The 57,390-nt window shown below is 63.1% G+C and carries 49 protein-coding genes (2 of these 49 only partly in view); 26 read left to right on the top strand and 23 right to left on the bottom strand.

The features are described 5' to 3' along the window. The 4 genes from leuD to EXZ48_RS21450 all read left to right on the top strand — a co-directional run. Positions 1-482, top strand: the 3' portion of a protein-coding gene (gene leuD / locus EXZ48_RS21465) for a 3-isopropylmalate dehydratase small subunit (protein ID WP_050745346.1). Its footprint begins 124 nt before the window's first position; only the last 482 of its 606 coding nucleotides appear in the window; its start codon lies off the left edge, out of view; it ends in the stop codon at positions 480-482. Positions 483-487: 5 nt separating this feature from the next. Next, positions 488-868, top strand: a complete 381-nt coding sequence (locus tag EXZ48_RS21460; RefSeq protein ID WP_023517288.1) for a RidA family protein — start codon at positions 488-490, stop codon at positions 866-868. A gap of 108 nt (positions 869-976) precedes the next feature. Next, positions 977-2,086: a 3-isopropylmalate dehydrogenase gene (gene leuB / locus EXZ48_RS21455; RefSeq protein ID WP_130518128.1), complete on the top strand. Its 1,110-nt coding sequence runs from the start codon at positions 977-979 to the stop codon at positions 2,084-2,086. Between the two features lie 120 nt (positions 2,087-2,206). Next, positions 2,207-2,905: a phosphatase PAP2 family protein gene (locus tag EXZ48_RS21450; protein WP_023517290.1), complete on the top strand. Its 699-nt coding sequence runs from the start codon at positions 2,207-2,209 to the stop codon at positions 2,903-2,905. 59 nt (positions 2,906-2,964) lie between these two features. On the opposite strand, the gene EXZ48_RS21445 is transcribed toward EXZ48_RS21450, so the two are convergent. After that, the gene (locus EXZ48_RS21445; RefSeq protein WP_050745348.1) at positions 2,965-4,854 is read right to left on the bottom strand and encodes an MFS transporter; all 1,890 of its coding nucleotides are present in this window, start codon (positions 4,852-4,854) and stop codon (positions 2,965-2,967) included. Positions 4,855-5,345: 491 nt separating this feature from the next. Here EXZ48_RS21445 and EXZ48_RS21440 point away from each other — a divergent pair, with 491 nt between their 5' ends. Then, positions 5,346-6,380: an aspartate-semialdehyde dehydrogenase gene (locus tag EXZ48_RS21440; protein ID WP_023512369.1), complete on the top strand. Its 1,035-nt coding sequence runs from the start codon at positions 5,346-5,348 to the stop codon at positions 6,378-6,380. Positions 6,381-6,606: 226 nt separating this feature from the next. Further along, the gene (locus EXZ48_RS21435) at positions 6,607-7,428 is read left to right on the top strand and encodes a lytic transglycosylase domain-containing protein (protein ID WP_037408762.1); all 822 of its coding nucleotides are present in this window, start codon (positions 6,607-6,609) and stop codon (positions 7,426-7,428) included. A 150-nt stretch (positions 7,429-7,578) separates the two neighbouring features. Here EXZ48_RS21435 and EXZ48_RS21430 read toward each other — a convergent pair whose 3' ends face one another. Together EXZ48_RS21430 and pdxY are read right to left on the bottom strand one after the other, a co-directional pair. Further along, positions 7,579-8,220: a carbonic anhydrase gene (locus tag EXZ48_RS21430; protein ID WP_023512367.1), complete on the bottom strand. Its 642-nt coding sequence runs from the start codon at positions 8,218-8,220 to the stop codon at positions 7,579-7,581. Positions 8,221-8,315: 95 nt separating this feature from the next. Further along, positions 8,316-9,191 (bottom strand): pyridoxal kinase PdxY, encoded by an 876-nt coding sequence (gene pdxY, locus EXZ48_RS21425; RefSeq protein WP_050745349.1) that lies wholly within the window; start codon positions 9,189-9,191, stop codon positions 8,316-8,318. 276 nt (positions 9,192-9,467) lie between these two features. Here pdxY and EXZ48_RS21420 point away from each other — a divergent pair, with 276 nt between their 5' ends. Both EXZ48_RS21420 and EXZ48_RS21415 read left to right on the top strand, forming a co-directional pair. Then, the gene (locus tag EXZ48_RS21420; RefSeq protein WP_130518127.1) at positions 9,468-14,249 is read left to right on the top strand and encodes an NAD-glutamate dehydrogenase; all 4,782 of its coding nucleotides are present in this window, start codon (positions 9,468-9,470) and stop codon (positions 14,247-14,249) included. Positions 14,250-14,498: 249 nt separating this feature from the next. Continuing rightward, the gene (locus tag EXZ48_RS21415) at positions 14,499-15,824 is read left to right on the top strand and encodes an MFS transporter (protein ID WP_130518188.1); all 1,326 of its coding nucleotides are present in this window, start codon (positions 14,499-14,501) and stop codon (positions 15,822-15,824) included. Positions 15,825-15,931: 107 nt separating this feature from the next. On the opposite strand, the gene purH is transcribed toward EXZ48_RS21415, so the two are convergent. The 4 genes from purH to htpX all read right to left on the bottom strand — a co-directional run bounded on the left by purH (position 15,932) and on the right by htpX (position 21,812). Further along, entirely contained in the window at positions 15,932-17,542 is a 1,611-nt protein-coding gene (gene purH / locus EXZ48_RS21410; RefSeq protein WP_130518125.1) for a bifunctional phosphoribosylaminoimidazolecarboxamide formyltransferase/IMP cyclohydrolase, read from the bottom strand. 102 nt (positions 17,543-17,644) lie between these two features. Then, positions 17,645-19,327 (bottom strand): heparinase II/III family protein, encoded by a 1,683-nt coding sequence (locus tag EXZ48_RS21405; RefSeq protein ID WP_023512362.1) that lies wholly within the window; start codon positions 19,325-19,327, stop codon positions 17,645-17,647. 116 nt (positions 19,328-19,443) lie between these two features. Next, the gene (locus EXZ48_RS21400; RefSeq protein ID WP_371687670.1) at positions 19,444-20,856 is read right to left on the bottom strand and encodes an RsmB/NOP family class I SAM-dependent RNA methyltransferase; all 1,413 of its coding nucleotides are present in this window, start codon (positions 20,854-20,856) and stop codon (positions 19,444-19,446) included. After that, positions 20,847-21,812 (bottom strand): zinc metalloprotease HtpX, encoded by a 966-nt coding sequence (htpX, locus tag EXZ48_RS21395; protein WP_050745354.1) that lies wholly within the window; start codon positions 21,810-21,812, stop codon positions 20,847-20,849. The genes EXZ48_RS21400 and htpX overlap by 10 nt, the downstream gene beginning before the upstream one ends. Before the next feature lie 211 nt (positions 21,813-22,023). On the opposite strand from htpX, the gene EXZ48_RS21390 reads away from it, so the two are divergent. Beyond that, complete coding sequence (locus EXZ48_RS21390) at positions 22,024-22,221, top strand: DUF1674 domain-containing protein (protein ID WP_023515750.1); 198 nt, start codon at positions 22,024-22,026, stop codon at positions 22,219-22,221. Between the two features lie 177 nt (positions 22,222-22,398). Here EXZ48_RS21390 and acs read toward each other — a convergent pair whose 3' ends face one another. Continuing rightward, positions 22,399-24,354: an acetate--CoA ligase gene (acs, locus tag EXZ48_RS21385; protein ID WP_024271275.1), complete on the bottom strand. Its 1,956-nt coding sequence runs from the start codon at positions 24,352-24,354 to the stop codon at positions 22,399-22,401. Between the two features lie 232 nt (positions 24,355-24,586). Here acs and EXZ48_RS21380 point away from each other — a divergent pair, with 232 nt between their 5' ends. Beyond that, a complete protein-coding gene (locus tag EXZ48_RS21380; protein WP_023516580.1) occupies positions 24,587-25,288 on the top strand; it encodes a DUF1013 domain-containing protein in 702 nt (233 codons plus the stop codon). Positions 25,289-25,348: 60 nt separating this feature from the next. Here EXZ48_RS21380 and EXZ48_RS21375 read toward each other — a convergent pair whose 3' ends face one another. Then, positions 25,349-27,253: a propionyl-CoA synthetase gene (locus EXZ48_RS21375; protein ID WP_130518121.1), complete on the bottom strand. Its 1,905-nt coding sequence runs from the start codon at positions 27,251-27,253 to the stop codon at positions 25,349-25,351. A 132-nt stretch (positions 27,254-27,385) separates the two neighbouring features. Beyond that, complete coding sequence (locus EXZ48_RS21370; RefSeq protein ID WP_023516582.1) at positions 27,386-28,045, bottom strand: YggS family pyridoxal phosphate-dependent enzyme; 660 nt, start codon at positions 28,043-28,045, stop codon at positions 27,386-27,388. Positions 28,046-28,243: 198 nt separating this feature from the next. Between EXZ48_RS21370 and leuS the strand changes: the two genes are divergently transcribed. From leuS to holA, 3 genes are read left to right on the top strand one after another with little or no spacing between them, the layout of a single operon-like run. Beyond that, positions 28,244-30,874, top strand: a complete 2,631-nt coding sequence (leuS, locus tag EXZ48_RS21365) for a leucine--tRNA ligase (protein WP_130518119.1) — start codon at positions 28,244-28,246, stop codon at positions 30,872-30,874. Next, positions 30,861-31,385, top strand: a complete 525-nt coding sequence (lptE, locus tag EXZ48_RS21360) for an LPS assembly lipoprotein LptE (protein ID WP_130518117.1) — start codon at positions 30,861-30,863, stop codon at positions 31,383-31,385. The genes leuS and lptE overlap by 14 nt, the downstream gene beginning before the upstream one ends. A gap of 7 nt (positions 31,386-31,392) precedes the next feature. Continuing rightward, entirely contained in the window at positions 31,393-32,427 is a 1,035-nt protein-coding gene (holA, locus tag EXZ48_RS21355; RefSeq protein ID WP_130518116.1) for a DNA polymerase III subunit delta, read from the top strand. Between the two features lie 15 nt (positions 32,428-32,442). Here holA and EXZ48_RS21350 read toward each other — a convergent pair whose 3' ends face one another. From EXZ48_RS21350 to hemE, 8 genes are all read right to left on the bottom strand, one after another. Beyond that, a complete protein-coding gene (locus tag EXZ48_RS21350) occupies positions 32,443-33,333 on the bottom strand; it encodes a ParB/RepB/Spo0J family partition protein (RefSeq protein ID WP_023514416.1) in 891 nt (296 codons plus the stop codon). 24 nt (positions 33,334-33,357) lie between these two features. Continuing rightward, the gene (locus tag EXZ48_RS21345; protein WP_130518114.1) at positions 33,358-34,152 is read right to left on the bottom strand and encodes a ParA family protein; all 795 of its coding nucleotides are present in this window, start codon (positions 34,150-34,152) and stop codon (positions 33,358-33,360) included. 13 nt (positions 34,153-34,165) lie between these two features. Next, the gene (rsmG, locus tag EXZ48_RS21340; RefSeq protein ID WP_130518112.1) at positions 34,166-34,801 is read right to left on the bottom strand and encodes a 16S rRNA (guanine(527)-N(7))-methyltransferase RsmG; all 636 of its coding nucleotides are present in this window, start codon (positions 34,799-34,801) and stop codon (positions 34,166-34,168) included. Continuing rightward, positions 34,798-36,687, bottom strand: coding sequence for a tRNA uridine-5-carboxymethylaminomethyl(34) synthesis enzyme MnmG (gene mnmG, locus EXZ48_RS21335; protein WP_130518110.1), 1,890 nt, complete (start codon positions 36,685-36,687; stop codon positions 34,798-34,800). The genes rsmG and mnmG overlap by 4 nt, the downstream gene beginning before the upstream one ends. Positions 36,688-36,753: 66 nt before the next feature. Then, entirely contained in the window at positions 36,754-38,079 is a 1,326-nt protein-coding gene (gene mnmE / locus EXZ48_RS21330; protein WP_130518108.1) for a tRNA uridine-5-carboxymethylaminomethyl(34) synthesis GTPase MnmE, read from the bottom strand. 127 nt (positions 38,080-38,206) lie between these two features. Beyond that, positions 38,207-39,472: a transcription termination factor Rho gene (gene rho, locus EXZ48_RS21325; RefSeq protein WP_024271281.1), complete on the bottom strand. Its 1,266-nt coding sequence runs from the start codon at positions 39,470-39,472 to the stop codon at positions 38,207-38,209. Positions 39,473-39,658: 186 nt separating this feature from the next. Beyond that, a complete protein-coding gene (gene hemJ, locus EXZ48_RS21320) occupies positions 39,659-40,198 on the bottom strand; it encodes a protoporphyrinogen oxidase HemJ (RefSeq protein WP_023517181.1) in 540 nt (179 codons plus the stop codon). Continuing rightward, complete coding sequence (gene hemE, locus EXZ48_RS21315; RefSeq protein ID WP_130518106.1) at positions 40,195-41,229, bottom strand: uroporphyrinogen decarboxylase; 1,035 nt, start codon at positions 41,227-41,229, stop codon at positions 40,195-40,197. Before hemE ends, hemJ begins: the two co-directional genes overlap by 4 nt. A 404-nt stretch (positions 41,230-41,633) precedes the next feature. Between hemE and EXZ48_RS21310 the strand changes: the two genes are divergently transcribed. The 5 genes from EXZ48_RS21310 to dnaQ are packed head-to-tail and all read left to right on the top strand — an operon-like array spanning position 41,634 to position 45,221. Further along, on the top strand, positions 41,634-42,455 hold the full coding sequence (locus EXZ48_RS21310; protein WP_130518104.1) for a pyruvate, water dikinase regulatory protein: 822 nt from the start codon (positions 41,634-41,636) through the stop codon (positions 42,453-42,455). Positions 42,456-42,480: 25 nt separating this feature from the next. Then, on the top strand, positions 42,481-43,077 hold the full coding sequence (locus EXZ48_RS21305; RefSeq protein ID WP_130518102.1) for a Maf-like protein: 597 nt from the start codon (positions 42,481-42,483) through the stop codon (positions 43,075-43,077). Further along, the gene (locus tag EXZ48_RS21300; protein WP_130518100.1) at positions 43,070-43,927 is read left to right on the top strand and encodes a shikimate dehydrogenase; all 858 of its coding nucleotides are present in this window, start codon (positions 43,070-43,072) and stop codon (positions 43,925-43,927) included. Before EXZ48_RS21305 ends, EXZ48_RS21300 begins: the two co-directional genes overlap by 8 nt. Beyond that, complete coding sequence (gene coaE, locus EXZ48_RS21295) at positions 43,927-44,517, top strand: dephospho-CoA kinase (protein WP_130518098.1); 591 nt, start codon at positions 43,927-43,929, stop codon at positions 44,515-44,517. The genes EXZ48_RS21300 and coaE overlap by 1 nt, the downstream gene beginning before the upstream one ends. After that, the gene (gene dnaQ / locus EXZ48_RS21290; RefSeq protein WP_130518096.1) at positions 44,517-45,221 is read left to right on the top strand and encodes a DNA polymerase III subunit epsilon; all 705 of its coding nucleotides are present in this window, start codon (positions 44,517-44,519) and stop codon (positions 45,219-45,221) included. The genes coaE and dnaQ overlap by 1 nt, the downstream gene beginning before the upstream one ends. Before the next feature lie 83 nt (positions 45,222-45,304). On the opposite strand, the gene secB is transcribed toward dnaQ, so the two are convergent. Both secB and EXZ48_RS21280 read right to left on the bottom strand, forming a co-directional pair. Then, a complete protein-coding gene (secB, locus tag EXZ48_RS21285; RefSeq protein WP_023513443.1) occupies positions 45,305-45,781 on the bottom strand; it encodes a protein-export chaperone SecB in 477 nt (158 codons plus the stop codon). A 69-nt stretch (positions 45,782-45,850) separates the two neighbouring features. Beyond that, positions 45,851-46,309: an FxsA family protein gene (locus EXZ48_RS21280; RefSeq protein ID WP_130518094.1), complete on the bottom strand. Its 459-nt coding sequence runs from the start codon at positions 46,307-46,309 to the stop codon at positions 45,851-45,853. 154 nt (positions 46,310-46,463) lie between these two features. On the opposite strand from EXZ48_RS21280, the gene EXZ48_RS21275 reads away from it, so the two are divergent. From EXZ48_RS21275 to gyrB, 5 genes are all read left to right on the top strand, one after another. Further along, positions 46,464-47,168, top strand: coding sequence for a Tim44/TimA family putative adaptor protein (locus tag EXZ48_RS21275; RefSeq protein ID WP_023513445.1), 705 nt, complete (start codon positions 46,464-46,466; stop codon positions 47,166-47,168). A 14-nt stretch (positions 47,169-47,182) separates the two neighbouring features. Further along, positions 47,183-48,298, top strand: coding sequence for a murein transglycosylase A (locus EXZ48_RS21270; RefSeq protein WP_130518092.1), 1,116 nt, complete (start codon positions 47,183-47,185; stop codon positions 48,296-48,298). Then, a complete protein-coding gene (locus EXZ48_RS21265) occupies positions 48,285-48,860 on the top strand; it encodes a Smr/MutS family protein (RefSeq protein ID WP_130518090.1) in 576 nt (191 codons plus the stop codon). Before EXZ48_RS21270 ends, EXZ48_RS21265 begins: the two co-directional genes overlap by 14 nt. Continuing rightward, positions 48,857-49,237 (top strand): helix-turn-helix domain-containing protein, encoded by a 381-nt coding sequence (locus tag EXZ48_RS21260; protein WP_023513448.1) that lies wholly within the window; start codon positions 48,857-48,859, stop codon positions 49,235-49,237. Before EXZ48_RS21265 ends, EXZ48_RS21260 begins: the two co-directional genes overlap by 4 nt. A 133-nt stretch (positions 49,238-49,370) precedes the next feature. Then, the gene (gene gyrB / locus EXZ48_RS21255; RefSeq protein WP_130518088.1) at positions 49,371-51,803 is read left to right on the top strand and encodes a DNA topoisomerase (ATP-hydrolyzing) subunit B; all 2,433 of its coding nucleotides are present in this window, start codon (positions 49,371-49,373) and stop codon (positions 51,801-51,803) included. 164 nt (positions 51,804-51,967) lie between these two features. On the opposite strand, the gene EXZ48_RS21250 is transcribed toward gyrB, so the two are convergent. Then, complete coding sequence (locus tag EXZ48_RS21250) at positions 51,968-52,561, bottom strand: nitroreductase family protein (protein ID WP_130518086.1); 594 nt, start codon at positions 52,559-52,561, stop codon at positions 51,968-51,970. Positions 52,562-52,721: 160 nt separating this feature from the next. Between EXZ48_RS21250 and gabD the strand changes: the two genes are divergently transcribed. Together gabD and EXZ48_RS21240 are read left to right on the top strand one after the other, a co-directional pair. Continuing rightward, positions 52,722-54,173: an NADP-dependent succinate-semialdehyde dehydrogenase gene (gabD, locus tag EXZ48_RS21245; RefSeq protein WP_050745371.1), complete on the top strand. Its 1,452-nt coding sequence runs from the start codon at positions 52,722-52,724 to the stop codon at positions 54,171-54,173. Between the two features lie 64 nt (positions 54,174-54,237). Beyond that, a complete protein-coding gene (locus EXZ48_RS21240; protein ID WP_023513523.1) occupies positions 54,238-55,038 on the top strand; it encodes an HpcH/HpaI aldolase/citrate lyase family protein in 801 nt (266 codons plus the stop codon). On the opposite strand, the gene EXZ48_RS21235 is transcribed toward EXZ48_RS21240, so the two are convergent. Then, the gene (locus EXZ48_RS21235; protein WP_130518084.1) at positions 55,032-56,123 is read right to left on the bottom strand and encodes a mannitol dehydrogenase family protein; all 1,092 of its coding nucleotides are present in this window, start codon (positions 56,121-56,123) and stop codon (positions 55,032-55,034) included. The genes EXZ48_RS21240 and EXZ48_RS21235 overlap by 7 nt on opposite strands. Positions 56,124-56,133: 10 nt before the next feature. Next, positions 56,134-57,012: a GntR family transcriptional regulator gene (locus EXZ48_RS21230; RefSeq protein WP_130518082.1), complete on the bottom strand. Its 879-nt coding sequence runs from the start codon at positions 57,010-57,012 to the stop codon at positions 56,134-56,136. A 194-nt stretch (positions 57,013-57,206) separates the two neighbouring features. On the opposite strand from EXZ48_RS21230, the gene EXZ48_RS21225 reads away from it, so the two are divergent. After that, a protein-coding gene (locus tag EXZ48_RS21225) for an aldo/keto reductase (RefSeq protein ID WP_130518080.1) crosses the window boundary here: on the top strand, positions 57,207-57,390 show its 5' end (the start). Its footprint extends 836 nt past the window's final position; the window shows 184 of its 1,020 coding nt (coding positions 1-184); it begins with the start codon at positions 57,207-57,209; the stop codon falls past the right edge of the window.

Here is a 57,390-nt window from a genome sequence, read left to right as displayed (position 1 = left end):
TCTTCGCCGAAGCCCGCTACAACGAAGACGGCAGCGTCAACGAAAGCTTCGTGCTGAACAAGCCGGCCTACCAGAACGCCTCGATCCTCGTCGCCGGCGACAATTTCGGCTGCGGCTCCTCGCGCGAACATGCGCCGTGGGCCCTGCTCGACTTCGGCATCCGCTGCGTCATCTCCACGAGCTTCGCCGACATCTTCTACAACAACTGTTTCAAGAACGGCATCCTGCCGATCGTCGTCAGCCAGGATGACCTCGACAAGCTGATGGACGATGCCAGCCGCGGCTCCAACGCCATCCTGACCGTCGACCTGGAAGCCCAGGAAATCACCGGTCCCGACGGCGGCCGTATCGGCTTCGAGATCGACGCCTTCCGCCGCCACTGCCTGCTGAACGGTCTCGACGACATCGGCCTGACGCTGGAAAAGGCGACCTCGATCGACAGTTTCGAGAAGCAGAACGCAAGCTCGCGCCCCTGGGCTTGAAGGCCATGCGCCGACTGATCTCTTCCGGCTCTCCCTTCGAAGTGACGGCGGGCTATTCGCGCGCCGTCGTTCAGGGTGACTGGTGTTTCGTATCCGGGACGACCGGCTACGACTATACAACCATGACCATGCCGGAAGGCGTCGAAGCACAGACGCGCACCTGCCTTGCCACCATCGGCGAGGTTCTGCAGGAGGCCGGCTTCTCCTTCGCCGAAGTCGTTCGCTGCCACTATTACGTGACTGACGCTGCCTTCGCCGACCGCATCTTCCCCATCCTCGGTGAAACGTTCAGAACGATCCGTCCCGCGGCCACGATGGTGGTCTGCGACCTCATCCGGCCGGAAATGCTGATCGAGATCGAGGTCACGGCACTGCGCGCAAGCTAGCCGAAAGGCGAAGCGCTCCGCGCAAAATTCTTTCTTTTCGGCGATTTTCCTTGAACGGAAGTTGCGCTAAGAAGCGCGCGACCATTCCGTGACATCAAGGACAATCCCATGACATCGCGTACCCTCCTCCTTCTGCCCGGCGACGGCATCGGCCCGGAAGCCATGGCGGAAGTCCGCAAGATCATCGCTTATATGAACGCCGAACGGGGCGCTGGCTTTGAGACCGACGAAGGCCTCGTCGGCGGCTCGGCCTATGACGCCCACGGCGCGGCGATCTCGGAAGGCGACATGGAGAAGGCACTGGCGGCCGACGCCGTGCTGTTCGGCGCCGTCGGTGGCCCGAAGTGGGACGACGTGCCCTACGAGGTCCGCCCGGAAGCCGGCCTCCTGCGCCTGCGCAAGGATCTGAAGCTCTTCGCGAACCTCCGCCCGGCCATCTGCTACCCCGCGCTGGCAAACGCCTCCTCGCTGAAGCCGGAACTCGTCGAAGGCCTCGACATCCTGATCGTGCGTGAGCTGACGGGCGGCGTCTATTTCGGCGAGCCGAAGGAGATCATCGACCTCGGCAACGGCCAGAAGCGCGGCATCGACACGCAGGTCTACGACACCTACGAGATCGAGCGCATCGCCGGCGTCGCCTTCGAACTGGCGCGCACCCGCCAGAACCGCGTCTGCTCCATGGAAAAGCGCAACGTCATGAAGTCGGGCGTGCTGTGGAACCAGGTGGTGACGGAAACGCACAAGCGCAGCTATTCCGACGTCCAGCTCGAACACATGCTGGCCGACGCCGGTGGCATGCAGCTCGTCCGCGCGCCGAAGCAGTTCGACGTGATCGTGACGGACAACCTGTTCGGAGACATGCTCTCGGACGTTGCCGCCATGCTGACCGGCTCGCTCGGCATGCTACCGTCCGCATCGCTCGGCGCGCCGGATGCCAAGGGCCAGCGCAAGGCGCTCTATGAGCCCGTGCACGGCTCGGCGCCCGATATCGCCGGCAAGGGCATCGCCAACCCGATCGCCATGATCGCCTCCTTCGCCATGTGCCTGCGCTATTCGTTCAACATGGTCGCGGATGCCGACAACCTCGAAAAGGCGATCGCCGAGGTGCTCGACAGCGGCATCCGCACCGGCGACATCATGGCCGAAGGCTGCCGCAAGGTCGGCACCGCGGAAATGGGCGACGCCATCCTCGCCGCCTTCAGGAAGCTCTCGGCCTGAGCCTGAAATTTTCGTGAAAAGGCCCCCGGCGCGCCTGCACCGGGGGCCTTTTTCGTTCGCCTCCCTTGAAATACCGGCTCTCGCCAACACATGGAGGCAACGCTGTTTTTAGGGATACCCATGAACCGATCGTTCGCGACCTCCTCGCTCTGGATCCTCGCCGCCACCGCCATCCTCGTCGTGGCCCTCGTTCCTCTCGATCCGATGCTGTCGCAGCGCGCCCAGGGCCTTCCCGGCGCCATCGTGACCTTCAACGAGCGCATCACCGATTTCGGCACCTTCTCCTGGATGATCTATGGTTCGGGCCTGATCGTGATCCTCGCCTACATCACTCGCCGGGTGAGCCGGAACGAAACCTTTGCCGGTCGGGCACGAACGGCGCGACGGCTGTCGCTCTACTTCTTCCTGACGATCGGCGCGACGAGCGCGCTCGTGCATCTCTTCAAGCTGATCATCGGCCGAGCGCGCCCCGAACTCTTCACCGATCTCGGCGCTTACAGTCTGACGCCCTTCGCCTACGACAATCTCTATGCCAGTTTCCCGTCAGGCCATTCGGCAGCGGCTGGCGCGTTCTTCGGGGCTTTCTCGATGCTGGCGCCCCGGCTGCGCCCACTCTTCCTCATCGGCGCACTGGCGATCGGCGCCTCTCGCGTCATCGTCGGCGCGCATTATCCGAGCGACGTCGCCGCCGGCCTCCTGCTCGGTCTTTGGACCGCCATCGCCGCAGCCTTCTTCTTCGCCAGCAGGGAATGGCTCTTCCGTTTCGACGACCGCGGCTGGCCGCTGCCGAAATCCATGTTCCCCACCAGGACCCCATAAAAAACCCGGCTCGTGGAAACCACGAGCCGGGCGCGCCATGAACTATCGGAAGGGGGAGATCAATCCATGGCGTGGATGTCGCGGTCCTTCGTTTCCGGTAGGAAGAGAAGGCCGATGACAAGGGTGATGCCTGCGAAGACGATCGGGTACCAGAGGCCATAGTAGATATCGCCCTGGGCCGCGCTCATCGCGAAGGCCGTCGCCGGAAGCAGGCCGCCGAACCAGCCGTTGCCGATATGATAGGGCAGCGACATGCCGGTGTAGCGGATGCGGGTCGGGAAGAGCTCGACCAGCAGCGCGGCGATCGGACCGTAAACCATCGTGACATAGATCACGAGGACGGTCAGCACGGCAATGATCGTGATCCAGTTCACGTTTGCCGGATCGGCGACCATGGTGAAGGCGCCGCCACCAGCGATCGTGTAGACGGCCATATCCGTGACGCCGGCAGCTTCATCAGCCGTCAGCAGCTTGCCCGAGACGAGATCCGCCGCCGGCAGGGTGGCCTTCTCGCCGGCGCGGATGGCGGCGGCATCGAGGGCGAGTTCCGGGTTGGCCGCAACGAAGGCGTCGAGCTTCGATTCCGGAACCTTGGCCGCGCCGCGGACCAGCGGATAGCCGGCATCGTGAAGCGCCATGTTGGTCTGCTTCTGGAAGGCGGCGTCGAGGGCCTTGGCCTGGTCGCCCGCAGCCGTCGCGTCATAGCCGGTGATCGTCTGTTCGCCGATCTTGACCGTTGCCGCCGTACCGGCAGCCGCCGTCGTGACGACGTCATAGGGCACCGAATTGCGGGTCAGGAACGACGTCGCGATATCGCACGAGGTGGTGAACTTCGCCGTGCCCGTCGGGTTGAACTGGAACTTGCAGTCGCCAGGAGCAGCCGTGACGGTCGCACGGACCGTTTCCTGTGCCGTGGCGAGCGCCGGGTTACCGGCCCAGGTCAGCGCCTTGAACAGCGGGAAGTAGGTCAGCATGGCGAGCAGCAGGCCGGCCATGATGATCGGCTTGCGGCCGATCTTGTCCGACAGCCAGCCAAAGAGAACGAAGAAGCCGGTGCCGAGCAGCAGCGAGGCTGCAACCATCAGGTTGGCCGACTGGCCGTCGACCTTCAGAACACCCGTCAGGAAGAACAGTGCGTAGAACTGGCCTGAATACCAGACGACGGCCTGACCGACGACAGCGCCGAACAGTGCGAGAAGGGCGATCTTGGCATTGCGCCACTGGCCGAAGGCTTCCGTCAGCGGGGCCTTGGAGCCCTTGCCCTCTTCCTTCATTTTCGCAAAGGCGGGCGATTCGTTCATCTTCAGACGGATCCAGACGGATACGCCGAGCAGGACGACGGAGAGCAGGAACGGAATGCGCCAGCCCCATTCGGCAAAGGCTTCCTTGCCGACGATGAACTGCACCGAGAGGATGACCACCAGCGACAGGAACAGGCCGAGCGTCGCCGTGGTCTGGATCCAGGAGGTAAAGTAACCACGCTTGCCGTCCGGCGCGTGCTCGGCGACATAGGTCGCAGCGCCACCGTATTCACCGCCGAGCGCCAGGCCCTGCAGCATGCGCAGGAGGATCAGGATGATCGGGGCGGCGATACCGATGGTGGCCGCGCCAGGCAGGAGGCCGACCACGAAGGTCGAGACGCCCATGATGAGGATGGTGACGAGGAAGGTGTATTTGCGGCCGACGAGGTCACCGAGCCGGCCGAAGACCAGAGCGCCGAACGGACGCACGAGGAAGCCGGCAGCAAAGGCAAGCAGCGCGAAGATGTTGCGCGTCGTCTCGGGATACTGGCTGAAGAAGGTGGCGCCGATATAGATCGCCAGAGAGCCGTAAAGATAAAAATCGTACCATTCAAAAACGGTGCCGAGCGACGAGGCGAAAATCACCTTCTTCTGCTCGCCCGTCATGGGCGCCGACTTGGCGTTGCCCACGGTCGAAACATTTGCCATTTCATTGTCCTCCACAAAAACGGCGTAGCGGGGCAGCCCTATGAGGTCCGGAATTTCTCCCTAAAAACGCCGGACGGGGTGCGCCTGATGGAAGGATGGCAGAAAACGCCTTGTGACATCAGCGCTGCTTTGGGCTTATGACTTTGGGTGTACGACTTAAGTCGAGCACAGGGCTCGCCCTTGAAAGGCCTGATCCATCACGCAAGGCTTGACTCTTCGGCAGATGAGCGTATGCAGCACCCTACGCAAGGGAACCGACATGAACCGCCTTGGATTTTCCATCGCCCGCATGATCGCTCCGGCCTTCACCGCCGGACGGGTTCGTCATTGCGTATCGATTTCCAAAACAATGGCCAAAACGACGACGAAAACCGTCTGACGTCTCTGGCCACCGCTCTCTCCCCGGTATGGCCGGGGACCGAAACCCGCGTCATGGCCGACGGGTTTCACCTCCTGAACCCGCGGAGAGACAGAGAAAGAGAGCTTTAGACATGGGTTTCAAGATCGCAGTCGCCGGCGCGACCGGCAATGTCGGCCGTGAAATGCTGAACATCCTTTCCGAGCGCGGTTTCCCGGCTGACGAAGTCGTGGCGCTCGCCTCCTCGCGTTCGCAGGGCACCGAGGTCTCCTTCGGCGACAAGACGCTGAAGGTGCAGAACCTCGAAAACTACGATTTCTCCGACACGGACATTTGCCTGATGTCGGCCGGCGGCACGGTTTCGCAGAAGTGGTCGCCGAAGATCGGCGCGCAGGGCTGCGTCGTCATCGACAACTCCTCGGCCTGGCGCTACGACGCCGACGTTCCGCTGATCGTTCCGGAAGTGAACCCGGATGCCATCGCGCAGTTCACCCGCAAGAACATCATCGCGAACCCCAATTGCTCGACCGCCCAGCTCGTCGTCGCACTGAAGCCCCTGCACGACCGCGCCACCATCAAGCGCGTCGTCGTCTCAACCTACCAGTCGGTCTCCGGCGCCGGCAAGGACGGCATGGACGAGCTCTTCAACCAGACCCGCGCCGTCTTCGTCGCCGATCCGATCGAATCGAAGAAGTTCACGAAGCGCATCGCCTTCAACGTCATTCCGCACATCGATAGCTTCATGGAAGACGGCTACACGAAGGAAGAGTGGAAGGTTCTTGCAGAAACCAAGAAGATGCTCGACCCGAAGATCAAGGTCACCTGCACGGCCGTGCGCGTTCCCGTCTTCATCGGCCATTCCGAATCCGTGAATATCGAATTCGAGAAGGAAATCACGGCGGACGAGGCTCGCGATATCCTGCGCGAAGCGCCGGGTTGCCAGGTTATCGACAAGCACGAGAACGGCGGCTACATCACGCCTTACGAATCGGCCGGCGAAGACGCCACCTACATCTCGCGCATTCGCGAGGATGCCACGGTGGAGAACGGCCTCAACATGTGGGTCGTTTCGGACAACCTGCGCAAGGGTGCCGCCCTCAACGCCATCCAGATCGCGGAACTGCTCGTCAACCGCGGCCTGATCAAGGCGAAGAAGCAGGCCGCCTGACGGCACAAAAAGCGGAGCGTTCGCCGCCTTTTCGAGAAAATTGGCAACGCTCCCTTAATCAATTTTAAATAAAAGTCCCGGTTGTTCCGTCAGAGGACAATCGGGACTTCGCTTTGAAGCGGGTCCCGGCGGCATCGCCGGAACGGTTCACGGCAAGGTGCGGTGACAGAAACAGGGGAGCATGACATGCTTCCCCAGCGGAATTGACGAGATCACGGGGTTTTTCATGGGCATGACAAAGAGCGTGGCCAAGGTGCTGGCCGCAATGATCGCCACGGCAGCAGTGCCGGCGGCGGCCAACGCCGCCAGCTGCGGCAACGATGGGGGCGGTTTTCCGGCCTGGGTAGAGGCATTCAAGGACGAGGCGGCAGGCCGGGGCATCAGCCGTTCAACGCTCGACAAGGCATTCGCCAATGTCAGCTATGCCCGCGCCACGATCCGCGCCGACCGCGGCCAGAAGAGCTTCAAGCTCTCGCTCGAACAGTTCATGCAGAAGCGGGGCGGCCAGGCGATCATTCGCCGCGGCAAGAGCCTGAAGAAGCAGAACGCTGCCCTCTTCGACCGCATCGAGGCCCGCTACGGCGTGCCGGCCGGCCCGCTGCTCGCCATCTGGGGCATGGAAACCGGTTTCGGCGGCTTCCTGGGCAAGGAACACACGATCTCGGCCGTCGCGACGCTCGCCTATGACTGCCGCCGTTCGGACTATTTCACCACTCAGCTCTACGCCACGCTCCAGCTCGTGCAGAAGGGCGTCCTGTCGACCTCGGCCCGCGGCGCGGCGCATGGCGAAATCGGCCAGACGCAGTTCCTGCCGGCCAACGTCCTGAAGTACGGCGTCGACGGCGACGGCAACGGCCGCATCGACCTCGTCGGTTCGAAGGCCGACGCGCTGGCCTCCACGGCCAACTTCCTGCGCGGCCACGGCTGGAGCGCCGGCGGCGGCTACCAGCCGGGCCAGGGCAATTTCGGCGCATTGCAGGGTTGGAACGCAGCCAGCGTCTACCAGCGCGCAATTGCCATTATCGGCGCGGAAATCGACGGCGAGTGAGCCGGTCGTAGACTCCGGTTTTGAAGAAACCCGGTGCGAGCCTTCGCACCGGGTTTTTTGTTGGAGCAATTCCAGCAAAAGCGCGAAGCGGGATTGACTGGAAACAAAAAGATAGAGCGTTTTCGCACTTTGGAGAAAAGCGGAATCGCTTTATGCGCCGGGGCGCTGGAAGTCACCGGTCTTGCCGTCCATGATCCACAACTCACCCGTCGAGATATCGAACCAGGCACCGTGAAGCTGGATACGGCCGCGCTCCTCAAGGATGCGGACACAGGGAAAGGTGCGCAGGTTGGCGAGCGAATTGCGGATCGAGACCCGCTCCAGCGCACGCTGGCGCTCGGCCTGCGTGAGGATTTCAGCGCCCTGGATCTGCTCGGCGACAGGCTTCAGCATGCCCATCCACTTGCCGATGAAATCGCCAGGTGACAGCGGCTCGGCATCGGGGTCGAGCGCCGCGGAAATACCGCCGCAGCGGCCATGGCCCATCACCACGATATCGCTGACCTTCAGCGACTGGACAGCAAATTCGAGCGCCGCCGACGTCGCATGGAAATTGCCGTCTGGCTCATAGGGCGGCACAAGGTTCGCGACATTGCGCACGACGAAGAGTTCACCCGGGCCGCTGTCGAAGATCGTCTCCGGTGCGGCACGGGAATCGCAACAGGCGATCACGAGTGTCTTCGGTTTCTGGCCCGTCTCGGCCAATGCCCTGTAGCGCGCCGACTGCTCGGCGTAGCGGCCGGACATGAAGTTGCGGTAGCCATTCAGAAGACGATCGGGAAAGCGGTTCATGGTGTCGGAATACCCCCGTGTAACAATCTACCGGATGAGGCCCCATCCGACCCTGCATAAACCACTCCGAAAGGCACCGCGCAAGGCCGGATCGTTCAGGATCGCCGCGACTGGGCCGGATGCACGAGGCGGCGCATGTGCACCATTGCCATGGGAGTGGAAATGCTGGAGGCGTCCTGTTCCAGCGTCAACTCGTCGGCACCGCGTTTTGTGGTGCGCGCCACGATCTCGAAGACGCTGGCAGTCGCCATCATCAGAGCGCGCTCCTCCGGCAGGCCCTCCATAATCCGGGAGAGGAAGATGGCGGCCAGCAGGTCACCGGTGCCGTTCGGCGGGTTGGGCACGAGCCGGTGCTCCGCCAGCAGCGCGTGGCGCCCGGAAAGATAGAGATTGCCGGTGCTCCCCGCCATCAGCGGCAGCGAGGAGGTGACGAGCATACGGGCAGGCCCAAGCGACAGCGCCGCCTCCATGATCGCCCCGTTCGTTTCGAGCGGCGCGCCGGCAAGCCAGGCGAGTTCAAACCGGTTGGGCGTGGCGATCGAGGCAAGCGGGATCAGCGCATCGCGGATCGCCACCGCCGTTTCCTCCGGCACGTAGAGGCCGCGATCGTCGCCGCACACCGGGTCGCACATGTAGAGAAGGTCGGGATTTTCCACCCGCAGGGCCGCAACCAGCCGCGCCACCGAATGGGCCTGCGCCGCGCTGCCGAGATAGCCCGACAGCACCGCCTTCACCTCGCCCCGCCAGGGTGCGCGGATGAGATCGGAGATCATCGCATCGAAATCGTCGGCCGAAATCGCCACACGCGTCGAACGCCCGCGACCGGGATGCCAGGGCAGAATGACGGTCGGCAGCGCCCAGACCGGATGGCCAAGCGTCTCGAGCGCGAAGACGGCGGCGCGGTTGCCCACCGTGCCGCGCACCACATGGCTCGAAATCACGATGACAGCGCCCTTGTCGCTCTCGTTCATATCAGGCTCTCCTGGTTCCGGCCGAGTGATGACAAGGGGGTCATTTCCTGTCAACGCCCACCCCGTTTTCGGCCTTTGGCGGAAAAGATGAAAAAAGCAGATCCGGCCGGTTTTTGGCTGCTTTTCGACGAAAAAACACGAGATTCGTGACAAAACGACAGTGAAACTGACCTATCTGGGACAAAATCGATTGAATTTTCTCGCAAATGCACAAATTCCGTCGCACGTATTTTTTCTTCTGCTAACGTCCGGCCATCGGATTCGAGGGAGAATTCCATGGGTGCCAGGACCAACGTGAAACGAGAAAAACACATCGAGGCCGCAAAGGCCGCAGCTGCCGCCCTCGGCGCAAAGACGCTGAACCCGGACATCCTCTTCGGGCGCGCCAGCAAGGACGACCTCGAGCACTATAGCGGCGAGATGCTGGCCGTCGCGGCAGCCCATGCCATGGCCGAAATCGAGGCCTGGGACGGCACCGAGCCGCGTGTCACCGTCACCACGCTTGCCGGCGTGACGCCGCAGAGCCAGCCCGTTTCGGTTCTCTCCGTCACCGATCGCAACCAGCCGTTCCTCTATGATTCAGTGATGGGCGAGGTGACGAGCACCCATCGCGACATCCATCTGGCGATCCACCCGATCCTCGTCGTAACGCCCGGTGAGGCACCGAAGCTCTTCTCGCCCGACGAGGAAAGCGATCCGGCGCAGCGGGTCAGCCATATCGAGATCCACCTGTCCGAACTCGCGCCGAGCGAGGCCGCCGCACTTGCGGAACGGGTCGGAACCGTGCTCGATCAGGTCCATCTGGCCGTCGATGACTGGCCCGCCATGGTGGAAAAGCTCGACAGCACCATGGCCGACGTGGAGCGCTACGCCAAGGAGAAGCCCGGCAAGGACGAAGCGCTCGCCTTCCTCGCCTGGCTGCGCGGCAACAACTTCACCTTCCTCGGCATGCGCGAATACAGCTATTCCGGCAAGGGCGAAGCGGCAACCGTCGAACGCGGAGGGGAGGGCCTCGGCATCCTCTCCGACCCCGATGTACGCGTGCTGCGCCTTGGCAAGGACGCGGTGACGACGACGCCCGAAATCCTTGAATTCCTTGAAGGTCCGGATTTCCTGATCGTCACCAAGGCCAATGTGAAATCGCTCGTGCACCGCCGGGCCTATATGGACTATGTCGGCCTCAAGCGCTTCGACGAGAAGGGCAGGGTGATCGGGGAACTGCGCATCGTCGGCCTCTTCACCTCGACAGCCTACACCCACGCCGCCGGCCAGATCCCGCTGCTGCGCTCGAAGGTCGCCGCGGTCATCGAGCATTTCGGCTACGACCCGAAGAGCCATTCCGGCAAGATGCTGATCAACACGCTGGAATCCTATCCGCGCGACGACCTCTTCCAGATCGACACCAGTCTGCTTGCCACCTTCTGCGAGCAGATCAACGAACTCTCCGACCGGCCGCGCATCCGCGTGCTGCCGCGTATCGATCGCTTCGACCGCTTCGTCTCCGTCATCGTCTACGTGCCACGCGAACAGTACGATTCCGACGTACGCGAAAAGATCGGCAACTATCTGAAGTCGGCCTATGACGGCCGCGTCTCGGCCTACTATCCGGCCTTCCCGGAAGGCGGCCTTGCGCGCGTGCACTTCATCATCGGCCGCTCCGGCGGCAAGACTCCGCGCATCCCGCAGGGCAAGCTCGAACAGGCGGTGCGCGAGATCGCCACCCGCTGGACCGACAGGTTCGAGGCCCTCTCCAATACAGACGGCGTGCGGCTCGTCACCGACCGCAGCTACCAGGAGGACTTCACCCCCGCCGAGGCCCATGCGGATCTTTCCCTCATCACCACGGCAACGCCCGAGAACCCGATCAGCATCGCCTTCTACCGCAAGGCCTGGAACACGGATCTCGCCTCCGTCGAACTGAAAATCTTCCATGCCGGCGAACCCGTTTCGCTATCGCAGCGCGTGCCGCTTCTGGAAAATCTCGGCTTCAACGTCATCAGTGAGCAGACGCACGACCTGACACTTGCCGGCCTCGATGGCGGTGAGCGCCGCGTCATCCTGCATGACATGGAACTGAAGCACCGCGATGGCATCGAGATCAATCTTGCCAAGCTGAGCCCGATGCTGGAGGAGGCATTCCTCGCGGCCTGGCACGGCGATGTGGACGACGACGCGCTGAACCGCCTTGTGCTGACCGGTGGACTGTCCGCCCGTCAGATCATGGCGCTGCGCACCTATTCGCGCTACCTGCGCCAGACGGGCATCGCCTATTCGCAGGGCTATATCGCCGATACGCTCAACAAGTACCCGCTTATCGCCGCCGACCTCTTCCGCCTGTTCGAGACCCGCCTCGATCCGAAGCTCTCAGAGCGCCAGCGCGAGAAGAAATCCGCAGAGATCGCAGCGGCGATCGAGACCGCGCTGGCGAACGTGCCGAGCCTCGACGAGGACCGCATCCTGCGCCGCTACGTCAACGCCATCGAGGCAACGCTGCGCACCAACTACTTCCAGCGCGATGCGGACGGAAAACCGCGCAAGACGCTGGCGATCAAGCTCGACCCGAAGGCTCTCGACGGCCTGCCGGAACCACGGCCCTTCCGCGAGATCTTCGTCTACGGCGCCGAGGTCGAGGGCGTGCATCTGCGCTTCGGCAAGGTCGCCCGCGGCGGCCTGCGCTGGTCCGACCGCGCGCAGGACTACCGAACGGAAGTGCTCGGCCTCGTGAAGGCCCAGCAGGTCAAGAACTCGGTCATCGTACCCGTCGGCGCCAAGGGCGGCTTCTATCCGAAGCAGCTCCCGGTCGGCGGTAGCCGCGACGCCGTCTTCAAGGCCGGCACCGAGGCCTACAAGACCTATATCCGCACGCTCCTCTCCGTCACGGACAACATCGTCGGCCAGGACGTGGTGCCGCCGGCCGACACGGTGCGCCTCGACGGCGACGATCCCTATTTCGTCGTCGCCGCCGACAAGGGAACCGCAACCTTCTCCGACACCGCAAACGGCCTGGCGCAGGAGGCCGGCTTCTGGCTCGACGACGCCTTTGCCTCGGGCGGCTCGGCCGGCTACGACCACAAGAAGATGGGCATCACCGCCCGCGGCGCCTGGGAAACCGTGAAGCGCCACTTCCGCGAAATGAACATCGACATCCAGAAGACGCCCTTCACCGTCGCCGGCGTCGGCGACATGTCGGGCGACGTCTTCGGCAACGGCATGCTGCTGTCGCGCAAGATCCGGCTCCTCGCCGCCTTCGACCACCGCGACATCTTCATCGACCCCAACCCGGATACCGACACGTCCTTCGCCGAACGGCGCCGCATGTTCAACCTGCCGCGCTCCAGCTGGCAGGACTATGACCGCTCGGTTCTGTCCAAGGGCGCAATGATCATCCCGCGCACGGAAAAATCCGTGACGCTCACGCCGGAAGCCATGGCCGTGATCGGCATCGACAAGGCCAAGGCGACGCCCTTCGAGATCATGACGGCGATCCTCAAGGCGCCGGTCGATCTGATGTGGTTCGGCGGTATCGGCACCTATATCCGCGGCCAGAACGAGACGGATGCGGAGGTCGGCGATCGCGCCAACGACCCGATCCGCATCGTCGCCGACGACGTGCGCGCCAAGGTGATCGGCGAGGGCGCCAATCTCGGTGTCACCCAGCGCGGCCGCATCGCCTTCGGCCTCAAGGGCGGGCGCTGCAACTCGGATGCCATCGACAACTCGGCCGGCGTGAACTCGTCGGACGTCGAGGTCAACATCAAGATCGCGCTCGCCTCGGCCATGCGCGACGACCGGCTGCCGCGCGCCAAGCGCAACGTTCTGCTCGCCTCGATGACGGACGAGGTGGGGCACCTCGTGCTGCGCAACAACTACCTGCAATCGCTGGCGATCTCGCTGACGGAAAAGCAGGGTGCCGCCAACCGCGCGCCACTGACCCGCCTGATGGATCGCTTCGAGGCCGCCGGCCAGCTCAACCGAAAGGTCGAGACGCTGCCCGATGACCGCACGGTCGCCGAACGCTACCAGGCCGGCAAGCCGCTGACGCGGCCGGAGATCGGCGTGCTGCTCTCCTATGCCAAACTGGTGCTGTTCGATGAACTCGTCCATACCGATCTGCCGGACGAGCCGTATTTCGAGCCGACGCTGATGGGCTACTTCCCGGCGAAGATGCAGAAGGCCTATGCAGACGACATCCGTTCGCACCGCCTGCGCCGCGAGATCATTGCAACGATCCTCGCCAACGAGGTGATCAACCGCGGCGGCCCGGCCTTCGTCAACACGCTGACCGACGGCACCGGTTTCGGTCCGGCGGATGCGGTAAAAGCCGCCGTCATCGCCCGCGACGGCTACGGCCTCGCCGCCCTCTATGCCGGCGTCGATGCTCTGGACAACCAGGTTTCAGGATCGGTGCAGAACGAGCTCTACGAGGAAATCGGCCGTATCTACGCTTCCGTCACCAGCCTGCTCCTGACCACCGGTGCGGTCTCCGGCCCGATGGACCAGGCGGTGCACAAGCTCAAGCAGGCCCTGAAGCAGCTGCGTCCGCATCTTGCCACCCTCATCTCCGAGCAGGCCGGCGACGAAGCCCGCCGCAAGGCCCATGCCTATGAGGACGAAGGCGTGCCGACGGAGCTGGCCGAGGAGATCGCCACGCTCTCCATGCTGACCTTCGTGCCGGAGGTCATGCTGATCGCCGGGGCGACGGGCGACACGCTCAGCAAGACGGCGCAGACCTTCGCCGGCATCAGCGCAGCACTCAATATCGGCCGGCTGCTTTCGGCGGCCAGCCGCATCCCGACCGGCGATCTCTATGAAGCGCTCGCCCTGCAGCGCAGCCTCACCGACATCGCCAATGCCCGCCGGGACCTCGCCACGGTGGTGCTGACACGCCACAAGGGCGACAAGGCACCGCTCGCCACCTGGCAGCAGGGTGACCGCGAGCGCCTCGCCCGCGTCACCGCCAATCTCTCGGCGCTGACGGAAGCAGGCGAAGCCACGCTCGCCAAGGTCAGCGTCGCCGCTGGCATCCTGAGCGACCTCGCGCAGGAACGGGCCCGGTAAGGCACGCCCTTGCCTCATCGCGGCCACCTTCCGTGCGGCCGTGGCTATCGCGCCTTTGCGCAACCGCAACTGCCCTCTCTGCCTGGCAGGCAGAGAGGGTCTCACCGCACCCGTTGAATCCCGTCACCGGCAAATGCTAGCCTCCCGGCGAAACCGGCGTGAAAACCCGCCGCAACGATTCGAAAAGCGGGGATAGGCGTGGCGGAAGCAGCGGCAGGGCGGACGAGCCGCCTCGGCATAACGGGCTGGATGCTATTCGACTGGGCGGCGCAGCCGTTCTTCACGGTCATCACCACCTTCATCTTCGGCCCTTACCTCGTCTCGCGCCTCACCGAGGACCACGCGGCCGGGCAGGCGGCCTGGAGCTATACGCTCACCATCGCCGGCGTCACCATCGCGTTGCTCGCCCCGATCATGGGCTCCATCGCCGATGCCTCCGGCGCGCGAAAGCCCTGGATCGCCGCCTTCGCCGCCATCAAGATCCTGTCTCTCTTCGCCCTCTGGTATGCCGCGCCCGGCAGCAGCCTCATCTTCGCCATGGCGATGATCGTGCTCGCCACCGTGGCGGCGGAGTTCTCCATCGTCTTCAACGATTCGATGATGCCACGCCTGGTGAGCCCCGCGGATGCCGGCCGCATCTCCAACATCGCATGGGGCCTCGGTTATCTCGGCGGCATGATCGTGTTGATTGCCGTCGTCGCCCTTCTGGCCGCAAATCCGGAGACAGGCCGGACGGCGATCGGCATCAGTCCGCTCTTCGGCCTCGACGCTGCCGCAGGCGAAGATGCCCGCATCACCGGGCCGATCTCGGCGCTGTGGTACCTCGTCTTCATCCTGCCGATGTTCTTCTTCACGCCGGACCAGAGCCGGGGGCTACCCATTGCGGCTGCGGTGCGCGCCGGCTTCGCCGATCTCACATTCGCACTGCGCGACCTGCGCAGAAAACCCGGCATCCTGCGCTTCCTCATTGCCCGGATGATCTATCAGGACGGGGTCAACGGGCTGCTGGCGCTCGGCGGCACCTTCGCCGCCGGCATGTTCGCCTGGCAGACCTTCGAACTCGGCATCTACGGCATCATCCTCAATGTGGTGGCGATCGGCGGCTGCCTCTATGCCAGCCGCATGGACCGGCAGCTCGGCTCGAAAACCGTCGTGGTGATAAGCCTCATCTGCCTGACGCTGGCTACCATCGGCATCGTCTCCACCGGCCCGGGCTTCACGCTGTTCGGCCTGTTACCCTTGCCGACCGCCGATTCCGGCGGCCTGTTCGGCACCGCAGCGGAAAAGGCCTATATCGTCTACGGCCTTCTGATCGGCATCGCCTTCGGCCCCGTCCAGGCCTCCGCCCGGTCCTATCTCGCCCAGAGCATCCATCCGGACGAGGCGGGCCGCTATTTCGGCCTCTATGCCCTGTCCGGCCGCGCCACATCCTTTCTCGCCCCCCTCTCCGTCGCGCTCGTCACCACGGCGACAGGCTCGGCGCGCCTCGGCATGATGGCGCTCATCGCCTTCCTCCTTGTCGGCTTCCTGCTCCTGCTGCGCACGCCCTATCCGGCGGCGAAGGTGGAGGTCTGAAACGCAAAACGCCCCGCAAGCGGGGCGTTTCTATCTGGTGAAGAATCCGGCTAACTACTCAACGAGGCCAAAAGGCGGCCTTCCGGAATTGCGCAGGACAAAACGGTCTAGTGACGGAAATGGCGCATGCCGGTGAAGACCATCGCGACGCCCGCCTCGTCAGCCGCGGCAATCACCTCCGCGTCGCGCATCGAACCACCCGGCTGGATCACCGCCGTGGCGCCCGCTGCGATCGCCGAGAGCAGGCCGTCAGCAAAGGGCAGGAAAGCTTCCGACGCGACAGCCGAACCCCGCGTCAGCGGCTCGGCAAGACCCATGGCCTTGGCCGCTTCCTCGGCCTTCAGGCCGGCGATGCGGGCGGAATCGACGCGGCTCATCTGGCCGGCACCGATGCCGGCCGTCTGGCCATCCTTGGCATAGACCACAGCATTCGACTTGACGTGCTTGGCAACCTTGAAGGCGAACTTCATATCCACCAGTTCCTGGGCGGTCGGCGCACGCTTGGTGACGACCTTCAGCTCAAGGTCCTCGACCATGCCGTCGTCGCGGCTTTGCACGAGCAGGCCGCCCGACACCGTCTTGGCGGAAAGGCCGGGCACACGCGGATCGGGCAGGGCGCCCGTCACCAGCAGGCGCAGGTTCGGCTTGCCGGCGATGATGGCCCGGGCCTTCTCGTCCGCGTCCGGCGCGATGATGACCTCGGTGAAGAGCTTGACGATCTCCTCCGCCGTCTCGCCATCGAGCGTGGTGTTGAGCGCGATGATGCCACCGAAGGCCGAGACCGGATCGCAGGCGAGCGCCCGCGCATAGGCATCCTTCAGCGTCTTGCCGGTGGCAACGCCGCAGGGATTGGCATGCTTGACGATCGCGCAGGCCGGGCCGATCTCCGGCAGGAATTCGGCGACGAGTTCGAAGGCCGCATCGGTGTCGTTGATGTTGTTGTAGGAAAGCTGCTTGCCCTGCAGCAGCGTGGCGGTCGCGACGCCCGGGCGGTTTTCACCCGTCACGTAGAAGCCTGCCTTCTGGTGCGGGTTCTCGCCATAACGCATCTCTTCCTTCAACACACCGCCGAGCACGCGGTGGCGGGGCATCGCGATGTCGAGCGCATCGGCGAACCAGTTGGAGATGGCCGCGTCATAGGCCGCCGTGCGGGCATAGGCCTTCGCCGCCATACGCTGGCGAAAAGCGTAGGAGGTCGAACCGTCGGCGAGTTCCTCAAGCAGCGCAGGATAATCGGCCGGGTCGGTGACGATGGTCACATAGGCATGGTTCTTGGCCGAGGCGCGGATCATCGCCGGGCCGCCGATGTCGATGTTCTCGACCGTCGTCGGATAGTCACCCCCCTTGGCGCGCACTTCCTCGAAAGGATAGAGGTTGATGACGGCAAGGTCGATCGCGCCGATACCGTGTTCCTTCATCGCCTCGACATGCTCCGCATCGTCACGGATCGCCAGCAGGCCGCCATGCACGGTGGGATGCAGCGTCTTTACGCGGCCGTCCATGATTTCCGGAAAGCCCGTAACCTCGGAAACGTCGGTGACGTCAAGCCCGGCGTCGCGGAGCGCCTTGTGTGTGCCGCCGGTCGACAGCAGCCGCACGCCCTTCTCGGCAAGGGCCCGGGCGAGGTCGACGACGCCGGCCTTGTCGGAGACGGACAGCAGGGCCGTGCGCAGGGCGACACGATCGGGGGCGGGGATCTTCTTGGAAATGACGGCCATTGGGGGCACTCCGTTCTGACGGCCCGGAAGGGCGGGCCGGATGGTCATGCGCCCCGTTATCACAGGCCCGGCCGCGAGAAAACCGCCAAACGCCGGGAATTCTCAGCGTTGCCGCACCAACGACCACTGAACTTCGGCCACTTTGGCAAGCGGCATGGTCAGCGTGAGCTGGCGCGAGGCCCTGACACCGGAAGGATCGGCGAAGAAGACATCCTCCTCTTCCGCCACCGCGACATCGACGCAGGTCAGCGCCCAGGCCTCGCCGTCAGGGGCGATCAGCCGCGTCTCGTTGGCCGATACCCTGTAGAGCTGGATCGTCGGGTGGATATGGAAGCGCACCACTGCCGTGCCCTTCTCGATCGCGCCGTCCGGATCGGCGGGCTTGTAGAAGCGCTCCCGGCCACGGATCTCACCGCCCGTCGCCGCAACGAGGATATCCCGTTCGTAGAGCAGGCCGAAGCGCTTGAGATAACCGTCATGGGTCGCCGTCACGCTGTCGGCGCCCGACTGACGCTCGGCCCGCGCCACGTCCACCTTGCTGATGCCGCCGACGACGATCGGCCCCAGGAAGCGGGAGGTGGAAATCCGCGAGGAGGATGTGTCGTTGAGCGTGGCGACGGAATGGGCTGCGGTGGTACGCGACATCTGCCTGAGTGCCTCGCCGGCAAAACGCGGACGACCGGAATTGACGATGAAACGGTTCTTGCCCGAGGACACTTCAATGGAAAGCGCACCGGCGGCGGCTGTCGCCGACAGATCGACAGATTTGGGCACGCCCGTATCCATCAGAACGACCGTTTCCTGGACCGCCAGGCGATCATACCGGCTCAACGGCAATGCCTTGAACGGCGCACCGCCGGTCTCGTCATACCGCAGCACCGACATCAGCTCATTTGCGAGCGTATAGGTCGCGCCATTGAACAGCGCGAGCTCGCCACCCTGATGGCGGAAGAAGCGCAGCGCCGGGAAGATACGGTCGATCGAGGGGATGAGCTGCGCCGGCATGTCGTGGCCGAGATTGACATAGGTCTGGCGCAACGGCAGCAGGTCGAGCAGCACATCGAGCGCGGCGCGCGGATTGCGGGAGGAATGACCACCGTCCGGCAAAATCTGCCGGTCGAGCTCCTCGTCGAGATGGCGGGCGGCCTTGCGCATGCGCGAGGCCGAGCTCGGCATGGCGATGGAGGCCATGGCGAGCGCAATACGCACCCTGAGCCGCGGTTCGCCATCGCGCGTCGTATCGGCGACATGGCGCAGATACCGAACCTGGAAGGCGAGACTCTTCAGGAAGCGGCGATAGAACGGATAATCGGCATCCTTCAGGACAACAGGCGAATGGGACAACCAGGCGATGATGCGCTGAGCGGCGACATCCGGCCGCCAGGCAAGCCCGCCGATGACGCGTCCATGGCTCTGCAGCCAGTCGTCCACCACGAAGCGGGCGGTATGAGCCGCCTTTTCCGGATCCACCAGCCGCATGTGCCGCAGCCAGCCGAAGGAATGCAGGCGCACCGCGAACTCCTCCGAGGGAAGCTCCAGCGCGAAGGGTGATTCGCCGTCGCATTCAAGAACGCGGCCAGCCAGCGGAAAGCGGCCGGCAACGATTTCTTCGCCGGCAAACGAATCGGCAGGGTGAAGGTCTGTCGGCGCGACGACCAGCCGGTCCGGCGTACCGCCGGAAAAGCGCATGGCACTGATTCGCCCGAGGGCGAGCCTCCGAGAAAACCGGCGCCAACCCTCACGCATATACAGATAGAGAAGCCGCTGCCTGTCGGAAAGCTGCATGGTTAACGAATGCCTCCTGGGCCTATAGCTAGGCCGAGAAGGCAAGCGTCGTCAATTGACTGCCGGTCGATGGACTGTTGACGACGGTGGAAGCCGTTCCCAGGCGCCCTTGCAGATCAGCCGGCATGGACGAGCCGCACGGCATAGAACCCATCCAGGCCACCGGCATGGCTGCCGGTTGCGGGCAGCATCGCAGGCGTGGTGCGGAATTCGCCGCGCGGGGAAATCGCCTCTTCCAAACCCGGCCAGTCGGCAGGATCGACCGGCGCAATGCGCCAGTCCGGATTGTCGGCGAGAACGCGGGATACCATCTCCTCGCCTTCGCTCGGATCGAGCGAGCAGTTGGAGAAGACCAGCTCGCCGCCGGGGCGCACCAGCGTCAGCGCGTGGCGCAGCAGACGTTCCTGCAGGCCGGCCAGCTTGCCGATATCCTCCGGCCCCTTGGTCCAGAGCACGTCGGGATGACGGCGGATCGTGCCTGTCGAGGAGCAGGGTGCGTCGAGAAGAACGGCATCGAAGAGTTCACCCGGGCGGTATTCCGCCATGTTCGCCTCAACGGTCTCGGCCGAGAGGCGGAGCCGGTCGAGATTGCCGACAAGCCGCTTCAGACGGTTGCCGGACTGGTCGAGGGCGGTGACCTTGGCCCCCGCTGCGGCGAGCTGCGCGGTCTTGCCGCCGGGCGCAGCACAGAGATCGGCGACCCGCTTGCCCGCAAGATCCGAAAACAGCTTTGCCGGCAGGCTTGCCGCGGCATCCTGTACCCACCATTCCCCGTCCTCAAAGCCTTCGAGTGCTGGAATGGCACCGGAGGCAACCGGAAGGCGGACCGACCCTGTCGGTAGAATCAGGCCACCGAACCGCTCGGCCCAGCCTTCGGCATCGGACTTGACCGTCAGATCGACAGTGGAGGGCTCGAGCAAGGCATCGGCAATGCGCGCGGCGTGGTCATGTCCGTAGACGGCGGCTAGCCGCTCATGGAACCAGGCCGGGATGACGGAAACGGCATTTGTCGCCGTCAAATGCGAGGCCTTTTCGCGCGACAGGCGGCGCAGCACCGCATTGGTGAGGCTTGCGAAACGGCGGTTGCGCGGATCGATCTGCGCCTGCTCGACCGCGAGGTCGACAGCGGAGTGATCGGGCACGTCGAGATAGAGGATCTGTGCCGCGGCGACCGTCAGGACGTGATGCAGCGCCCGGGCGCCATCAGGCAGGGGCGTGCCGACCAGCGTGTCGAGAATGGCCTCGATGCGGGGGAGGTGGCGCAGCGCCGTGTTGAGGATGGCACGGACGAGCGCACGGTCGGCATCGTTCAGCTGGCAATAGGCCGGGTTGCCGTTTTCGAGGTCAAGCATGCCGTCGAGCGGCGTCCTGCGATCGACGACAGCCGCCAGGATCTTGGCCGCGGCCTGCCGGGCGCGCAGGCCCGGCTTTTCCGGATGGTTGGCTGCGGCATCCGCAGACGGCCCCTTGCTGGGGCGATGGCGTTTCGGATGCGATCTGTTTTTTCGATTGTCGTCGTTCAAGACCAGGGACCTTTGGGCGGTTCGGAACCTCCGCGTCCCCAGCCGGTCGACGGGACGGAACGCGATTTGCGGGACGGATTATCAGCCCGCACCGGCTCCGTCGAGCGCATCTCTTTGCCGCGGGCCATTTCCTGAAGCGCGGCGATGCGGTTCTCCGTGTTCGGATGGGTGGAGAACAGGTTGTCCATGCGCTCGCCCGACAGCGGATTGATGATGAACATATGGGCTGTCGCCGGATTGTGCTCGGCGCCGTCGTTGCGAATGCGGCCGGCAGCGACCGCGATCTTCTTCAAGGCGGAGGCGAGCCAGAGCGGATTGCCGCAGATCTCCGCACCCCGCTTGTCGGCAGAATATTCGCGGGTGCGGCTGATTGCCATCTGCACCAGCATGGCAGCGAAAGGGGCGACGATCATGGCAATGAGCACACCGATGAAGCCGAGCGGGTTGTTGTTTTCCCGGTTGCCGCTACCGCCGAAGAACATGGCGAAGTTGGCGAGCATGGAGATCGCGCCGGCAATCGTCGCCGTCAGCGTCATGGTCAGGGTGTCGCGGTTCTGGATATGCGCGAGCTCATGCGCCATCACGCCCGCCACCTCTTCATAAGTCAAGGCATGCAGCAGGCCGGTCGAAGCAGCAACCGCGGCATTCTGCGGGTTGCGGCCGGTGGCAAAGGCATTCGGCTGGTCGCTGTTGATGACATAGACGCGCGGCATGGGCAGGCCAGCGCGTTTGGCGAGATCGCGCACAATGCCGTAATATTCCGGCGCCGAACGCTCATCGACCTCCTTGGCGCCATACATGGACAGCACCATGCGGTCGGAATTCCAGTAGGAAAAGAAGTTCATGGCGATGGCGACGAGAAGCGCGATCAGCATGCCGCCCTTGCCGCCGATGAGCAGGCCCACGCCCATGAAAAGCGCCGTCATCACGGCGAGAAGCATGGCTGTGCGAACGATGTTCATACGTTTTCGGCTCCTGTCTGGTCTCTTGCCGGGCTGCCATTCACCTGTTGTCAAGGGAATGTTTCACGTGAATCAGCGCTTTCCACAACGCCTTCACACCTAGCTTTTTCATGTCGTTCTCGCAAAACCGCTGCACACTTTTGCGCGACATGCCTTATAGGATGGGAAGCGAACAGGAATTCTTCAATATCCGGGAAGGATGCCCAATTTCATGCAAAGCGACAACGACAATCATACGGACGGCCGGAAAGTGCTGTCCCCCGCCGCCCAGCGGGCCCTTCAGGAAGCAGAAGAACGCCGCAAGGCCGCCCCGCAGGCGGAACCCGCCCCGGAGACCGGTGGACGCGGCGGAGCCGATCCGGCCCGCTTCGGTGATTGGGAGATCAAAGGCCGGGCAATCGATTTTTGACGGGATACGCCCGGGGTCTCTCCTTCATCACGGTGAGGTGTGATCCGCCTACCACTCGGCCGACACTCCACACAGCAGGATCCCCGACAGACCCGAGGATGGAAACTCCCGCTCAAACAAAACCACCTCAAACGAAAACGGCGGCCAGTGGCCGCCGTTTCGCTTTATGTTTCAGGCTCAACCCGCAGCCTTGTTCTGCCGGTTGGCGATCAGGTCGTCCACCACGGCCGGATCAGCGAGGGTGGACGTATCGCCGAGAGAGCCAAAATCGTCCTCGGCGATCTTGCGCAGGATGCGGCGCATGATCTTGCCGGAACGCGTTTTTGGCAGGCCGGGCGAGAACTGGATCTTGTCCGGCGTCGCGATCGGGCCGATCTCCTTGCGCACATGCTTGACGAGGTCCTGGCGCAGCGCATCGGTGCCTTCCTCGCCAGCCATCAGCGAGACATAGCAGTAGATGCCCTGGCCCTTGAGGCTGTGCGGATAGCCGACGACGGCGGCTTCCGAGACCAGATGGTGCGAGACGAGGGCCGATTCAATTTCGGCCGTGCCGAGGCGGTGGCCGGAAATGTTGAGCACGTCGTCGACACGACCGGTGATCCAGTAATAGCCATCCTCGTCACGGCGGCAGCCGTCACCGGTAAAATACTTGCCCTTGTAGGTCGAAAAATAGGTTTCGACGAAGCGCTTGTGATCGCCATAGACTGTGCGCATCTGGCCCGGCCAGCTGTCGGTGATGCAGAGGTTGCCGTCGGCCGCCCCTTCCAGCACGTTGCCTTCATTGTCGACAAGCTGCGGCTTGATGCCGAAGAACGGCCGTGTCGCCGAACCGGGCTTGAGCTCCGTGGCGCCCGGCAGCGGGGTGATCAGAATGCCGCCGGTTTCCGTCTGCCACCAGGTGTCGACGATCGGCGAACGACCTTCGCCGACGACGTTGTAATACCATTCCCAGGCTTCCGGATTGATCGGCTCACCGACCGAGCCGAGCAGGCGCAGCGACGAACGCGACGAGCGCTTCACGAAGGCATCGCCAGCGCCCATGAGGGCGCGGATCGCCGTCGGAGCGGTGTAGAAGATGTTGACCTTGTGCTTGTCGACCACCTCCCAGAAGCGGCCGGCATCCGGGAAGTTCGGCACGCCCTCAAACATAAGCGTGGTCGCACGGTTCGCCAACGGACCGTAGACGATGTAGGAATGGCCGGTGACCCAACCCACGTCGGCCGTGCACCAGTAGATATCGCCGTCCTGGTAGTCGAAGACGTATTTGTGCGTCATCGAGGCATAGACGAGGTAGCCGGCCGTGGTGTGCAGAACGCCCTTCGGCTTGCCGGTGGAGCCCGACGTGTAGAGGATGAAGAGCGGGTCTTCCGCCTTCATCCTGGCCGGCGGACAATCGCGCGGCACGGTCAGCACTTCCTGGTGATGCCAGATGTCACGGCCCGGCGCCCAGCCGATCTTGCCACCGGTGCGGCGCACGACGAGCACCTTGTTGACGATGACATGGTTCTTGGCGGCGATGTCGATCGCCGTGTCGGTGTTTTCCTTCAGCGGAATGGGTTTACCGCCGCGCACACCCTCGTCGCAGGTAACAACGAAGGTCGATTCGCAGTCGACAATGCGGCCGGCCAAGGCATCCGGCGAGAAGCCGCCGAAGACGACGGAGTGCACGGCGCCGATGCGCGCGCAGGCGAGCATGGCATAGGCCGCTTCCGGGATCATCGGCATGTAGATGGTGACGCGATCGCCCTTCTTGACGCCGTGCTTCTTCATCACGTTCGCCATGCGGCAGACGTGTTCATGGAGCTCGTTATAGGTGATCTTCTTGTCGATATAGGGGTTGTCGCCTTCCCAGATGATGGCGACCTGATCACCATGCGCCTTGAGATGGCGATCGATGCAATTGTAGGAGACGTTGGTGATGCCGTCTTCAAACCACTTGATCGGCACCTTGCCGGTGAACGACGTGTTCTTCACCTTGGTATAGGGCTTGAACCAGTCGATCCGCATGCCGTGCTTGTCCCAGAAACGCTCCGGGTTCTCGATGCTTTCGCGATACCAGTTCTGATAGGTTTCGTTGTCGATCAGCGTGCGGCTTTTCGCGGACTTCAGCACCGGATAGGTCTTTGCGGACATGGATTCCTCCTCACTGCGCATGGGCGGGCAAGCCGTGTCTCCTCCGGTCCCCCGCATCTCCGTCGCCATACATATCAGGTCAAATCCTTCGGGCAATTAGACAAAAGGTCATTTGCGCTTGAAGAATTGCATTTCTGCGACAGTGATTGTATAGAGGGCCGAATTCCCGGAACATAGTGGTTACACCCCACGGCCCGCGACACCGGCGCGGACGGACAGAAGGACTATATCCATGGCTCAGCAGCTCCTCATGCCAAAGGCGACCGCGGTCTGGCTGGTCGACAACACGGCGCTGTCGTTCGACCAGATCGCCACATTCTGCAAACTGCACCCGCTCGAAGTGAAGGCCATCGCCGACGGCGAATCGGCGCAGGGCATCAAGGGCCTCGACCCCATCTCGACCGGTCAGCTGTCGCGCGAGGAAATTGCCCGCGCCGAAGCCAATCCGAATCACAAGCTGAAGCTGTCCGAACCGAAGGTCCGCGTGCCGGAATCCAAGCGCAAGGGCCCGCGCTACACGCCGGTCTCCAAGCGCCAGGACCGCCCCAACGCCATTCTCTGGCTGGTGCGCAACCATCCGGAACTCAAGGATGCGCAGATCTCGCGTCTCGTCGGCACGACCAAATCGACGATCGAGCAGATCCGCGAACGCACCCACTGGAATTCGACCAACCTGACGCCGATGGATCCGGTAACGCTGGGTCTGTGCTCGCAGATCGACCTCGACCTCGAGGTCGAACGCGCCTCGAAGGGTCGTCCGCTGCCGACCGCCGCCGAACTCGGCGCAACGCTCGAATCCGCGCAGGAAACGGAAAAGCTGCCCTACAGCACCGACCGCGAGGAAGAGAAGGAAATCGACGCCGATGCCGTCTTCGCCAAGCTGAAGTCGCTGAAGTCGGCCACGCCGGACGAGGATGAAGACGACCGCTTCTAAGCGCCTTCCATCACCAGACAGCAAAAACCCGGCCACCGAAATGGCCGGGTTTTTTGTTGCTCAAACGATCCGCCGACTCGACAAGACCTCGGCAATCTCGTCCAGGATAGCGGGATCGTCGATGGTCGCCGGCATCTTCCAGTCCACCCGGTCCGCGATCTTCTGCATGGTACCGCGCAGGATCTTTCCGGAGCGCGTTTTCGGCAAGCGCTTTACGCAGATCGCCGTCTTGAAGGCGGCGACCGGGCCGATGCGCTCGCGCACAAGGCCGACAACCTCTTGCTCCACGACCGATGATTCACGTGAAACACCGCTCTTCAAAACGAGGAAGCCGGCCGGCAACTGGCCCTTCAACGCATCGGCGACGCCGATCACGGCACATTCGGCGACATCCGGATGGCTCGCGCAGACCTCTTCCATCGCGCCCGTCGAAAGACGGTGACCGGCAACGTTGATGATGTCGTCGGTGCGCGACATGATGAAGACGTACCCGTCTTCGTCGATGTAACCGGCATCGGCCGTCTTGTAGTAGCCGGGGAACTCCGAAAGGCAGGCTGAGCGGAAACGCTCGTCGGCATTCCAGAAGGTCGTCAGGCAGCCAGGGGGGAGGGGCAGCTTGATGGCGATGTTGCCGAGCGTGCCAGGCGAAACCTCGTGGCCGGCATCGTCGAGCACATGCAGCTCATAACCCGGCATGGGCACAGTCGGGGAGCCGTGTTTCACCGGCAGCAGCCCAAGGCCGAGCGGGTTGCCGACGATCGGCCAGCCGGTTTCCGTCTGCCACCAGTGATCGATGACCGGCACGCCGAGCACCGCTTCAGCCCAGCGGATTGTATCCGGATCGGCCCGCTCACCGGCCAGGAACAGGGCCCGCAGGCTGGAAATGTCGTGCCGCTTGACGAGTACACCTTCCGGATCCTCCTTGCGGATGGCGCGGAAGGCGGTCGGGGCGGTGAAGAGCACCGAGACCTTGTAGTCCTCCACCACCCGCCAGAAGGCGCCCGCATCCGGCGTGCCGACCGGCTTGCCCTCGTAGAGCACCGTGGTGCTGCCATTGAGAAGCGGTGCATAGACGATGTAGGAATGGCCGACGACCCAGCCGATATCCGACGCCGCCCAATAGACCTCGCCGCGCTCCACGCCGTAGAACGCCCGCATCGTCCAGGCCAGTGCCACCATGTGGCCGCCATTGTCGCGGATGACGCCCTTGGGCTGGCCGGTCGTACCTGACGTGTAGAGAATGTAGAGCGGATCCGTTGCCGCCAATGGCACGCAGGGGATTTCACGCCCATCCTCCCGCGCCGCCGAAAGCGCAGGGCCGAGATCAACATCGCGCCCCGGCTTCAGCTCCGCCACCAGTTCCGGCCGCTGCAACACGAGGCAACGCTCCGGCTTGTGCCCGGCCAGCTCGATCGCCGTGTCGAGCAACGGCTTGTAGGCGACCACGCGATTGGGCTCGATGCCGCAGCTGGCCGTGACGACGAGTTTCGCGGTGGAATCGTCGATGCGCGCTGCGAGTTCGCTCGCGGCAAACCCACCGAAGACCACCGAATGGATCGCCCCGATGCGCGCACAGGCCAGCATGGCGAAGATCGCCTCCGGGATCATCGGCATGTAGAGAATGACGCGGTCGCCCTTCTCTACGCCCTGATCGACGAGCACCGCCGCCATAGCATTCACATGGGAAAGGAGGTCGCCGTAGCTGTAGCGCGCCTTGCGACCCGTCACCGGGCTGTCATAGATCAGCGCCGTATCCCCGCCATGCCCGGCCGCCACATGCCGGTCCACGCAGTTGTGACAGGTGTTGCCGATCGCATCGGGAAACCAGCGCCCGTAGACGCCCTGCGCCGCGTCGAAAATATCCGTCGGCTCGCTGAACCAGTCGATCGCCCGGGCCGCCTCGGCCCAATGACCCCTGTGGTCATTCTTCCACAACCGATAGATCTCGGCATAGGTCTTCTGCATCGCATCCTCCATGTCCGGCCATGAAACCGGCCGGTCCTCCATGGGGGAGAATAGGAGAGGACGATGCTTCGGAAAAGCCAGACGAAAGCCTCAAGCGGCAAATTGCCCCTTGAAGACCGTCAAGCGGGGACGTCAGCGCGTTCCAAAAATCGCGGAACCGACACGCACACTTGTCGCGCCAAAGCCGATAGCCACGTCATAGTCGCCCGACATGCCCATCGACAGGCGGTCGAGGTTGCAGCGTTCGGCGAGCTTTGCAAGCAGCGCGAAATGCGGGCCCGGATTTTCCTCCGCCGGCGGAATACACATCAGCCCCTCGATGGTGAGGCCGAGCTCGTCACGGCAGAGCGTAACGAAAGCGACCGTGTCATCAGGCGCGATGCCGGCCTTCTGCGGTTCAAGCCCGGTATTGACCTGGACATAGAGCCGCAGCGCACGCCCCTGCCGCGCCATCTCAGTAGCGATTGCGCGGGCGATCTTTTCCCGATCAACAGTCTCGATGACATCGAAAAGGGCGACGGCCTCGGCCGCCTTGTTGGATTGCAACGGGCCGATCAGATGAAGCTCCATGCCGGCCGTTTCGGCTCGCAGCACGGGCCATTTGCCCTGGGCCTCCTGCACGCGGTTCTCACCGAACACGCGCTGCCCGGCGGCAATTGCCGGGCGAATCGCTTCGGCATCGAAGGTTTTCGAGACCGCCACCAGCGTCACCGCCTCGGGTCTGCGGCCGGCTTCAACGGCCGCCTTGCTGATCCGGTTGCGAACGTCCTCGAGACGGTCCTGAAGGTCCATGGTCACTCTCCATCGGCATCTGGTTCCGGACCTAGCGAAATCGGCGCCGTTTGCCAAGCGCGCGCATGTCGCATCCCTTCTGCCAGGAGGCCGGAAAACTTGACGCTTCGGCGGTTTCATGATGAAGGTCTCGGCACCATATTCGCATGGGCGCACCGCCCTCCAAGACTCCCAAAAGACTTCCGGAACATCAAAGACATGGCCACCGAACGTTACAATCCGCGCGATGCCGAACCCCGCTGGCAGGCAAAATGGAATGACGACAGCGTCTTCCTGACCAAGAACGACGATCCGCGCGAAAAGTACTACGTCCTGGAAATGTTCCCCTATCCGTCTGGCCGCATCCACATGGGCCATGTGCGCAACTATGCGATGGGCGACGTCGTCGCGCGCTACAAGCGCGCCCGCGGTTTCAACGTGCTGCACCCGATGGGCTGGGACGCCTTCGGCATGCCCGCCGAAAACGCCGCCATGCAGAACAAGGTGCACCCGAAGGGCTGGACCTACGACAACATTGCGACCATGCGCAACCAGCTGAAGTCCATGGGCCTGTCGCTGGACTGGTCGCGCGAGTTCGCCACCTGCGACGTGGAATACTATCAGCGCCAGCAGCACCTCTTCCTCGATTTTCTGGAGAAGGGCCTCGTCTACCGCAAGCAGTCCAAGGTGAACTGGGACCCGGTCGACCATACGGTTCTCGCCAACGAGCAGGTCATCGACGGCCGCGGCTGGCGCTCCGGCGCACTCGTCGAGCAGCGCGAGCTGACGCAGTGGTTCTTCCGGATCACCGATTTCAGCCAGGACCTGCTCGATTCGCTGGAAACGCTTGACCAGTGGCCGGAGAAAGTCCGGCTGATGCAGAAGAACTGGATCGGCCGCTCGGAAGGCATGCTGGTGCGCTGGGAGATCGCCACCGGCGCGGTTCTCGCCGGCGAGAAGGACATCACCGTCTACACCACCCGTCCCGACACGCTGTTCGGCGCCTCCTTCATCGCCATTTCCGCGGACCATCCGCTCGCCAAGGCCGTTTCGGCGAAGAACGCCGAGATCATGGCGTTCTGTGAGGAGTGCCGCCGTGCCGGCACCTCGCTCGCCGCACTTGAGACGGCGGAGAAGAGGGGCATGGACACCGGCATCCGCGTGCGCCATCCCTTCGATCCCAGCTGGGAGCTGCCGGTCTATGTCGCCAACTTCGTCCTGATGGACTACGGCACGGGCGCCATCTTCGGCTGCCCTTCCGGGGATCAGCGCGACCTCGACTTCGCCCGCAAATACGACCTGCCGGTCGTGCCGGTCGTGATGCCTGAAAACGGCGACGCCGCCACCTTCGCCATCGCCGACGAAGCCTATGTCGGCGACGGCGTGATGATCAATTCCCGCTTCCTCGACGGCCTCAGCACCGGCGCCGCCTTCGAGGAGGTGGCAAAGCGCCTGTCGGCCGCAACGCTTGGCAACGCCCCGCAGGGCGAGCGCAAGGTGAACTTTCGCCTGCGCGACTGGGGCATTTCGCGCCAGCGCTACTGGGGCTGCCCCATTCCGGTCATCCACTGCGAGGATTGCGGCGTCGTGCCGGTTCCGAAGGCAGACCTGCCGGTCAAGCTGCCCGACGACGTCACCTTCGACAAGCCGGGCAACCCGCTCGACCGCCATCCGACCTGGCGCCACGTCGCCTGCCCGCAATGCGGCAAGGACGCTCGCCGCGAGACGGACACGATGGACACCTTCGTCGATTCGTCCTGGTACTTCGCCCGTTTCACCGCCCCGTGGGAGAACGACCCGACGGATCCGGCCGCAGCCAATGCCTGGTTGCCGGTCGACCAGTATATCGGCGGTATCGAACACGCGATCCTGCATCTGCTCTATTCGCGCTTCTTCACCCGCGCCATGCAGGTTGCCGGCCATCTCGACGTGAAGGAGCCGTTCAAGGGCCTTTTCACCCAGGGCATGGTGGTGCATGAAACCTATAGCCGCACCGTCGCCGGCAAGCGCGAATGGGTGACACCCGCCGAAATCCGCATCGAGGAGATCGACGGCAAGCGCCACGCGACGCTTCTCGAATCCGGCGAAGAAATCACTATCGGCTCCATCGAGAAAATGTCGAAGTCGAAGAAGAACGTCGTCGATCCCGACGACATCATCGCCTCCTATGGTGCCGATACGGCCCGCTTCTTCGTGCTGTCCGACTCCCCGCCGGATCGCGACGTCATCTGGTCGGAAGCCGGCGTCGAAGGTGCCCACCGCTTCGTCCAGCGCGTCTGGCGCCTTGTTTCCGAAGCCGCACCCGCCCTGAAAGCAGCGGAAAGCCGTCCCGGCACGGACGGTGAAGCGCTCGCCGTCTCCCAGGCAGCGCACAAGACGCTGAAGGCCGTTCAGGCCGACTACGACAAGCTTGCCTTCAACAAGGCCGTTGCGCGCATCTACGAGTTCGTCAATGCGCTTGCCGCGCCGCTCACCACCGCCGCTGCCGGCAAGGCCTCGAGCGACCTTACCGCGGCCCTGCGTGAAGCGGTTGGCATCCTGATCCGCATCGTTGCGCCCATGACGCCGCATCTGGCGGAAGAATGCTGGCGCACGGTTGGCGGCGAAGGCCTCGTCGCGACAACCCCTTGGCCGTCCTACGAAGACCGCCTCGTCGCCGACGACGAGATCACGCTGCCGGTGCAGATCAACGGCAAGAAGCGCGCCGATTTGACAATCGCCCGCGATGCGGACCAGACTACCGTCCAGGCGGCCGTCCTGGCGCTCGAAGCGGTTCAGGCGGCCCTTGCCGGCCAGCAACCCAAGAAGATCATCGTCGTACCACAGAGGATCGTGAATGTTGTTGTCTGACGGAACCGGCCTCTCGCGGTTCGCCAAGGCGTTTGCCGGCATCGCCATCCTTGGCGTCGTCGCCGGCTGCCAGGTGCGGCCGCTTTACTCCACGCCCGCCGGTACGGAGGGCAAGCTTGCCGCCGTGGCCATCTCGAAAGCCGATGACCGCGTGGAACAGCAGGTCCGCAACGACCTGATCTTCCTTTTCTCCGGTGGCGCCGGCGAGACGCAGAGCGCGGTTTACCACCTCGAACTCAACGTGACGGTCCGCAAGATCGGCGTGCTGCTCGACGTGCGTGACGACATTCCCCGCGCCGGCCGCATCGTCGTTTCTGCGGACTACAATCTCGTGCAGACCGACTCCGGCGAAACACTGGCCTCGGGCAAGCGCTCCGCAGTCGCTCTCGTCGATTATCCCGTGCAGGAATTCGCCAAGCTGCGGGCGGTCAGGGATGCGGAGAACCGCGGTTCCCGGGAGCTGGCAGAGCTGATCCGCGCGGATGTCGCGTCGGCTCTCGGCCGTCGCTGAGCCGGCTATGGCCGAAGTCAAGTCGCACGAGTTCGACGGTTTCCTGAAGCGCAAACCGCTGCCCGTGCGGCTGTTCCTTATCTATGGACCCGACCGGGGCCTGGTTTCGGAGCGCGCCGCGGCGCTCGCCGCCGTCAGCGGCGTCGACCTCACCGATGCCTTCTCCGTCGTGAAACTCGATGCCGGCGAGATCGGCGGTCAGCCCGGGCGGCTGATCGACGAGATGAACGCGATCGGCCTTTTCGGTGGCGATCGCCTGGTCTGGATCCGCAATGCCGGCAGCGAAAAGGGCCTCTCCGACGCGTTGGACATCCTTGCCCAACAGCCCGCAGGTCCCTCAACGCTGATCATCGAAGCCGGCGACCTGAAGAAGGGCGCCGGACTGCGCAAGGTGGCCGAATCAAGTTCCGCCGCCGTCGCCATTGCCTGCTATGCAGACGACGGGCGCGCCCTCCAGGCCCTCATCGACCAGGAACTGGCCTCGGAGGGCCTGCGCATTTCACCTGCCGCCCTCACGCGCCTGGTGGAAACCATCGGCGGAGACCGGCTCGCCTCGCGCAACGAGGTGCGCAAGCTGGCGCTCTATTGTCGGGGTAGGGAACTGATCGAGGAGCAAGACGTCGAGGAGATTGTCGGCGATGCCAGCGCGATCTCGACGGATGACGCCATCGACGCCATTCTGAGAGGTGACAAGGACGGTTTCCTGCACGCCATACAGAAGATCGTCTCGTCCAAGACACCGGTCTTCCTTGTGCTGCAAGGATGCCTGCGACAGTTCCAGCTCCTTGAGTTGATGCGCGCCGAAATGGATGAAAAGCGGGCGCCCGCCGCCCAGGCCATGGCAACCCTTGGCCGGCATCTGCATTTCCGGCGCAAGCCGATTGTCGAGAACGCGCTGAAAAGCTGGACAGGTCCGGCAATCCGTCGTGAAACACAGCGTCTTCAGGCCGCCATCCTGCAAAGTCGGCAGCGCCCGGCACTGGAAGACACGATCGCCATGCAAACCATGCTGGCGACCGTTCTGCAATCCGCTCGCCGCTGAATCCGGCTAAGGATTCTACCGTCGCTCGAGAAGCCGGCAGATTTCCTCGAGCTGTTCGAGCGTCTTGTAAGCGATCCGCAGTTGCCCGCCGCTTCCCTTGTGATTGACGGTCACATCAAGCCCGAGAACATCCGAAAGCGTGCGCTCGAGCGCCAGCGTATCGGCATCCTTCTCGTCCTTGCGCTGCGCCTGCCCGTGGTTCGGATCGCTTTGCGCCTTGATATCGTTCTGCGCAAGACGCTCCGTATCACGCACCGACATGCCCTTCGCAACGACGCTTTTCGCCAGGGCGATCGGATCGGACGTCGGGATAAGCGCCCGCGCATGACCGGCGGAAAGCGAGCCGGACGCCAGCATATCGCGCACCGGTTCGGGAAGCTTCAGCAGACGGAGACTGTTTGCCACATGGCTGCGGCTCTTGCCGATGATCTCGCCAAGATCGTTCTGCGTATAGCCGTGATCAGCAATCAGCAGCTCGTACCCCATCGCCTCTTCCAGCGGATTGAGGTCGGAGCGCTGCACGTTTTCCACGATAGCGATTTCGAGGGCCGTGCGGTCGTCCACATCCCGGATGATGACCGGAATATCGGTAAGCCCTGCCAGCTGAGCAGCGCGCCAGCGGCGCTCGCCGGCGATGATTTCATAACGATTGTCCGCGGTCGTTCGTACCACGACCGGCTGAACAATGCCATGCTGGCGAATGGAGGACGCGAGATCCTGAAGTTCCGACTCATCGAAATAGCGCCGCGGATTGCGCGGATTGCGGCCGACGAACTCAATCGGAACCAGGCGATCTGGATTGACCGCTGGCCGCTCGCCGACATCGGTTGCGGGCAGCTGATCCATTTCCCCGATCAGGGCGGCGAGACCACGGCCAAGGCGCCGCTTCGAATTGTCTTCATTCATCGGATCTACTCACGGATACTGGAATCAGGCAGCCCGACGCTGCCTCTCACGCTGAATCACCTCGGAGGCGAGCTGAAGATAGGCCTGGCTTCCGGCGCATTTAAGATCATAGAGAATTGCCGGCTTGCCATAGGAAGGCGCTTCGGAAACGCGCACATTGCGCGGAATGAGCGTGTGATAAACCTTTTCGCCGAGATGCATGCGCACATCGTTGACGACCTGCTGCGCAAGATTGTTGCGCGAGTCGAACATCGTCAGCACGATACCCTGGATATCGAGATACGGATTGACGGTGCGACGCACCTGATCCACCGTCTCCAGCAGCTGACTGAGGCCCTCCAGCGCGAAGAATTCGCATTGCAGCGGAACCAGCACGGAATGAGCCGCGGCAAGCGCATTCATGGTCAGGAGATTGAAAGAGGGGGGGCAATCGACCAGCACGTAAGAGTAAGACAGCGCCTCCGCCGATGCCAACGCCCGCCGCAGCCGGAAGACGCGGTCGTTCTGCTGCGCGATCTCCATCTCGATACCAAGGAGATCCATCGTCGACGGAATGATCGCCAGATTGGGAACCGCCGTCGGCAACACCGTCTCGGCAACGCCGTGGCTACCGATCAACAGGTCATAGGAGGAGAGCTCACGGTTGCGGCGATCTATTCCGAGACCCGTGCTGGCATTGCCCTGCGGGTCCAGATCGACGATCAGCACACGCTCGCCGATGGCAGCCAGTGCCGTAGCGAGGTTGATCGCGGTCGTCGTCTTCCCCACGCCACCCTTCTGGTTTGCAATGGTGATGATCCGGTTCTTTTCGCCTGCCATGGAGATCCGCCAATCACTCGCGTTTTCGCGAAAGCTTCGAGATTTCGAGCACTACCGAGTCCGGCTCGACGACACTGGCATGTTTTACCAGATCGAATCTCCACCTTCCATGCGCTTTCTCGACCTCCCGCCGATAATCCCGGCCTTTGTGGAGGAAAAACTTGAGGTCCGGGTTGCGCTCCGCCCACGGCAGCCCGAAATCCATCAGAAGATCCAGATCCGCCAGCGCCCGGGCGGAGATCGCATCGCAATGCTCGATCACTGCAGGCGCCTCTCCGATACGAATCGCATGAACCGAGGCGCGAGCGCCCGTCTCCAAAATAGCGGTTCGCAGAAAAGCAGCCTTCTTGTTGTTGCTCTCAACCAGATGGACCCATCCGTCACCCACCCCCGCCAACAGAATGCCGGTGACAATGCCCGGAAAGCCGCCACCGCTGCCAAGATCGGCCCAGACACGGGGACCGGGGCACTGTGCATAAATCTGTACGCTATCGACGATATGCCGGCTCCAGACTTCGGCCAATGTCGAAGGGGCCACCAGATTGATGGTCTTGGCCCATTTCTGAAACAGGGCAACAAAGAGTTTCAACCGGTCTTCCGTTTCACGTGAAACATTCAGACGGGAAAATTCTCGAGGCAAGTTGCTCATGCACTAGCAGTCCGTTGTATCGATGCCGTATCGGGCACACGCTTGAGATAGGCGAGCAGAAGTGTCAGTGCTGCTGGTGTCATGCCGTCCACCCGCGCCGCCTGCGCCAGATTCGACGGTCGGGCCACAGCCAGTTTCTGCTGGAGTTCGATGGAAAGGCCGGGCAGGGCACTGAAATCGAACCCTGCGGGAATTCCGCGTTCTTCCTCCCGACGTGCCTCAGCGATATCGGCCTCCTGCCGGTTCATATAGACCGCATAGCTGGCCTCAATCTCGACAGCATCCCGAACCCGTGGCGAAAAGATTTCAAGCTCCGGCCAGACTGCCGCCAACCGGGCGAAGTCGATATCCGGATAGGCCAGCAAATCATAGGCGGTACGGCGCACGCCGTCCTGGTTGATCCGGATGCCCTTGCCCGCAGCTTCGTTCGGCGAGAGCCTCAAGGCCGCGAGCCTTTCGCGCGCAACCAGCATCTCCGCAGACCATTGATCAAAACGCTGCCGTCGATCCGCGCCGACCACGCCAAGCGCCATTCCCGCCGGCGTCAAACGCACATCGGCATTGTCTGCGCGCAACGAAAGGCGGTACTCCGCCCGCGAGGTGAACATGCGATAGGGTTCGGTAACACCACGCGATGTCAGATCATCGATCATGACGCCGATGTAGCTATCCGTACGGCTGAAGACGTGGCCGTCCATGCCTGCCGCCCGGCGCGCCGCATTCAAGCCGGCCACCAACCCCTGCGCCGCTGCTTCCTCATAACCGGTCGTGCCATTGATCTGTCCGGCCAGGAAAAGTCCGGCCCGGCGCCGCGCTTCCAAGGTGGCCGACAGTTCCCGCGGATCAACATGGTCGTACTCGATCGCATAGCCCGGCTGCAGGATACGGGCGCGCTCCAGGCCCGGGATCGTGTGAATGAAAGCCTGCTGCACATCCGCCGGCAGCGACGTCGAAATCCCGTTTGGATAGACGGTGTCATCATCAAGACCCTCCGGTTCAAGGAAGATCTGATGACCGTCGCGCTCCCCGAACTTGACGATCTTGTCCTCGATGGAGGGGCAATAGCGAGGACCGACACCTTCGATCTGGCCGGAATACATCGCCGATTGGCCGATATTCTCTTCAATGATGCGATGAGTTGCCGACGTTGTTCGCGTCACACCGCATTCGATCTGCGGTGTGACGATGCGGTCCGTCATGAAGGAGAATGGCACCGGTTCTGCGTCCGCCGCTTGGCGCCCGACCGCGGCCCAATCGATGGTGCGGCCATCCAACCGTGCGGGCGTACCGGTCTTCAGGCGACCAAGTTTGAAACCCAGATGTTCGAATGTCGCGGAGAGCCCCAAAGAAGGCTCTTCACCGACCCGACCGGCCGGGATTTTTTCGGAGCCGATATGAATAAGTCCGCGTAGAAACGTGCCTGTTGTGATAACGACGGCGGCACAAGCGAGCTGCCGCCCGTCTTTCAGGACGACTCCGGCGATCCGGCCATCCCTGCAGTTCAGATCATAAGCATCCCCCTCCACAACCGTCAGGCCGGAAAGCTGCGCAATCTCTGCCTGCATGGCTTCGCGATAGAGCTTTCGGTCGGCTTGTGTACGCGGGCCGCGTACAGCGGGGCCTTTGCGACGGTTCAGCAAGCGAAACTGAATGCCTGCACGATCTGCGACCCGTCCCATCAATCCGTCGAGGGCATCCACCTCACGAACGAGATGCCCTTTGCCCAAACCGCCAATCGCAGGGTTACAGGACATGACCCCGATCGTCGACGCCTTGTGGGTCAGAAGGGCCGTTCGTGCGCCGAAGCGCGCTGCGGCCGCAGCCGCCTCCACGCCGGCATGTCCACCCCCGATCACCACCACATCATATTTCATTTCTTCTATCATCCCGCACCACCTGTTTCACGTGAAACGTACAAAGCGACTCGTGTACGTTGTGCTGTTTCACGTGAATCATTTGCCTATGCAAAATTCCGAAAAGATCACATCGAGCAGATTTTCCACGTCCACCCGTCCCGTGACCCGACCCAGTGCCTGTCCGGCCAATCGAAGATATTCGGCCTGTATGTCCAGGCCCCGCTCGTCCGCCTCCAGAGCGGATTCAACGTGATTGCGCGCCATGATCAGATTGTCCGTGTGGCGCTGACGGGTTGGCAATGCCAGAGCATTTGCCTCGCCTAGATCCGGCAGATGGGTACCCACACGATCAAGAAGCTCGGCAATACCCTGCCCCGTTTGAACCGAGATGACGACATCAGCGCCCGAATTGGGCAATGCGTCATCCCGTAGATCAGCCTTGGTCCGGACGCGAACAACAGGGCCGCTATAGCCGTTGACGAAGGTTGTCCAATCGAAGTCTCCTTCCGCGGACAGGAGAAGAACCAGATCGGCTTCCGCCATCGAGCGCCGCGTGCGCCGGATACCTTCTTGCTCGACAAGATCGTCCGTATTCCGCAAGCCAGCGGTATCATACAGCCGAACAGCGAAGCCGTCGAGGTCGAGATCGACGTGCAGGACATCCCGCGTCGTCCCGGGAATCTCCGTGACGATCGCCACATCGCGTCGCGCCAGATGGTTCAGCAGGCTCGACTTGCCGGCATTCGGCGGGCCGGCAATCACCACTTTTAGGCCGTCACGGACAATCTCCCCGACTCTGGCACCGGAGAGATGGTTAAGGATTTCCTGCTCCAAGCACCGCATATCCGTCCAGACGCTGCTTGCTACGGAACCAGGCACATCATCTTCATCGGCAAAATCCAGCTCTGCCTCGATCATCGCGCGAGCATGCGTTAGTCGTTTCGCCCACGAATCGTAAAGCTTCGAGAGCCCGCCGGACGATTGCTCTGCCGCCAAGCGGCGCTGCATCTCCGTCTCGGCGACGATCAAATCGGCAAGGCCCTCGACCTCCACCAGATCAATACGACCATTCAAAAAGGCCCGGCGGGAAAATTCTCCGGCCTCAGCCGCCCGCAAACCAACCATCCCGGCCAGTTCCGCCAGCACTGCCTTGACCGTCGCGCGCCCCCCGTGGATCTGAAGCTCCGCGCAATCCTCCCCCGTGAAGGAGCTCGGACCCGGAAAAAACAGCACCAGGCCCTTGTCGAGCGTCTCACCGTTCCGGTTTCGAATCGAACAAAGGGAGGCACGCCGCTCCTCCGGCTGGCGACCACACAGGGTCTGAACCGCTGCTCCGCTGGCCGAACCGCTCAGGCGAATCACCGCCACGCCGGAGGGCAGGCCGCCGCTCGAAAGGGCAAAGATCGTGTCCGTGGAATGCATGGTCTCATTATTCCGGGTACGAATCGATAAATCCATTTCGGGAAAGAATCGAATTTTCCCACTTCAAACGAAAATGGTCCCGGCTTGCGGCGGGACCATGCAGCGTAACGACGACGAGGCGTGTCGCTTACGTGTTCATCGAGTCGAAGAAGTCGCCATTGTTCTTCGTCTGCTTCAGCTTGTCGATCAGGAATTCGATCGCATCCGTCGTGCCCATCGGGGCGAGAATGCGGCGCAGGACGAAAATCTTCTGGAGATCCTGGCGGGGCACCAGAAGGTCTTCCTTGCGCGTGCCGGACTTGAGAATGTCCATCGCCGGGAAGATGCGCTTGTCGGCAACCTTGCGATCAAGGACGATTTCCGAGTTGCCGGTGCCCTTGAACTCTTCGAAGATCACTTCATCCATGCGGCTGCCTGTATCGATCAGCGCGGTCGCGATGATGGTCAGCGAACCGCCTTCCTCGATATTGCGCGCCGCGCCGAAGAAGCGCTTCGGGCGCTGCAACGCATTCGCGTCGACGCCACCCGTCAGCACCTTGCCCGAGGACGGAACGACGGTGTTGTAAGCGCGGCCGAGACGGGTGATCGAATCCAGCAGGATGACGACGTCGCGGCCGTGCTCGACGAGACGCTTCGCCTTCTCGATGACCATTTCGGCGACCTGCACATGGCGCGTCGCCGGTTCGTCGAAGGTCGAGGAAACAACTTCCCCCCGCACCGAACGCTGCATGTCCGTCACTTCCTCCGGACGCTCGTCGATCAAGAGGACGATGAGATAACATTCGGGATGGTTGGCGGTGATCGAATGGGCGATGTTCTGCAGGAGAACCGTCTTACCCGTCCGCGGCGGTGCGACGATGAGGCCGCGCTGGCCCTTGCCGAGCGGGGCGACGAGATCGATGACACGCGGAGAAAGATCCTTCGAGGTGGGGATCTCGAGTTCCATCTTGAAGCGCTCGTTCGGGTAGAGCGGCGTCAGGTTGTCGAAGTGAACCTTGTGACGGATCTTTTCCGGATCGTCGAAATTGATCGTGTTGACCTTCAGCAACGCGAAATAGCGTTCACCTTCCTTCGGGCCGCGGATCGGGCCCTCCACGGTATCGCCGGTCTTCAGCGAGAAGCGGCGAATCTGGGAGGGCGAGATGTAGATGTCGTCGGGGCCCGGCAGATAGTTCGCATTGGCCGAACGCAGGAAGCCGAAACCGTCCTGCAGCACTTCGACCACACCTTCGCCGATGATTTCCACGTCCTGCGCGGCCAGCATCTTCAGGATCGCAAACATCAGTTCCTGCTTGCGCATCGTGCTCGCGTTCTCGACCTCGAGCGATTCGGCAAAAGCAAGGAGGTCGGTCGGAGTCTTGTTCTTGAGGTCTTGTAGCTTCATTTCGGCCATGAATGGTCCATGCTGGCTGTCATCGGGATGGGAAAAGGCGTGCGGGTCAAGGCCGAACTGCGGGGGAACGGTGCAGTTCACTGAACGAATACACATGCCACGAAAGATGAGATGCGCGGAAAATAGCGGTTCCGGTGCTGGCCCGCAAGGGGGCATCGGAATTTCATCCGTTTTGCCGCAGAGGGCCTAAAACGGCTTCACGACGACCAGGATGACGATGAGGATCATCAGAAGCGCCGGCGCCTCGTTCCAAAGCCGCCACTGACGGCCTGTCTTCGTGTTGCGATCCTCGGCAAAGGCCCTCACGGCGCGGCCGTAGAACTGATGCACAGCCGAGAGCAGCACGACGAAGGCAAGCTTGGCATGCAGCCAGCCGCCCTGGAAACCATAGACCGACCAGGCGAGATAGAGACCGAGCAACCAGGAAAGGCCCATCGCGGGCTGCATGATGACCCGGTAGAGCCGCCGCTCCATCACCTTGAAGACCTCAGCCTCGGCCGAGCCGGGCGGGGCATCCGTGTGGTAGACGAAGAGCCGCGGCAGGTAGAGCAGACCCGCCATCCAGGAGATGACGGCGATGATGTGCAACGCCTTGATCCAGAGATAGAGATCCTCGGGCGGATAGAGAACGAGAAGAAGCGCCAGCAGCGCAAAGACGGCGAGCGCCACTGCGGCCCGCAGCCGCGCCCGGCGCCCGGCGCTCTCGCCCGCCTGTTTCTCGCTCACCGCGCCCCTCCGCGCACACGCGCCACAAGGCGCGTGACGTTGTCCGGATCCGCCTGCGGCGTGATCCCGTGGCCGAGATTGAAGATCAGCGGCCCGTTGCCGAGCACCTGCAGAATGGCATCGATGCCCTCATCAAGCGCCGCGCCGCCGGCAACGACACGCATCGGATCGAGATTTCCCTGGACGGGACCCTCCTTCTGCAAGTCGGCCGCAACGGAGAGCGGCACGGACCAGTCGAGGCCGATGGCATCGGCGCCGGTCTGCTGCCGGTAGGATTTCAGCTGCAGGCCTGCCCCCTTGGCGAAGGCAATGACCTTGGCCTGCGGACGGCGGGCCTTCACCGACGCAATGATCCTGTGCACCGGGCGGACGGCAAAATCGGCAAACTCCCGCTCGCCGAGAACGCCAGCCCAGGAATCGAAGATCTGTACCGCATCGGCGCCGGCATCGATCTGTGCCACGAGGTAGTCAGCCGAGAGTTCGGCAAGCACATCGAGCAGATGCGCGAAGGCGCGCGGCTCCTTGTAGGCGAAAAGACGCGCGGGCGCCTGATCCGGGGTACCATGGCCGGCGATCATGTAGGTGGCGACGGTCCAGGGCGCCCCGCAGAAGCCGAGCAGCGCCGTTTTCTCGGGCAGGGCACCCCGAATGCGGCCAACCGCCTCTATGACCGGTCTGAGGTGCTCTGCGACCCCGTCTGTCTTCAGGGCGAGAATACCATCCGGATCGATCGGGTCGAGACGAGGGCCATGACCCTCCTCGAAGCGGACATTGCGCTTCAGGGCATCGGGAATGACGAGGATATCGGAAAACAGGATTGCAGCGTCGAAACCGTAGCGACGGATCGGTTGCAGCGTTACCTCCGTCGCCAGCTCCGGCGAATAACAGAGATCGAGGAAGCTTCCTGCTGCCGCGCGCGTCTGCCGATATTCCGGCAGATACCGTCCGGCCTGGCGCATCAGCCAGAGAGGAGGAGGGGAGACCGTCTTCCCGTTCAGGACATCGACGATCTTCCGGTTTTTCGCAGACACCGCGGGGTTCTCCCAATCTTTAAATAATCTCTTTGAAAAGGTTTCTATTTCTTAGAGTCGGTGACTATCAAGGATTAAATCCTCTCCACAGGGATACAGCCTTGCCGGCAGTGCTGGGGAAAAAGCAATGTGCACAGAGATATTTCTGGCCTGGAAGGCGGAAAACCGGATTCGTCATTTTGAATCAAGAGGATTCTTGATGTCGCATGGAAAGCCTTCCTGTGGATGACGTGTGGAGAAGCGCGACACTTTGCCGTGTCATGAGTCTTATCCACATGCACCGTGAATCCTCGTCCCGTCTCCCGCGGATTGTGGACAAAATGGCAGTTATCCCCTTGCCTCTGGGTCCCTGCCGTTCTTAGCTCACCGTTCTCCCGGTTCATCAACAGGGGGCGGAGGATATTGTGGAAAGCACCAAAAACTACTTCCATCTGCACCTGATATCGGACTCGACGGGCGAGACGCTGATTGCCGCAGGGCGGGCGGCCGCGGCGCAATTCCAATCATCCCAGGCGCTCGAACACGTTTATCCGCTGATCCGCAACCGCAAGCAGCTCATGCCTGTGCTCGACGCCATCGATGGTGCGCCGGGGATCGTGCTCTATACGATCGTCGACCGGGAGCTGTCCGAGATCATCGACCAGCGTTGCCGGGAGATGGGCGTGCCCTGCGTTTCCGTTCTCGAACCGGTCATCGATCTCTTCCAGTCCTATCTCGGTGCACCGTCGCGGCGGCGGGTCGGTGCGCAGCATGTGATGAACGCGGAGTATTTCGCGCGCATCGACGCCCTGAATTTCACGATGGATCACGATGACGGGCAGTTGCCCGCCGATCTGGACGAGGCGGACGTCATTCTCATCGGCATCAGTCGAACCTCGAAGACACCGACGAGCATCTATCTCGCCAATCGTGGCATCAAGACCGCCAATGTGCCGATCGTGCTTGGCGTACCGCTTCCGGAGCGGTTGGCGGTGGCGGCGAAACCGCTGATCGTCGGGCTGATCGCCACAACGGATCGCATTGCCCAGGTGCGGCAGAACCGGGTGCTCGGCCAGACGCAGGATTTTCGCGGCGATGACTATGTCGACAGGGCGCAGATTTCCGAGGAGCTGAAATATGCGCGCGCCATCTGCGCGCGCAACAACTGGCCGATCATCGACGTTACCCGGCGCTCGATCGAGGAAACGGCCGCCGCCATCGTTGCTCTTCGCCCGAAGCTTCGGTAACCCGGAGCGGCAAACGGAGATTTTCATGACACTGCTGATCCTCGCCTCGCAGAGCCCCTTTCGCCGCATGCTGATGGAAAATGCCGGCCTTGCTTTTGAAACCGAGGCGGCCGCCATCGATGAGCGTGCGGTCGAAACGGCGCTTGCCGCCCGCAAGCCGACGCCGCAGCAGGTTGCCGAGACGCTGGCGACCGAAAAGGCGCTGGATGTCGCAAGGGGTCGCCCCGGTGCGCTCGTCATCGGCTCCGACCAGACATTGTCCCTGGAAGGGCGTGTGTTTCACAAGCCGGCCGACATGGCGGAAGCCAGGACTCATCTTCAGGCGATGTCCGGCCGCACCCATTCCCTCAACTGCGGCATTGCTTTGGTGCAGGACGGCGCGACATTGTGGAGCCACGTTTCCATCGCGCATCTGACAATGCGCCCGCTCTCGGATGCTTTCATCGATCGACATCTGGCCCAGGTCGGCACGCGGGTTCTGGCAAGTGTCGGAGCCTATCAGCTCGAGGGAGAGGGCGTGCAGCTCTTCGAGCGGATCGACGGAGACTACTTCACCATTCTCGGCCTGCCGCTGCTTCCGTTGCTGGCTAAACTTCGCGATCTCGGTGCCATCGATGCATGATTCACGTGAAACATTCGTTCGCCACGCCTTCGTGACGGGCTACCCGGTCAAACATTCGCGCTCGCCACTGATCCATGGCTTCTGGCTAAAAACGTTGGGATTGCAGGGATCCTACACGCGGCAGGAGGTTTCACCCGAAGACTTCGCCGGCTTCATTTGCCGGCTGAAGAGTGCAGAATCCGGCTTCGTTGGCGGCAATGTCACCATCCCGCACAAGGAAACGGCCTTCGCGCTTGCCGACCGGCCGGATGCATTGAGCGAAGAACTCGGTGCGTCGAACACGCTCTGGCTGGACGAGGGCCGGCTGCACGCGACCAACACCGACGGTTTCGGTTTTCTTGCCAATCTCGATGCCGCTTCACCGGGATGGGACAGGACGGATCGTGCTGTTATTCTCGGGGCTGGCGGCGCCAGCCGGGCGATCATCCAGGCGGTGCGCGATCGCGGCATCGGCGAAATCCATGTCGTCAACCGCACTCTGGGGCGGGCGCAGGAGCTCGCCGATCGGTTCGGAGCGAAGGTGCATGCCCACGCCATGGCTGCCTTGCAAGAGGTCTCGGCGGGTGCGGGGCTCTTCGTCAACACGACGTCGCTTGGTATGGATGGCGAGGCGGCACCGGATTTCGACTTCTCGCCGCTGGCAGGGGGCGCTGTCGTGACCGACATCGTCTATGTGCCGCTGGTCACTCCCATCCTGCGCCAGGCGGCCGAGCAAGGGTTCGCCACGGTCGACGGCCTCGGCATGTTGCTGCACCAGGCGGCGCCGGGTTTTGAAAAATGGTTCGGTGTCCGGCCCACCGTCGATATGAACCTGCGCCGGTTGATCCTCGCGGACATGGAGGCGCACTGATGATCGTGCTCGGCCTTACCGGATCGATCGGAACGGGCAAGTCGACCACCGCGGCAATGTTCCACGATCTTGGCGTGCCGGTGCACGATGCGGATGCGACGGTGCACGATCTCTACCGCACCGATGCCGTCGCTCCGGTTGCCGAACGCTTCCCGGAAGCGCTCAAGGAGGGGGTCATCGATCGCAAGACGCTATCGGCGACGCTTGCGCGGTTCCCGGACCGCTTCGCTGCTTTGGAGGCGATCATCCATCCGCTCGTGCGCGCGCGGGAAAAGGCCTTTCTCGATGCGGAACGGGATCGTGGTTCGCCACTCGTTTTGCTCGACATCCCGCTTCTTTACGAGACGGGGGGCGAGGGGCGGGTGGACAAGGTTGTCGTCGTCACCTGCGATCCCGATATACAGAGACAGCGCGTGCTCGCCCGCCCGGGCATGACGGAGGAAAAATTCCAGCTCATCCTGTCGCGCCAGATGCCGGACGCCGAAAAACGCAGGCGCGCCGATTTCCTCATCGATACCGGTAGGGGACTTGAAGCGGCGCGCAAAGCGGTGGAAGAGATTGTCGAAAGCCTGAAGGGACAAGAGGACTGATGCGCGAGATCATCTTCGATACGGAAACGACCGGCCTCGACAACAAGCTCGACCGCGTCATCGAAATCGGCGGCGTCGAGCTGGAGAACCATTTTCCGACTGGCCGCACGCTGCACCTCTTCGTCAGCCCCGGCGACCGCAAGGTGCATCCGGATGCGCTTGCCGTGCACGGTATCACGGACGAGTTTCTCAAGGACAAGCCGCCCTTCGCCGATCTCGCACAGCAGATTCTCGACTTCTTCGGCGATGCCCGCTGGGTGGCTCACAATGCCAACTTCGATATGGGTTTCATCAATGCGGAGTTCGAACGCATCGGTCTGCCGCCGATCCTGCAGGAGAAGGTGACGGACACGCTGGCGCTGGCGCGCCGCAAGCATCCGATGGGACCGAACTCGCTCGATGCGCTCTGCCGGCGCTACGGGATCGACAATTCGCACCGTACGAAACACGGCGCCCTGCTCGATTCCGAGCTTCTCGCCGAAGTCTATATCGAGATGATCGGCGGCCGGCAGGCGGCGCTGGGGCTCGGCATGGCGGAAAGCGGTCGCCGGGCGCTGGTCGAGATGGAGGACGATGTCGTTCTGCCGCTCGGTGTCAGGCCGAAGCCGCTTGCCTCCCGCCTTTCCGAAGAGGAGAGCGCTGCTCATGGCACCATGGTGCAGAAGATGGGCGACAAGGCAATCTGGGCGAAATACGGCGGGTGAATCCGGCTCAGCTTCCCTGAGACAAAAGAAAACGCCCGGTCACCTGGTGGCCGGGCGTTTTCTTTGGAGTGAGGTTTTCTGCCTTAGTTGGCGTTGACCTTGGCCTTGACCTGTTCTTCGGCCATGCGCTGGGTGAACATCTGCGCAAAGTCGATCGGGTCGATCATCAGCGGCGGGAAGCCGCCGTTGCGGGTTGCGTCGGAGATGATCTGGCGAGCGAAGGGGAAGAGCAGGCGCGGGCACTCGATGAAGAGAACCGGCAGCATGTGCTCCTGCGGGAAGCCGGTGACGCGGAAGACGCCGCCATAGGCGAGCTCGGCGTTGAAGAGCATCTTGTCGCCGTCCTTGGCTTCCGCGTTCAGCGAAAGAATGACGTCGAAGTCCGTCTCGGAGAGCGGATTGGCATTGACGTTGACGCTGATGTTGATCGCCGGCGCCTTGTCACGGGCCTGGAGCGACCGCGGAGCACCCGGGTTTTCGAAGGAGAAGTCCTTCACGTACTGCGCCAGGATATTGAGCGAGGGGCTCGCGGCGTTGTTCTCGGTTGCTGCGTCAGTCATGGAAGTATCCTCGGGGACTCTGGAAAGTCAGGCCATCTAGCATTTCAGCAGGGGGCTTACAACCCGCCGTCAGGGCCGGCCATCGCGATGGAAGTCGCTTTCATCGAGATCGATGGTGCGCTGGGGTTCCGTTTTCGACTGGCTGCCGGGACGTGCGCCACCGATATCGACAACCACGATGTTGCGCATCAGCCGGTTCCAGAGAAATGTACGCACCGGCGGCAGAAACAGGGCCAGGCCGAGGATGTCAGTCAGGAAGCCAGGGATCAACAGGAGGATACCGGCAATCATGATCATCGCCGCATCGAGCATTTCCTTGCCCGGCGCGCGGCCGTCCTGTCCGGACTGGCGCAGTCGTGTGAGCACGCCGAAGCCCTGGATGCGCATCAGCACCACACCGGCAATCGCCGAGAGCACGACCAGCGACAGGGTGGCGAAAAGGCCGATGCGCCGACCGATAACAATGAAGCAGGCGATTTCCGCCAGCGGCAGCACGAGAATGAGAAGGGGGATGAGGCGTCGAAGCATGGTCTTGACTGTCGCACAGATTCGCGCAGACGGATACTGCCGGTGCCATTTGCGCGCGCCTTGGTCGCATTCACGTCATCGCCATTTGAATGATCCGGTTTTGCGGACTATATGGGGAAGGAACAAGAAAAACGAAAACGGCTGCGGATCGATAATGGGCTCATTCGACTTTGTAACGATTTTTTTCCTGGTGGCAGCGGTGGTCATCTTCCTGCAGCTGCGCAGCGTGCTCGGCCGGCGCACCGGCAACGAGCGCCCGCCGTTCGATCCCTATTCCAAGCGCGAGGCCGCCGGCGAGACTGATTCGGCCGATCGCGGCAAGGTCGTCACCCTGCCGCGTCGGGATGGAACGGACGCGGACGAAAATCCCTATGCGTCCGTCGATAGCTTCGCCGCGCCGGGCACGCCGCTCAACGAGCAGCTTCGCCAGCTCGTCAAGGTCGATCCTTCCTTCAATCCGAAGGAATTCGTCAACGGTGCGCGCATGGCCTATGAAATGATCGTCGTCGCCTTCGCCGATGGCGACCGCAAGGCGCTGAAGAACCTGCTGTCGCGCGAGGTCTACGAAGGGTTCGACGCGGCCATTTCGGACCGCGAGAGCAAGGGCGAGGTCGTCCGCTCCAGCTTCGTCGGTATCGAGAAGGCCGACATCGTCAGCGCCGAGGCCAAGGACAGCGAGGCGAATGTGACGCTGCGCATCGTCAGCCAGCTGATCTCGGCCACCTACGACAAGGCCGGCACGCTGATCGAGGGCGATGCGGAAACGGTAGCAGAGGTCAACGACCTCTGGACCTTCGCCCGCGACACCCGCTCGCGTGATCCGAACTGGAAGCTGATCGCCACCGAATCGGAAGGCTGAGCGAGGCAAAGCCAATGGACTATCGCCTGGTTCCGGCCCGGTTTTCGGCGCTTCCCGGCTGGAACGAGGATGATCCGACAGCACTTCTTTCGGCCATGGCCCGCTGTCGCGATCACATCCGCACCGTAAAACCCTACAAGACAGGCTCGCTCGGCATTACCGCCGGCGAGCTTTTGACGTTGCTGGACGCAGCAGCCGACGAGAAGCCGCAAGGGCCTGCCGCGGTGCGTGCCTTCTTCGAGGCGCAGTGCGTGCCGTTCCTAATCGAGAAGGCGGATGGCTCGTCCGGTTTCGTCACCGCCTTCTACGAGCCGGAAGTCGCCGTAAGGGCAACGCCGGACGCCGAATACCGCCATCCCTTCTATGCCCGGCCGGAAGACCTGGTCGATATCGACGACAACAATCGCCCGGCCGGTTTCCCGCCTGGCTTCGCGTTCGGGCTCGGGACGGACGATGGCATTGTCGAGCACCCCGACCGGGGCGAGATCGAGCGTGGCTTTCTCTCGGGTCGCGGGCTCGAGATTGCCTATGCCCGCTCGAAGGTGGACGTCTTCTTTGCCCATGTGCAGGGCGCTGCACGGCTCGTCTATCCGGACGGGTCGGTCAGGCGAATCACCTATGCCGCCAAGAGCGGCCATCCGTTTTCCGCGATCGGCAAGCTGCTGATCGACCGCGGCGAGATCGATGCGGCAACCGTCTCGATGGCCTCGATCCGCGACTGGCTGGCCCGCAACGAAGATCAGGCCGATGCCGTGCTCTGGCACAATCGTTCCTTCATCTTCTTCAAGGAGGCCGAGGTTACGGATCTGTCGCTCGGCCCGATCGCCGCGGCGAAAGTGCCGCTCGTTGCCGGCCGTTCGCTTGCGGTCGACCGGATGATCCACACCTTCGGGCTGCCCTTCTTCGTTTCGAGCGACAGCCTCACCCATATGGATGAGGGCAAGCCCTTCCGCCGCCTGATGCTGGCGCTCGATACCGGAACGGCGATCGTCGGTCCGGCGCGCGGCGATATCTTCACCGGCTCGGGCGACGCGGCGGGCGCGCTGGCCGGCCATGTGCGCAATGCGGCGATCTTCCATATCCTCATGCCGAAGGCAGCGGCGGAGCGCTACCTCCATGCCGAAGGATAAGACGCTCTCGAGCGAGGACCGTATCCTCTGGGGCAAGGTGGCGCGCAGCACGCGCGCGCTGCCGGGCAGGCTCGACGCATTGACGGAATTCGAGGAAGCCTTCGCGCAAAAGCCGGCGGCCGAAAAGCAGCCGGAACCAGAACCGAAGAAGAAGAAAAAATCCGTCCAGGTCGACGAAGGCATCGCGCTCACCACCATCGGCCGCGACAAGGAGACCAGGCACCACCCGCTGGAGCGCCCGGTCAAGCGCAAGATTGCCAAGGGCCGCCTGGCGCTGGAAGCGCGCATCGACCTGCACGGCATGGTCCAGAGCGAGGCGCACGGCTTCCTGCTCGGTTTTCTCATCCGCGCGCATGAGCGTGGCCTGCGCCATGTGCTTGTCATCACCGGCAAGGGCACCTCGCTCGGCAGCGACGGCGCGCTGAAGCGGGCGGTGCCGCTGTGGTTCTCCCTGCCGGAGTTCCGCCCGCTGATCTCCTCCTACGAGCCGGCGGCGCGCAACCATGGCGGCGACGGCGCGCTCTATGTGCGGCTTGCCCGGCACCCGGGAGACAAACGATGACGACACCTTTCGGCAAGGCGGTGCGGCATCTGCGCGATCGCAAGGGCGTTTCGCAGAAGGACATGGCCAAGGCGCTCGGCGTCAGCCCCGCCTATCTCTCGGCGCTGGAAAACGGCAAGCGCGGCACGCCGAGCTTCGATTTTCTCCAACGGGTGGCCGGATATTTCAATGTCATCTGGGACGAGGCGGAAGAACTGTTCCGCATTGCCCGGATTTCCGATCCGCGCGTTGTGGTGGATACGGCGGGCCTTCCGCCGGAATACACCGCCTTTGCCAACCGGCTTTCGGCGGAAATCCGCGACCTGCCGCCCGAGACGGTGCGCCGTCTTGCCGGTATTCTGGAAAAAGCATGCAATAACCGGGTAAAACCCGGCTGATTCCCTGAATTCTGCCGTGTTTGCCCGCTCTCAGATTTGGAACTTCAGGGCAAGAACCCTATATTCAAGCACTTGGAAAGCGGTGATTCGCCGCGCTTCCCGCCTTCCGCGAACACTCTGGAAAGACGTTTGAATGACTGACACACCCGAGACCGACAACGGCCCGGCCGAATATGGCGCAGATTCGATCAAGGTCCTCAAGGGGCTTGATGCGGTGCGCAAGCGTCCCGGCATGTATATCGGCGATACCGATGACGGCTCGGGCCTGCACCACATGGTTTACGAGGTCGTCGACAACGCGATCGACGAGGCGCTTGCCGGCCATGCGGATATCGTGACGGTCACGCTCAATCCGGACGGGTCCGTGACGGTGACCGACAACGGCCGCGGTATCCCGACCGATATCCACAAGGAAGAGGGCGTCTCCGCCGCCGAGGTCATCATGACCCAGCTGCATGCCGGCGGCAAATTCGACCAGAATTCCTACAAGGTGTCCGGTGGTCTGCACGGCGTCGGCGTTTCGGTGGTGAATGCGCTTTCGGTCAAGCTGAAGCTGAAGATCCGCCGCGCGGGCAAGATTCACGAGATGAGCTTCACCCATGGCGTGGCCGATGGCCCGTTGACGGTGACAGGCGAGTGCGGCAGCGAGACCGGCACGGAAGTGACGTTCCTCCCCTCGACCGAGACCTTCTCGAACATCGATTTCAACTACGGGACGCTGGAACACCGTCTGCGCGAGCTCGCCTTCCTGAATTCCGGCGTGCGCATCCTGCTCACCGATCGCCGTCATTCGGATATCAAGCAGGACGAGTTGATGTACGAGGGCGGTCTCGAAGCCTTCGTGACCTATCTCGACCGGGCGAAGAAGCCGCTGGTCTCCAAGCCCATTGCGATCAGGGGCGAGAAGGACGGCATCACCGTCGAAGTCGCAATGTGGTGGAACGACAGCTACCACGAGAACGTGCTCTGCTTCACCAACAACATTCCCCAGCGCGACGGCGGCACGCACATGGCGGGCTTCCGCGGCGCGCTGACCCGCCAGGTCGTTTCCTATGCCGATACATCCGGCATCACCAAGAAGGAGAAGGTGACGCTGCAGGGTGAGGACTGCCGAGAAGGCCTGACGGCGGTTCTGTCGGTCAAGGTTCCCGATCCGAAATTCTCCTCGCAGACCAAGGACAAACTGGTTTCCTCCGAAGTTCGGCCGGCCGTGGAAAACCTCGTCAACGAGGCGCTTTCCACCTGGTTCGAGGAGCATCCTGCCGATGCCAAGACGCTTGTCGGCAAGGTGGTCGAGGCCGCCGCCGCCCGCGAGGCCGCGCGCAAGGCGCGCGAGTTGACGCGGCGCAAGGGCGCCCTCGACATCTCGTCGCTGCCTGGAAAGCTCGCCGACTGCTCCGAGCGTGACCCGGCCAAGTCCGAAGTCTTTCTCGTCGAGGGCGATTCGGCCGGTGGGTCGGCCAAACAGGGGCGTTCGCGCGAGAACCAGGCGATCCTTCCGTTGCGCGGAAAGATTCTCAATGTCGAGCGCGCGCGCTTCGACAAGATGCTGTCCAGCCAGGAAATCGGTACGTTGATCACCGCGCTTGGCACCTCGATCGGCAAGGACGAGTTCAACGCCGACAAGCTGCGCTACCACAAGATCATCATCATGACGGACGCAGACGTCGATGGCGCGCATATCCGTACCCTGCTATTGACCTTCTTCTTCCGGCAGATGCCGGAGCTGATCGAGCGTGGTCACCTCTACATCGCCCAGCCCCCGCTCTATAAGGTGGCGCGCGGCAAATCGAGCCAGTACCTGAAGAACGAGAAGGCGCTGGAAGACTATCTTGTTACCGCCGGGCTCGACGATGCGGCGCTGGAACTGAGCTCCGGCGAAGTGCGTGCCGGCCAGGACATCCTGGAACTGATCCAGGATGCGCTGCGCCTGCGCACGCTGCTTGATGGCCTGCATTCGCGCTACAATCGCGCGATCATCGAGCAGGCGGCCATTGCCGGTGCGCTGAACCTCGAACTCAGCCACGACCGCGAGGCCTACGCCGCCAAGGCGGAAGACGTCGCCCGCCGGCTCGATCTCATCGCGGAAGAGACGGAGCGCGGCTGGACCGGATCCGTCGCCACCGATGGTGGCTTGCGTTTCGAGCGCATGGTGCGCGGCGTCAAGGAATTCGCCCATATCGACATGGCGCTGATCGGCTCGGCCGATGCCCGCCATATCGACCAGCTGTCCGCCCGCTTCCACGAGATCTATGCCGTACCGCCGGCACTGCGCCGCAAGGACGGTCAGGTCGAGATTTCCGGTCCGCGCGCGCTGCTCGACGCCGTCTTCGCTGCTGGCCGCAAAGGCCTTTCCATGCAGCGCTATAAGGGCCTTGGCGAGATGAATGCCGAGCAGCTCTGGGAAACGACGCTCGATCCGAACGTCCGCTCGCTGCTGCAGGTGAAGGTGACGGACGCGACGGATGCCGATGGTCTCTTCGCCCGCCTGATGGGCGACGAGGTGGAGCCACGCCGTGACTTCATCCAGGAAAACGCTCTCAGCGTTGCCAATCTCGATATCTAAGCAAGAGAGCCGCCGAAAGGCGGCTTTCTTCTATCGAAAAGATATTGCCCTTCCTGCGCCACGGTCATCCACGCTTCAACCGCGGCAGTAGATCCTCGGGCCAAGGCTCGAGGTTGGTGGCACAGGGCAGGGCTTCGCCGGCGGTGCACCCACGGGAAGCCGCCTCAGAGCGCGAATTGCCCCTCGGAGACGAACTCTTCCACCTTCTTGCGCCCGCTCGGTACCTCGCGTTTCATGAGGTCCTCCGGCAGTGTCTCCTTCGGCGCGATTTTGCCGATCGCCACTGCCGCCTCGACGCGAAAATTCTCGGGTACGCCGAGGACTTCTCTTGCCTTCTCGCGGTCGATACCCCCCATGCCATGGGAATGGTAGCCGGCGCGCGTCGCCTCGAGGGCGAGATAGGCCCAGGCGGCACCCGTGTCGAAGGCGTGCGTATAGGCCGGGCGCATTTCGCCGGCGGCGTTTGCCCGGTGGGTCTGCGAGATGATCACGGCGAGCACGGCAGCCTTGTCCGCCCAGCGGCGGTTGCCCTCGTCCAGCGTGTTGTAGATGCGCTCGAAAGCCTCGGTGCCGCGGTGGCCGTAGACGAAGCGCCAGGGCTGGCCGTTGGCCGCAGAGGGCGCCCAGCGCGCCGCCTCGAACAGCGACAGCAGCGTTTCCTGCGGCATCGCCTCGCCGGTAAAGGCGCGGGGCGACCAGCGGTCGAGATAGATGGGGTCGATGGCGTGGTCCGCAGTGCGGCCGGTGGGATGGGTCATTGCAAGCCTCGAATGTCAGTTCTGCCGGCCGACCTTAGACCCGGCGGTGCGTCGCGCGAAGCGGTAAAATCGCGTCTCTGTCGCATTGTCGAACCGGTGGGGGAGGCAATATAACCCTTCCGACATGTGAGAAACGGCATCGCGAAATGGGAGATATCCGATGAGCCTCAAAGACCCGAGCTTGCTGCGTCAGGCAGCCCTCGTTGGCACCCGCTGGATCGAGGCGGACGGCAGCGGCATTGCTGTGAAGAACCCGGCAACGGGCGAGCTGGTCGGCTATGTACCGAAGCTCGGCGCCAAGGAGACGAAGGAGGCGATCGACGCCGCGGCCGCCGCCCAGAAGGGCTGGGCCGCGCGCACCGCCAAGGAGCGCTCGGCCGTGCTGCGCAAGTGGTTCGAGCTGATGATCGAGAACAAGGACGATCTCGGCCGCATCCTGACGATGGAACAGGGCAAGCCGCTCGCCGAGGCGACTGGTGAAATCGTCTATGGTGCAAGCTTCGTCGAATGGTTCGCCGAAGAAGCCCGCCGCCTTTACGGCGATATCGTGCCCGGCCACCAGAAGGACAAGCGCATCCTCGTGATGAAGCAGCCGATCGGGGTCGTCGCGGCCATCACGCCGTGGAACTTCCCGAACGCCATGATCACCCGCAAGGCCGGTCCGGCGTTCGCCGCCGGCTGCGCCATGGTGCTGAAGCCTGCTTCGCAGACCCCCTTCTCGGCCATCGCCATCGCCATCCTCGCCGAACGGGCCGGCCTTCCCGCGGGCCTCTTCTCGGTCATCACCGGCTCCGCCCGTGAGATCGGTGCGGAGCTGACGGCCAACCCGACCGTGCGCAAGCTCACCTTCACCGGTTCCACGGAAATCGGCGCCGAGCTTTACAAGCAGTGCGCCCCGACCATCAAGAAGCTCGGCCTGGAACTTGGCGGCAACGCTCCCTTCATCGTCTTCGATGACGCCGACCTCGATGCGGCCGTCGAAGGCGCGTTGATCGCGAAATTCCGCAACAATGGCCAGACTTGCGTCTGCGCCAACCGTATCTATGTGCAGGATGCCGTCTATGATGCCTTCTCCGAGAAGCTCGCGGCTGCGGTCGGCAAGCTGAAGACCGGCAACGGTTTCGACGACGGCGTCGTGCTCGGCCCGCTGATCGACCAGGCAGCGCTCGAAAAGGTCGAGGAGCATGTTTCCGATGCGGTGAAGAAGGGCGGCCGCGTGGTGCAGGGCGGCAAGCGCCATGCGCTCGGCGGCACATTCTACGAGGCGACCGTCATTGCCAACGTGACGCCCGACATGGCCGTCGCCCGCGAGGAGACCTTCGGCCCCGTCGCCCCGCTCTTCCGCTTTACGGACGAGGACGACGTCATCGCCCAGGCAAATGATACGGAGTTCGGCCTTGCTTCCTACTTCTACGCCAAGGAGCTGTCGCGTGTCTTCCGTGTCGCCGAGGCGCTGGAATATGGCATGGTCGGCGTCAATACCGGCCTGATCTCGACGGCGGAAGCGCCGTTCGGCGGCGTCAAGCTTTCCGGCCTCGGCCGCGAGGGTTCGAGATACGGCATCGAGGAGTTCACCGAGATCAAGTATGTCTGCCTCGGCGGCATCGCCTGAGATCGGACAGTAGCAAGAATCCGGCCGGCATCGTCCGGCCGGTTTTGTTTTGAGAGGGAAAATCGTGGCAGCACCGAAAAATACCTTCAAGGCCGCACTCCGCGAAGGCCGGTTCCAGCTCGGCCTGTGGGCGGCGCTCGGCAGTGCCTATGCGGCGGAAATCCTGTCCGGCAGCGGTTATGATTGGCTGCTGATCGACGGCGAGCACGGGCCGAACGACATGCCGCTGATCAGCGCACAGGTCGGTGCGTTGCGCCACTCGCCGACCCACGCCATGGTCCGCCCGCCGATGGGCGAGGCGTGGATGTTGAAGCAGCTGCTCGACCAGGGCGCGCAGACCTTTCTCATTCCCATGGTCGAATCGGCAGCGGAGGCGGAGGCGCTGGTGCGCGCCGTGCGCTATCCGCCGCACGGCATTCGCGGTGTCGGTGCCGGTCTCGGCCGTGCAAGCGACTTCAACCGCACGGCGGACTATCTGAAGACTGCCAATGACGAGATCTGCCTCATCGTGCAGGTCGAAAGCCGGGCTGGCCTGGCCGCGATCGATGAAATCGCGGCGGTGGAGGGCGTCGACGGTGTCTTCATCGGCCCTTCGGACCTGGCCGCGGACATGGGGCTTCTCGGCAATCCCGGCGCGCCGGAGGTGCTTGCGGCGATCACCCATATCTTCGCGCGCACGAAGGCCCACGGCAAGGCGCGCGGCATCATGACCGTGTCGCTGCCGCAGGCAGCGGTCTACCGTGATCTCGGTGCGGATTTCATGGCGATCGGCACCGACGTCAACTGCCTTGTATCGGCTGTCGAGACCCTGCGCCGCAGCTTCCTTGGCGAAGAGGAAACGGAAAAGCGCGGCGGTGGCTACTGACCACCGGTAATTGCAGCCAGCCTTGGCATCGGCACACCCGGTGCCCAGGCTAGGAAATCGCCGATGCGGCGAACGCGCTTCTCCGCATGGTGGTTGGCGATGTCGCTGAGGCGGTGCTCGAGGAAGGGATTGTCGAAGCGCTCCAGGGTCGCTGCGACGTAGGCTTCCGCCTCCCGGCCGAGCCCCCTGTCGGCAAAGCCGGGTACCACCTCGTCGTGGTAGATCGACAGAAGCCTCTGCCGGACGTCGGCCTCGGCGAGAATGGCTTTGACTGTCTCCTCCTTCGGCCTTTTCTCCGCCAGCCAGATGTCCGCCAGCACCGTATGGCCGAGATTGAGGATGTGCAGCTTGAGCTTCTCGTAGGGTGTCAGGTCGTCGACAAGGCGGATGTCCGCATGTCTGCACGGCACCGTCAGGCCCGGCTGGGTCTCGATCGCCCAGAGCGCGTAGGGCTCCGCGATGGCCCCGGCCGGTTCCAGCGGTTCGGAAACGATGCGGTCGACCAGCGTATTGCCCCAGATCACGCCTTCGGACAGCCAGTTGCGAAAATCGGACTCCGGGTAACGATCGCCCTGCAGGTCGAGGATAAGCCGCTTCAGCACATCGCCGTTCCGCGAAACGAGCTCGCAGGGCAGGAGGGTCAGCTCGCGCCGGTTCGCCGCGAAACGGTCGTGGAGAAGCGCCAGCAGCTTGCCGGGAAAGGAAGCCGGGACAGGGCCGGCGAGATCGTCTGGCCCTACGGTGTAACCGGTGTCCCCGGTATTGGAGAGCACGACCTCGGCCTCGTCGCAAAAGATCTTCCTTACCGTCTCCCAGTCGTTCGCCGCCGAAAGCGTGCGCGCGACGCTGGTGATCCGCTGCTCGCGGTTGACCTCGTGCCCGTCCTTCCGCCCGCGGATGATCACCGGATAGCCGCCTGGCGCTGCGAGCGCCGCAAGGCGTCCCGCCCGTTCCGGGGCGCCCGTGGTCTGGATGACCATGATGCGACCGAGGGCCTCGCCCCTTTTCAGCGCCTCGTCGATGAAAAGGTCCGCATGCGCCTGCAGGAAGCGGCTGGTTCCGAATTGCAGGATGGGTGTGCCCATGCCGTCCTCGTCAGTTGATCGATTGCAAAAGTGTTTCGCGTGCGGATTTCAGGTGCTGCCGGCAGGCCAGCTCGATCTCGATCGGATCGCGTGAACGCAGCGCCGCGATATAGGCAAGGTGCTCTTCCAGCGCCCTTGCATTGCGCTCGCGGGCATTCGTCTTGTTCCACTGGTAGTGATAGTGGAAGACGATCGCGATGACGTCGTAGAAATCGACGATGAAGCGGTTCTTCGAGGCCCGGTGCACGAGGAGGTGGAAGCGCTCGTCGAGTTCGGAGAAATCGAGGTAGCGGTTTTCGATATCGGCCAGGATGGCATGGTGCATCGCCTCGATCGTGTCGAGTTCCTGCCAGGCTGGATGATCCTCCGGAAGGCGGGCGAAGGCGTTGGCCGAGCGCAGCTCGAACATCTCGCGCACTTCCGTCAATTCGAGCGCGAAGTCCCGTGTGAAGCCCTTCAGCACCCAATGGCTGTTCGGCCGCTTCTCGATCAGGCCGAACCGGCTGAAGCGGATAAGGAATTCGCGTACGCTCGTCGTGCCGATTCCGATCTCGCGGGCAAGCTCCAGTTCGTTGATCTGCATGCCCGGCTCGGCACCGCCGGCGAGAATGCGGCGCATGAAGCTGCGCTCGATGATCTCGGAAAGCGAATCCGTTTCCTCGGTCGGAAAATAATCTGCAGCGACCGGCTTGCGCAGCACGATCTTGCGCCGCTTCTCCCAGGTCAGCAGACCGGCCTCCTCCAGCCGGGTGAGGATCGCGCGGACGGTCGTGCGGCTGACGCCGAGCGTGGCGCCGAGTTCCGGCTCCGAGGGCAGGTTTGGCGTCTGCTCCAGGAGTTTCAGGCAGCGATTGAAGGCATCTTTGAAGACGGTGTTCTGTTTGGCCATGGGTGCCGCCGGTTCTGTGGTCTGCTGTTGCGTCCCTTACTGACTGCCCGGGCGAAAGGCCAGACGCCGGCCGCTTGGCATGCCGGTGCCGTCATCCTCCCGTTTCCTCCTTCTTGCATATTACCCATTGACGGCAATCTGTCTATTGTCGATAAAAGACAAATGACGGCGAGAGGACGCCGACGGGAGGTTCGATGAAAACGCGTACCATCGGCAGGACAGGCCTGGCTGTGACCGAATTCAGTTTCGGCACCGCAGCGCTTGGCGGTCTCTACCGGGCGTGCCCGCGCGATGCGGCGATGGAAACGCTGGAGGCGGCCTGGGACGAGGGGCTGCGTTACTTCGATACTGCGCCCTGGTACGGTTTCGGCCTTGCGG

Source organism: Shinella sp. JR1-6 (assembly GCF_004284735.1).
GTDB lineage: Bacteria > Pseudomonadota > Alphaproteobacteria > Rhizobiales > Rhizobiaceae > Shinella.
Note: the sequence above shows the minus strand (reverse complement) of the source record. Positions and strands in the feature narration are given on the sequence as shown.

Coding starts and splice junctions, on each gene's coding strand:
- EXZ48_RS21460 (WP_023517288.1), top strand. CDS start 488: ATGCGCCGACTGATCTCTTCCGGCTCTCCCTTCGAAGTGACGGCGGGC.
- leuB (WP_130518128.1), top strand. CDS start 977: ATGACATCGCGTACCCTCCTCCTTCTGCCCGGCGACGGCATCGGCCCG.
- EXZ48_RS21450 (WP_023517290.1), top strand. CDS start 2,207: ATGAACCGATCGTTCGCGACCTCCTCGCTCTGGATCCTCGCCGCCACC.
- EXZ48_RS21445 (WP_050745348.1), bottom strand. CDS start 4,854: ATGGCAAATGTTTCGACCGTGGGCAACGCCAAGTCGGCGCCCATGACG.
- EXZ48_RS21440 (WP_023512369.1), top strand. CDS start 5,346: ATGGGTTTCAAGATCGCAGTCGCCGGCGCGACCGGCAATGTCGGCCGT.
- EXZ48_RS21435 (WP_037408762.1), top strand. CDS start 6,607: ATGGGCATGACAAAGAGCGTGGCCAAGGTGCTGGCCGCAATGATCGCC.
- EXZ48_RS21430 (WP_023512367.1), bottom strand. CDS start 8,220: ATGAACCGCTTTCCCGATCGTCTTCTGAATGGCTACCGCAACTTCATG.
- pdxY (WP_050745349.1), bottom strand. CDS start 9,191: ATGAACGAGAGCGACAAGGGCGCTGTCATCGTGATTTCGAGCCATGTG.
- EXZ48_RS21420 (WP_130518127.1), top strand. CDS start 9,468: ATGGGTGCCAGGACCAACGTGAAACGAGAAAAACACATCGAGGCCGCA.
- EXZ48_RS21415 (WP_130518188.1), top strand. CDS start 14,499: ATGCTATTCGACTGGGCGGCGCAGCCGTTCTTCACGGTCATCACCACC.
- purH (WP_130518125.1), bottom strand. CDS start 17,542: ATGGCCGTCATTTCCAAGAAGATCCCCGCCCCCGATCGTGTCGCCCTG.
- EXZ48_RS21405 (WP_023512362.1), bottom strand. CDS start 19,327: ATGCAGCTTTCCGACAGGCAGCGGCTTCTCTATCTGTATATGCGTGAG.
- htpX (WP_050745354.1), bottom strand. CDS start 21,812: ATGAACATCGTTCGCACAGCCATGCTTCTCGCCGTGATGACGGCGCTT.
- EXZ48_RS21390 (WP_023515750.1), top strand. CDS start 22,024: ATGCAAAGCGACAACGACAATCATACGGACGGCCGGAAAGTGCTGTCC.
- acs (WP_024271275.1), bottom strand. CDS start 24,354: ATGTCCGCAAAGACCTATCCGGTGCTGAAGTCCGCGAAAAGCCGCACG.
- EXZ48_RS21380 (WP_023516580.1), top strand. CDS start 24,587: ATGGCTCAGCAGCTCCTCATGCCAAAGGCGACCGCGGTCTGGCTGGTC.
- EXZ48_RS21375 (WP_130518121.1), bottom strand. CDS start 27,253: ATGCAGAAGACCTATGCCGAGATCTATCGGTTGTGGAAGAATGACCAC.
- EXZ48_RS21370 (WP_023516582.1), bottom strand. CDS start 28,045: ATGGACCTTCAGGACCGTCTCGAGGACGTTCGCAACCGGATCAGCAAG.
- leuS (WP_130518119.1), top strand. CDS start 28,244: ATGGCCACCGAACGTTACAATCCGCGCGATGCCGAACCCCGCTGGCAG.
- lptE (WP_130518117.1), top strand. CDS start 30,861: ATGTTGTTGTCTGACGGAACCGGCCTCTCGCGGTTCGCCAAGGCGTTT.
- holA (WP_130518116.1), top strand. CDS start 31,393: ATGGCCGAAGTCAAGTCGCACGAGTTCGACGGTTTCCTGAAGCGCAAA.
- EXZ48_RS21350 (WP_023514416.1), bottom strand. CDS start 33,333: ATGAATGAAGACAATTCGAAGCGGCGCCTTGGCCGTGGTCTCGCCGCC.
- EXZ48_RS21345 (WP_130518114.1), bottom strand. CDS start 34,152: ATGGCAGGCGAAAAGAACCGGATCATCACCATTGCAAACCAGAAGGGT.
- rsmG (WP_130518112.1), bottom strand. CDS start 34,801: ATGAGCAACTTGCCTCGAGAATTTTCCCGTCTGAATGTTTCACGTGAA.
- mnmG (WP_130518110.1), bottom strand. CDS start 36,687: ATGATAGAAGAAATGAAATATGATGTGGTGGTGATCGGGGGTGGACAT.
- mnmE (WP_130518108.1), bottom strand. CDS start 38,079: ATGCATTCCACGGACACGATCTTTGCCCTTTCGAGCGGCGGCCTGCCC.
- rho (WP_024271281.1), bottom strand. CDS start 39,472: ATGGCCGAAATGAAGCTACAAGACCTCAAGAACAAGACTCCGACCGAC.
- EXZ48_RS21305 (WP_130518102.1), top strand. CDS start 42,481: ATGACACTGCTGATCCTCGCCTCGCAGAGCCCCTTTCGCCGCATGCTG.
- EXZ48_RS21300 (WP_130518100.1), top strand. CDS start 43,070: ATGCATGATTCACGTGAAACATTCGTTCGCCACGCCTTCGTGACGGGC.
- coaE (WP_130518098.1), top strand. CDS start 43,927: ATGATCGTGCTCGGCCTTACCGGATCGATCGGAACGGGCAAGTCGACC.
- dnaQ (WP_130518096.1), top strand. CDS start 44,517: ATGCGCGAGATCATCTTCGATACGGAAACGACCGGCCTCGACAACAAG.
- secB (WP_023513443.1), bottom strand. CDS start 45,781: ATGACTGACGCAGCAACCGAGAACAACGCCGCGAGCCCCTCGCTCAAT.
- EXZ48_RS21280 (WP_130518094.1), bottom strand. CDS start 46,309: ATGCTTCGACGCCTCATCCCCCTTCTCATTCTCGTGCTGCCGCTGGCG.
- EXZ48_RS21275 (WP_023513445.1), top strand. CDS start 46,464: ATGGGCTCATTCGACTTTGTAACGATTTTTTTCCTGGTGGCAGCGGTG.
- EXZ48_RS21270 (WP_130518092.1), top strand. CDS start 47,183: ATGGACTATCGCCTGGTTCCGGCCCGGTTTTCGGCGCTTCCCGGCTGG.
- EXZ48_RS21265 (WP_130518090.1), top strand. CDS start 48,285: ATGCCGAAGGATAAGACGCTCTCGAGCGAGGACCGTATCCTCTGGGGC.
- EXZ48_RS21260 (WP_023513448.1), top strand. CDS start 48,857: ATGACGACACCTTTCGGCAAGGCGGTGCGGCATCTGCGCGATCGCAAG.
- gyrB (WP_130518088.1), top strand. CDS start 49,371: ATGACTGACACACCCGAGACCGACAACGGCCCGGCCGAATATGGCGCA.
- EXZ48_RS21250 (WP_130518086.1), bottom strand. CDS start 52,561: ATGACCCATCCCACCGGCCGCACTGCGGACCACGCCATCGACCCCATC.
- gabD (WP_050745371.1), top strand. CDS start 52,722: ATGAGCCTCAAAGACCCGAGCTTGCTGCGTCAGGCAGCCCTCGTTGGC.
- EXZ48_RS21235 (WP_130518084.1), bottom strand. CDS start 56,123: ATGGGCACACCCATCCTGCAATTCGGAACCAGCCGCTTCCTGCAGGCG.
- EXZ48_RS21230 (WP_130518082.1), bottom strand. CDS start 57,012: ATGGCCAAACAGAACACCGTCTTCAAAGATGCCTTCAATCGCTGCCTG.